We start from the raw sequence: 57,207 nt of genomic DNA on the forward strand, positions 1-57,207 counted from the left end.
TGCCGGGCGCCAGGCGCAGCGCGGGCGCGATGGCCGGCAGCCAGGTGCGCCCGCGTGCATCGTGCAGGGCGATGCGGCAGCCGCGCCAGCGGGTGGGCAGATCGGCCTCCAGCACTTGCACGGAAAAGGCGGCCAGGGCGGCGCGCGAGCCCGGTAGCCAACCCCTGCCGGCCGGCGGCTCCAGGACGCCGAACTGCTGCAGCTGCCATTGCGCGCCGCCCAGCGGCGCTTGCGTGCCGGCGGCGACGTCACGCGGCTGCAACTCGCGGCTCTGGAGCCAGCGGGCCGCGCTCTCGCGGCCGCTCCAGTACAGGCTCAGCACCAGCAGCGGCGCCAGCAGCCACAGACTGCGCCGGCGCCAGCGGCGTTCACGCGAGTCCGCGTCGTTCATGGCGCAGTTTCCTTGTTCAGATCGTAGCGGGCGGCGGCGATGGGTTGGCCGGACGGGTCCAAGGGGACGTCGTCGAGCGCGATGCGCACCTGGGAGTCCAGGCGCGGGTCATAGCGCGCGGACAGCAGCAGCGTGGCGCCGCGCGCCTGGTCAGGGCGGATCTCGAAGATCAGGCGCACGGTGCGAGGCAGTCCGGGCTCCAGCGCATAGGGCGGCTGCTCCGGCGCGAGCACGAGGCGGTCAGTGTGGTGGTAGGCCAGGCCGTCGGGTCCCAGCCAGGCGGACTGGCCCACCGTCGCGGACGTGTCCCTGGCGGCCAGGCGCAGCCAGACGATGGCCCACACGCCGCCGGTGTCCCGCGTCCGCGTTGCGCTCAGGCTCTGGTAGCTCAACTGCCGCGCGAATTGCACGCGTTGCACGGTGACGTCGAACAGCCTGGCGCTCACGGTCTGGCCCATGTTCCCGCGCGCGGTGATGGGGCCGGTCAGCGCCATGTAGCGCGGCGTGCTGTGCTGCATGGCGTATAGCGCCAACGCCGCGGCCAGTATCAGCAGCAGGGAGCCCAGGCGCGCGCTCATGGCGCGGGCTCCGGCGCGCCGCCCGCGGCCACGGGCAGTTCTATCCGGCCGATGTAGACGGGGTTGAACCAGCCGGGGGCGCCGTACAGATTGTCGACCGGCTTGTAGGTCTTGCTCTGCACGGACCAGGCCGCTTGCGCCGGGACCGGCGCCGAGGCCGGCAGCGTCCAGACGAAGGCCATGCGTTCGGGCAGGCCGGGCTGCAGATAGGGCATCTGCTGCACGTCGCGCAGGCCGACCACCATGGGTTTGCCCGCCGCCACGCCTGCGGGCGCGTTCCAGCGCAACACGCCCAGGTAGTCGGCGCTGGACTCGGCCGTGCGGTTGGTGAGGTCGGCTTCGACCACCAGGGCCGTGTCGCCGGGCTTGACGGGTACGCCATAGACCTTGGGATCGGAGGAGGTCCAGGCGCGCCGCGGCACCACTTGCCATTGTCCGGTCCGGATCGAGGCGCTGGCGCTGTAGACCGGTTCGGATGCGCGGTTGAGCTTGCCGTAGGCGCCGTACAGCGCGATGCTGCCGGCGGCGAGCAGGGAGCCTATGCCTGCCAGGCTGGCGACGACACGTGCTCTGAGCGACTGCAGTACGCGCATCCGGGTTCCTGGCGCGCGGGTGGCGCGCATCGAGAATTCCAGATCGTAGGCGCGCCGCTCGGGCCGGGTCTTGTCCTTATGTTTCCAGGCATGTCGCGCATGGCATTGGCGGTCACGCCGGCCAAGTTTTGAAACAATTCGCGGGCGCGGCCCACGGGCGTTCCGTTGCGGCCACGCGCCTCAGAACAGATTCAGCGCCCGCGCCACCCACCAGCCCAGGCCGACCGCGATGCCGATCAGCAGCATCCGGCGCAGGCCGCCGCCGCTGGCCGGCACGGCGCCAGGGGAGAGTCCGGCGTCAGTCTGGTCCGCTTGAGTGGCTTGGGTCGAGGCTCGGGTCTGGGTCTGCGGCTGGGCTTGGGCCTGGGCCTGGGCCGGTTCCGCTTCATCGGTCTCGATGCTGAAGGCCGGCTTGGCGCCTTGCGGCTGCATGCCTTGCGCCAGGTGATCCACGTCGACGCCGGCATTGCGCAGCATGTCCCACAGGCCGCCGTCGTCCTGGCCGGCGCGCAGGGCTTCGATGCGCGCGCGTTCGGCGCGGGGGACGGCGTCCAGGCTGTCGTACCGGCGGCCGTTGACCGTGACGGCGCCGTCCTTGATCTCGACCTTGAAGGACTCGCCGTTTTCCGTGCCGGCGTAGCTCCAGGTCTGGCTGACCGTGGCGCCGTCCATCCCGCCGTCCAGCAGCTCCTCGATGCGGCCGCGCTGTTCGGGCGTCAGGTCCTTGGTTGAGGTCCAGCTGCGCGTGGTCGTCGTGCTGCGCCAGGTCTTGGTCTTGTCGTTCATTCGCGAGTCCGTTGGTATGCGCGGCGCGGTCCGCCGCGTTCAGCTTGCCTGGGTTGTGATTAATGCAAAAAGCATTTTCATGTCAAGGCCGCGCCGGCAGGAGCATGCGTATCGCACCGCGACCGGCGCGTTGATATATCAGATCGGCCTGACGATAATCGTCCCACTGTTGCCAGCAAGGGAATCGTGATGCAGAAGGCTTACCCCGCCACGGCGGCTGATCGGATACGCCAGACGCTGGAGGATCAGATCGTCAACGCCGAACTGCCGCCGGGCATGGCGCTGGACGAGGCGCTGCTGGCGCAACGTTGCGGTGTTTCGCGAACTCCCGTGCGGGATGCCTTGCTGCAACTGTCGGCCCAGGGCTTCGTGCACATCAAGCCCCGCGTCGGCATATTCGTGGCAGCGCTGGAACCCGGCGAGCTGGCCAATATGTTTGAGACGCTGGCCTATCTGGAGGGCCTGTGCGCGGGCCTTGCCAGCCAGCGCATCACCAAGGCGGGGCGCAAGGAGCTGCTGGCGGCGCATCGCGACGCGGAGCCCGGCCTGGCCGCGCAACGCCCGGGCGGGTACGCCGCCGCCAACATCGCGTTCCACGACATCCTGTATCGCGCCAGCGGCAACAGTTATCTGATCCAGCAGATCATGGCGATCCGCAAGCGCACGCATCCTTACCGCTTGCGCCACTTCGACCAGCCAGGCCGTCTGGCGTGTTCATGGCGGGAACATGCCGGCGTGCTGGAGGCGGTGCTGGACGGCGACGAGCGCGCGGCCTCGCAGGCCGCCACCCGCCACATCGTCGAGGGCGGACAGCAGTTCCGTGAATTCGCCGAGCGCTTTCCGCAGGGCCTGTTCGCGCCGGTAGGCAGCATGCGCGCCGCGGAACAGGCCGCGCCGGCGGCGGCCACGCTGGCCTGGCTGTACGGTCCGCGCACCGCGGACAGGCGTCGCAACCCGCTCAACTGAACCCTTACTTCAATGCGTTTTCCGGCGCGTGCCGGGGCGCAGCGCTGCCCGGCGCCTTTGTGGCGTCCATTAAAAACAGAAGCAGGAGACTAGCCGTGTTCCATCGAGTTGCAGGCCTTGCGGCCGCCTTGTTCATCGCCGCCGCGGGGCCGGCTGCGCAGGCCCAGACCACGCCCGTCAAGATCGTCGTCGGGTTCTCGCCCGGCGGAGGCGTGGATACCCTGGCGCGCCTGCTGGCCCAGGGGCTGGCGCAGGCCATCGACCGGCCGGTGGTGGTCGAGAATCGCGCGGGGGCGGGCGGCACCATCGCCGCCGACGTGGTGGCGCGGGCCGAACCGGACGGCGCGACCCTGTTGCTGGCGGATACCTCGCTGCTGCTGGCGCCGCACATTTACCCGAAGGTCAATTACCGGATAGGCAGCAGCTTCACGCCGGTAGCCATGGTGGGCGACGCCGGGCTGGCGCTGGCGGTGCCGGCATCCAGCCCGGCGCGTTCCCTGGCGGACCTGCTGGCCATGGCGCGCAAGGAGCCGGGGCGCTACACCTATGCCTCGGTGGGCGTGGGGTCCATGCACCATCTGGGCGGCGAACTGATCAAGTCCATGGCGAACGTGGATCTGGTGCACGTGCCCTACAAGGGCGGCAGCCCCGCGGTACAGGCGGTCGCTTCGGATCAGGTGTCGTCGGCCATTTCCAGCCTGCCCGCGGTGATTCCGCAGGCGGACGCCGGGCGCATCCGCATCCTGGCGGTGCTGGGCGCCGAGCGCTTCCCGGGCTTGCCCAACGTGCCGACCGTGGCGGAGACGCTGCCGGGCTTTGACGCCACGCCGGCGATCTTCCTGCTGGCTCCGGCCAAGACGCCGCCCGCGGCGCTGGAGAAGATCACGCAGGCGCTGCCTCGGGTTTTGGCCGACGCCAAGCTGCGCGAAGCCTTTATCGCGCAGGGCTCGCTGGTGCGCTACCAGCCCGCCGACGCGCTTGCCGCCTGGCTGCCCGCGCAAGAACAGCGCTGGGTCGACCTGATCACGCGCGCCAAGCTGACGTTCGCCCCTTGAGATTCCCGTATCCACAGCAGGAGAGTTTTTCATGCAGCAATCAAGCACCCCCGTCATCGGCATGATCGTGCCGCCCGCCGCCGGCCTGGTGCCGGCGGACGGGGCGCGGCTCTATCCCGGCCTGCCTTTCATCGCCAGCGGACTGGGCCTGGGCTCGGTGACGCCGGACGGCTACGACGCCGTGATCGAATCGGTGGTGGACCATGCGCGCCGTTTGCAGCAGCAGGGCGCCTCGGCAATTTCGTTGATGGGCACGTCGCTCAGCTTCTATCGCGGGGCGGCCTTCAACACGGCCTTGACCGAGGCGATGCGCGAGGCCACCGGCCTGCCGTGCACCACCATGAGCTCGGCGGTCCTGAATGGCTTGCGCGCGCTGGGCTTGCGGCGCGTCGCGCTGGCGACGGCCTACATCGATGACGTGAACGAGCGCCTGGCGGCGTTCCTGGGCGAAGAGGGCTTCGTCGCTACCGGTTGCCGCAGCCTGGGCATCACGGGGGTGGAGGCCATGGCCCGGGTGGGCACGGACACGCTCGTCGATCTGTGCCTGCGAGCCTTCGAGGCGGCGCCGGACAGCGACGGCATTCTGCTGTCCTGCGGCGGCTTGCTGACGCTGGACGCGATACCGGAAGTCGAGCGCCGGTTGGGCGTGCCGGTGGTGTCGAGTTCGCCTGCCGGGTTCTGGGATGCCGTGCGATTGGCGGGAGGAGGGGTGCAGGCCGCGCCTGGATACGGCCGCCTGTTCGGCGTGTCCTGACGGCTTCACTGGCGGCCTGCCCGCAAGCGCGTCCGCCGCGCACCCGCAATGCCACGAAACCCGCTCAAGCGGGTTTCTTACTTTGTCCTTAATGCAAAACTTATTTTCATGTCAAGAAAATCGAACTGATATGGTCAATCGAGCGTATCAGATGGCCTAAAAAGCGCATAATGTGCGCACCCTTTCCCAAGCTCCATGTCGTGGGGATCGGGTCGATTTTCTGCAAGCGAAGAGCGTGTTGTCACTAGCTCGGCGGTTCGTGTTCCCAGGTTCATGTTCGGTAGCTAGGACAACTTGGAGTATTCACGGAGATGTCTATGACAGAAGACGCAAAGCCGCGCAGGCGGTTCCTGCAGGCGTTGGCCATCGTGCCAGCATCGACGCTGGCGGTGGGCGCAATGACCACCGGCTGTACCAACGAACCGGACAGCGCCGCGGCGCGCGCGGCCAAGCCCTACGAACCCACCTATTTCACCAAGGCCGAATGGGCCTTCGTCGTGGCCGCGGTGGATCATCTTATTCCGTCCGACCAGTACGGTCCCGGCGCCATCGAGGCCGGCGTGCCGGAATTCATCGACCGCCAGATGGAAACGCCGTACGGCCATGGCAAGCTCTGGTACATGCAGGGGCCGTTCCATACCGACCAGGTGCCGGAGCTGGGCTACCAGCTGAACCAGAATCCCCGCGAGGTCTACCGCCACGGCATCGAAGCCTGTGACGCCTGGTGCGTGAAGACGCACGGCAAGGCCTACGCCGAACTGGACAAGACGCTGCAGGAGCAGATCCTCAAGGACCTGCAAGGCGGCAAGATCGAATTCGAGAGCGTGCCCGCCAGGACGTTCTTCAGCTTCCTGCTCTCCAACGCCAAGGAAGGGTTCTTCGCCGATCCGATGTACGGCGGCAACAAGAACATGGTGGGTTGGAAGATGGTGGGTTTCCCGGGCGCGCGCGCGGACTTCGCGGACTGGGCCGACCAGCCCAACGCGAAGTATCCCTACGGCCCCGTGTCGATCTCTGGGGAGAAGGGTTAAGCCATGGCGATCAAAAAAGACAAAGTCGATGCGGTGCTGGTCGGATTCGGCTGGACCGGCGCAATCCTGGGCCAGGAACTGACCGAGGCGGGCTTGCATGTGCTGGCGCTGGAGCGCGGTGCGATGCAGGACACGCCCAAGGACGCCGAGTACCCCAAGGTCATCGACGAGCTGGCGTATTCCGTGCGCGGCAAGCTGTTCCAGGACCTGTCCAAGGAAACCGTGACCATCCGCCACGGCGTCGATGACGTGGCCGTGCCGTACCGGCAGAATGGCTCGTTCCTGTTGGGCACGGGCGTGGGCGGCGCGGGCTTCCACTGGAACGGCATGCACTACCGCGTGCTGCCCGAAGAACTGGAACTGCGCACCCGCTACGAAACGCGCTACGGCAAGAACTTCATCCCGGAAGGCATGACCATCCAGGATTTCGGCGTGACCTACGACGAACTGGAGCCGTACTTCAGCAAGTTCGAATACGTGTGCGGAACGTCCGGCAAGGCCGGCAACCTGAACGGCCAGATCGTCGAAGGCGGCAATCCGCTGGAAGGCAAGCGCAGCAAGGAATTCCCGCTGCCGCCCCTGACCACCACCTACGGCGCCCAGCTGTTCGACAAGGCGGCGCGCGAGGTCGGCTTCCATCCGTATCCGGCGCCCGCGGCCAATGCCTCGGGCCCCTACACCAATCCGTACGGCGTGCGCCTGGGGCCCTGTAATTTCTGCGGCTTCTGCGAGAACTACGGCTGCTACATGTATTCGAAGGCCTCGCCGCAGACCACCATCCTGCCGGTGCTGCTGAAGAAGCCCAACTTCGAACTGCGCACGCATTCGCACGTGATCAAGGTCAACCTGGACTCCAGCGGCAAGAAGGCCGTGGGCGTGACCTACATCGACGCGCAAGGCCGTGAGGTGGAGCAACCCGCCGACCTGGTGATCCTGTCGGCCTACCAGATGCACAACGTGCGCCTGCTGCTGCTGTCCGGCATCGGCAAGCCGTACGACCCCAAGACCAACGAAGGCGTGGTCGGCAAGAACTACGCGTACCAGATGAACGGCGCGGTCAACGTCCTGTTGCCCAAGGGCACCCAGCTCAATCCCTTCGTGGGCACGGGCGCGGGCGGCGTGGGCATGGACGACCTGAACGGCGACCAGTTCGACCACGGGCCCCTGGGCTTCCTGGGCGGCGCCAGCATCCGCCACGTGCGCTACGGCGGCCGTCCGATCAAGCAGACGCCCACCATGCCGGGCACGCCCACCTGGGGCACGGCCTGGAAGGCGGGAGTGCAGGACGCCTATCAGCGTCACCTGTCCATAGGTATATCCGGTTCGGTGATGTCGTACCGCGACGCCTACCTGTCGCTGGACCCGACCTACAAGGACAGCTTTGGCCAGCCGCTACTGCGCATGACCTTCGACTGGCATGACAACGAATTCGACATGCTGGGCTACATGGGCAAGCGCATGGAAGATGTGGCCAAGGCCATGAAGCCCGAAAAGTACGCGGTGGGGGTGCGCAAGAAGGGCGCGCGCTACGACACCCGGGTCTACCAGAGCACGCACAACACGGGCGGCGCCATCATGGGCACCAATCCCAAGGAAAGCGTGGTCAACAAGTACCTGCAGAGCTGGGACGTGCCCAACCTGTTCGTGATGGGGGCCTGCGTGTTCCCGCAGAACATGGGCTACAACCCGACGGGCCTGGTTGGCGCGCTGGCCTATTGGTCCGCGCAGGCGATTCGCGACCAGTACCTGAAGAACCCCGGCCCGCTGGTCCAGGCTTAAGGAGACGGCACAATGATTAAGCAGACCATTGTTGCGGCCATCTCCGCCCTGGCGGCCAGCGCCGCGTTCGCCGCGGACGGCACGCCGGCCGCCGCCGACGCGCAGTTGATCAAGCAGGGCGAGTACCTGTCGCGCGCCGGCGACTGCATCGCCTGCCATACGGCCAAGGACGGCAAGCCGTTCGCCGGCGGCCTGGGCATCGATTCGCCGTTGGGCATGATCTATTCCACCAACATCACGCCCGACAAGGAGACCGGCATCGGCGGCTACTCCTACGAGGACTTCGACCGGGCCGTGCGCCACGGCGTGGCCAAGGACGGGCACTCGCTGTATCCGGCCATGCCGTACACCGCCTACGCCAAGGTCTCGCCCGAGGACGTCAAGGCCTTGTACGCCTACTTCATGCACGGCGTCGAGCCGGTGAAGCAGGAGAACAAGGACACCGACATCATCTGGCCCTTGTCGATGCGCTGGCCGCTGGGCGTGTGGCGCTGGATGTTCGCGCCGGACGTGGCGACGGCGCCGGTGTCGGTCGATACGAAGGGCGCCGATCGCGCCGCGCTGCTGCGCGGCCAGTACCTGGTCGAAGGCCTGGGCCATTGCAGCACCTGCCATACGCCGCGCGGTTTCGCCTTGCAGGAAAAGGCGCTGACCGAGGCCGACGGCTCGGCATTCCTGTCGGGCGGCGTGGTGGACGGCTGGCTCGCCAAGAACCTGCGCGGCGACGCCACGGACGGCCTGGGCAGCTGGAGCCAGGAGGACATCGTCGCCTTCCTGAAGTCCGGCCGCAACGGCCATTCCGCGGCTTTCGGCGGCATGGCGCAGGTGGTGGGCGACAGCACACAGCATCTGTCCGATGCGGATCTGAACGCCATCGCCGCCTACCTCAAGAGCCTGCCGCCGGTGAACAAGGACGCCAAGCCGCTGGCCTACGACCCGTCCGTGGCGCAGGCGCTGCGCACCGGCACGGACAAGGGCGACGGCGCCATGGCGTTCCTCAACAACTGCGCGGCCTGCCACCGCAGCACGGGCAAGGGCTATGCGGAAACCTTCCCGCAGCTGGCGCTCAGCTCCACGGTGAACTCGGCGGATCCTGCGTCGCTGATCCACATCGTGCTCAAGGGCGCGCAGATGCCGGGCACCACCGCGGCGCCTACCGCCTACGCGATGCCGGGCTTCGACTGGCGCATGACCGACAAGGAAGTCGCCGACGTGGTGACCTTCGTGCGGTCCAGCTGGGGCAACAAGGGGGCGGCCGTGACCGCCGCCGACGTGGCCCAGGTGCGCAAGGACGTGGGGGCGGCTCCACAGCCCGCGCGTTGATGTCTTGAAGTCAACGCGGCGCCGGCAAGCCTCATGGGTTTGCCGGCGCCGTTTTTTCATTGAACGAATTGACAGGCGTCGGCGCCGGGCGCAAGCTACGGCTCATGCATCGATCCGTCGCCTCCCTCGTTTTGATTATTAGCCCCATCAGGACCTTGGTGGGTTAGCGCGCGTCGGTACATCGCCACACAAACCCGCCAGAGGCGGGTTTTTTGTTGGCCCGCCTCCTGCACGCAGCTTCTTCCAGGAGAGCACCCTATGACGTCCACCGATACTTCCGCCCCGGCCACTCCAATGCTGCACTTTCTTTGCGGCAAGATCGGCGCCGGCAAATCCACGCTGGCGCAGGCCCTGGCCGCGCGGCCGGCCACCATCCTGCTCAGCGAGGACAGCTGGCTGGCGGCGCTGTATCCGGGCGAGATCGTGGACCTGACGGACTACGCCCGCTGCGCCAGCCGTCTGCGCAACGCCATGGGCAGCCATGTGGCGGCCCTGGTGCGATCGGGCTTGTCCGTGGTGCTGGATTTTCCCGCCAACACGCGACGCAGCCGGGACTGGCTGCGCCAGGTGGCGCAAGAGGCCGGTTGCGCCCACCAACTCCACTACCTGGACCTGCCCGACGAGGTCTGCAAGGCCAGGCTGCGCGCGCGCAATGCCTCGGGCACGCATCCCTACACCACGACCGACGAGCAGTACGACGCGATCACCGCGTATTTCGTCGAGCCGGAAGACGACGAGGGATTCACGCTGGTGCGGCACGGGATTGGCTGAGGCGCCGGCCGGGCGCGCCTGCTATGATTGCTGGATAAATATCCAGTCATCCGGCCCGGCCGATGTTTCCCGCCTACCGCTACTACTATCTGCACAACTTCCAGCGCGCGCTGGCGTGGGTCGGCGACCGCTACGCCGACCTGCTGGACGATGGCGAACGCCGGTTCATGGCCGATTTTCCGGGCCTGCCGCAGGCATCGCAGGCGCTGATGGTGCGCATGCTGATGCGGCGCGGTCCCTGGTTCCGAGCCAGCCGGCTGGTCTACGAGGAGATTGGCGAGGCCGAGGCGGCCGCCGCGCCGCTGCTGGCGCTGGGGTGGCTGGACGCGCAGGCGCCGATGACGCTGGACGAGCTGTTCGGCCTGCACACCAAGCCCGAACTGAACCGCATGTTCGTCGGCGCGTCCTGTGGATCCGCCGCGCGCAAGGGCGACCTGCTGGAAGCAGTGCGCGCCATGGACGACGCGCCGCGGCCCTACACGGCCTGGCACCCGCAGGCGCAGGAACCCGTCTGGCGCGTGGCGGTGACGGACATCTGCGAACGTTTCCGTCTGATGTTCTTCGGCAACCTGCACCAGGACTGGTCGGAGTTCGTGCTGGCCGACCTGCGCGTGTTCCAGTACGAAACCGTGCCGTTCGACGCTTCGTCGCGCGCCTTCCAGGCACGGGCGGACGTGGATTGCTATCTGGCGCTGCACGCCTGCCGCGTGGCGTTGGAAGAGGGGGCCGACGCCGATGCGCTGATGCAGGCCGTGCAGGCTTGCGCCAGCGGCAACGCCTGGCTGGAAAAGCGCCGCGCCAAGGTCTTGCTGCGCATCGGACAGGCCTGCGAGCGGGCGCAGGACTGGGACACCGCGCGACGCGTGTACGAGGCCTGCGCCTATCCCGGCGCCAGGCACCGCCGCATCCGCGTCTACGAACGCATGGCGCGGCACGGCGATGCGCTGGCCCTGGCCTTGCAGGCGCACGCCGAGCCCGAGAGCGAGGAAGAAAGCCAGCGCCTGGCGCGCATGCTGCCGCGGCTGTATCGCGGCGCGGGGCACACCGCGCCGGCGCGCGCGGCCCATCCGGCGTTGCTGCGCACCGACCTGACGCTGGCGCGGCCGGCCGAACCCACGGCGGTGGAATACGTCACTCGCGACCATCTGCACCGCGACGACGCGCCCGTGCACTACGTGGAAAACGCGCTGATCAATTCGCTGTTCGGCCTGCTGTGCTGGCCGGCTGTGTTCGCGCCCTTGCCGGGCGCCTTCTTCCATCCGTTCCAGCGCGGTCCCGCCGACCTGGACGCGCCGGATTTCCACCAGCGCCGCGCGGCGCTGTTCGCGCAATGCCTGGCGCAGCTGGACACGCCGGGCTATCGGGACGTGATCCTGCAACGCTACGCGGACAAGGCGGGCCTGCAATCGCCCTTCGTGTTCTGGGGTTCCTTGTCGGAGGACCTGCTGGCGCAGGCGCTGGAATGCCTGCCGGCCGCGCATCTGAAGCTGTATTTCGAACGCCTGCTGCGCGACGTGAAGACCAACCGCTCGGGCCTGCCGGACCTGATCCGCTTCTGGCCGTCCGAGCGCCGCTACGAATTGATCGAGGTCAAGGGGCCGGGCGACAAGCTGCAGGACAACCAGATCCGCTGGCTGCAGTACTGCGTGTTGCACGGCATGCCGGTGCGGGTGTGCCACGTCAGCTGGCGCGAGGTCGACGCATGAGCTACGCCGTGGCGGTGCGCGCGCTGTGCGAATTCACGGCGCGCGCCGGAGACCTGGACCTGCGCTTCACGCCCGCGCCCACGGGGCTGGAGGGCATGGCGGGCCATGCGGCCGTGACGGGACGCCGCGGGCCGGCCTACGAAACCGAAGTGGCCTTGTCCGGGCAATACGAGAACCTGCTGGTGCGCGGCCGCGCCGACGGCTACGACCCTGCCGCCAAGCAGCTCGAAGAGATCAAGACCTACCGTGGCCAGCTGGACAGCGTGCGCGAGAACCACCGCGCGGTGCATTGGGCGCAGGCGCGGGTGTACGGGCATCTGCTGTGCCAGGCGCGCGGGCTTGAACGCCTGCGCGTGGCGCTGGTGTATTTCAACGTGGTCACCGAGGAAGAGACAGTGCAGGTCGAAACGCACGAGGCCGCCGCGCTGGAGGCCTTCTTCCGCGAGCAATGCGGGCGCTTTCTGGACTGGGCCGCGAAGGAGCAGGCGCACCGCCAGTCGCGCGATGGCGCCCTGGAGACGCTGGCGTTTCCCCACGGCGAATTCCGCAGCGGGCAGCGCGATCTTGCGGTGGCGGCGTATCGCACGGCGCGCGACGGCGGTTGCCTGATGGCGCAGGCCAGCACCGGCATAGGCAAGACGCTGGGCACGATCTTCCCGCTGCTCAAGGCCAGCCCGGGCTCGGGTCTGGACAAGATCTTCTTCCTGGCCGCCAAGAGCCCGGGCCGCGCGCTGGCGCTGGAGGCGCTGGACACCGTCAACGCGCAGCCGGCCGCGCCCGGCCTGCGGGTGCTGGACCTGCAGGCGCGCGACAAGACCTGCGTGCATCCAGACCTGGCCTGCCACGGCGAGTCCTGCCCGCTCGCCCAGGGCTTCTATGACCGCTTGCCGCAGGCGCGCGAGTCCGCCCTGGCGCATGTGCGGCTGGACGCCGCTACTGTTGCCGCCGCGGCCCGCGAACATCAGGTCTGTCCTTACTACCTGTCGCAGGAGCTGATCCGCTGGAGCGACGTGGTGGTGGGCGACTACAACTACTACTACGACTCCACCGCGATGCTGTACGCGATGACGCAGGTCTACCAGTGGAAGGTGGCGGTGCTGGTGGACGAGGCCCACAACCTGGTGGACCGGGCGCGCCGCATGTACACGGGCGAACTCGACCAGGCCTCGCTGGCGGCGGTGCGCTACGCCGCGCCCAAGGCGCTGAAGAAGCCGCTGGACGGCTTGCAGCGTTCCTGGAATGCGCTCAACAAGAAGCAGTCGGAACGCTACCAGGCCTATGACGAGGTCGCGGCAGGCGTGCTGGCCGCGGTGCAGAAGGCGGTGGGCGCGATCATGGAGCACATGGCGGAATCGCCGCTCCCGCAGGACGATCCCGTGCTGGCGTTCTACTTCGAGGCCTTGCAGTTCATGCGGCTGGCCGAGCAGTTCGGCCCGCACGCGCTGTTCGACGTGACCTTGTCGGACGCCGCCGCCGCCGGCGCCAAGACACCGCCGTCCGTGCTGTGCGTGCGCAACGTGATTCCGGCGCCGTACCTGGCGGCGCGCTACGCGGCGGCGCATGCCACGGTGCTGTTCTCCGGCACGCTGAGCCCGCAGCAGTTCTACCGCGACACGCTGGGCCTGCCCGCGGCCACGCCCTGGATCGACGTCGCCGCGCCGTTCCAGGCCGAGCAGCTGGCGGTGCGGGTGGTGGGCAACGTGTCCACGCGCTATCGCGACCGCGAACGCTCGCTGGAACCTATCGTCGACCTGATCGCGCGGCAGTATGCGGAACGGCCGGGCAACTACCTGGGTTTCTTAAGCAGCTTCGACTATCTGCGGCAGGTGTCGGACCTGATGCGCGCGCGCCATCCGGCGGTGCCGATCTGGTTGCAGACCCCGGGCATGGACGAGGCCGGCCGCGCGGCGTTCCTGGCGCGCTTCACCGAAAGCGGGCAGGGCGTGGGCTTCGCGGTGCTGGGCGGCGCCTTCTCCGAAGGCGTGGACCTGCCCGGCAAGCGATTGATCGGCGCCTTCATCGCCACGCTGGGCCTGCCCCAGGTCAATCCCGTGAACGAGAACATGAAGCGCGCCATGGACCTGCGCTACGGCGTCGAGAACGGCTACGACTACACCTACCTGTATCCAGGCATGCAGAAGGTGGTGCAGGCGGCGGGCCGCGTCATCCGCACCGAACAGGACGTGGGCACGGTGCACCTGATCGACGACCGCTACCGCCGCGCCAAGGTGCGCGGCTTGCTGCCCGGCTGGTGGCGCGTGGAGTGATCAGGCCGGCCGCAATTCGGTCAGCGGCTGGTTGGGATCGCGGCTCAGCTGGTAGCCGTACCACAGGCTGCGCGCCATGCGCCTGGCCATTTCCTGGGCGGCGTCGGTCAGGGCGCGGTTGGGCAGAGCCTCGGTGGTTTCCTGCCACAGGGCCAGCCACTGCTCGAACAGCTCCGCGCTGAGATTCGGCATGGCGACGTGCTTGGGCATGGGCATGCCGGTGAAGCGGCGCGTGCCCAGCAGCACGGCCGACCAGAAGTCCGAGAGCGTGGCCAGATGCTCGTCCCAGTCATGCACCTGGCTGTCGAAGACGGGGCCCAGCTGCGCGTCGGCGCGGGCCTTGCCGTAGAAGGCATGAACCAGGTCGCGGATTTCGGCTTCCGTGCAGATATCGTCGGCTGAGTTCAAGATCGACTCCTTTGGGGCGGAAGGCGATCTTAGGGCGTGCAAGCCTGCGTCCGGTTTGATCTGGCGCAAGGTTCGTGGCCTGGGTCAGGCAGGCACCCGGCCGCTTGCGGCAGGCCGGCGGACGCGCCGCAGCAGCGCGTAGACGGCCAGGGCGGTCAGCACCGCGAACCCCGCCAATGCATGCAGCACGCTGCTGAAGGCCGTGACGTAGGCGCGCCGCAGCAGCTCCTCCGCGCCGGGCAGCTGGCCGGCGGCTTCGGCCAGCAGGCCCATCGCGCTGCGGTTGGCGGCCAGCAGGATGGCCTGGCTGTCGGCCGCCCCGCCCAGTGCGGCGGCGAGCTGCGCCTGGATCAGGTAGGCCAGCAGCGCGCTGACCACCGCGATGGCGACGCCGTCGGCCGAAACACGCACCGTATTGAAGATGCCGGTGGCCATGCCAACCTTGCGCGGATCGGCCACGTTGACGGCCAGTCCGTCCATCAGGCCCCAGGGCAGGCCGATGCCTATGCCTATCAAGCCCATCGGCAGCCACAGGCCGGCGGTCCCCGCTGCCAGGGTCTCGGCCAGCCAAGCCAGCCCCGCCGCGGCAATCAGCAATCCGGCGGCCGACAGCCGGCCGGGATCGAACCAGCGCGTCAGCAACGCGGCCAGGAACGGCACGACCAGCAGCGGCGCGGCCAGGCCCGTCATCAGCTGCCCGGCGGCCAGCGCGCCCAGTCCGTCGATGCCGATGAAGCGGCCCGGCAGCAGGGCGATCAGCGCGATGAACAGGAATGCGGGGGAGGCGGCCAACGCCTGCACGCCGACAAAGCGCGGGTCGCGGAACAGGCTCAGGTCCAGCATGGGTTGCGCCACGCGGCGCTCCCACCGGACAAAGGCCAGGGCCAGTAGCACAGAGACCGCCAGCGAACCTGTGACACGGCCATCGGTCCAGCCGGCTTCGGGCGCCAGCAACATGCCATAGGTGAACAGGCCCAGGGCAGCCGTGAAGCCGAGGGCGCCGGGCCAATCCAGCCTGCCTGGCGCGGTGCCAGCCGCGGGCCGCACGCTGAAGGCGACCATGACGCCGCCCAGCACGCCGACCAGGCCGGTGGCCAGGAAGACCCATTCCCAGCCCGCCGCTTCCACCATCCAGCCCGAGGCCAGCGGTCCGAAGGACAGGCCGATGCCGAAGGTGGTGCCCAGCAGGCTGAAGGCGCGGATGCGCGCCGCGCCGTGGAACAGCGGCGCCAGCGAGGACATGGCGGCGGCGAATGCGGCCGCGCCGCCCATGCCCTGCATCAGCCGCAGGAAATCGATCCACGCGGCCGAGGGCGCCCAGGGGATGGGAAAGGTGGCCGCGCAGAACCAGGCCAGGCCGCACAGCCAGACGCGGCGCGGGCCGTACAGGTCGGTCAGGCTGCCCGACACCATGATGACGCTGCCGTAGGCCAGGATGTAGCCGTTCAGGATCCAGTTCAGTTCCACCGGCGTGCCGCCCAGCGTCTGGCTGATGGACGGCAGGACCACGGCGGGGCCGGTGAAACATAGCGGGATCAGCAGGGCCGTGAGGCAGGCGGACAGCAGTTGCAGCCAGCGGTGGCTGGAGGCCGGGGTATCGGGCTTGGGCATGGAAAGTGTGGGTCCGTGTTGGAGAAAACACCGCCAAATGCGCAGCGGTCATGCGATGCTGGCAAGCTTAGGGGCGGCTGCATAAAAGAAAAATAGGCTAGGATTCCCAAGATTCCGGACATTTATGTCCGCATTGGAGCAAGCGGAAATGGATAGCTTGAGCGGCTTGGGTGTCTTCGTGCAGGTGGCCGAAACGCGCAGTTTTTCCGAGGCGGGGCGGGCGCTGGGCGTGTCGCCGTCCGCCGTGGGCAAGAGCATCGCGCGTATGGAAGCGCGCCTGAAGGTGCGCCTGTTCCATCGCAGCACGCGCCATGTGGCGCTGACGCCCGAGGGCGAGCTGTTCCTGGAACGCTGCCGCCGCATACTTTGCGAAGTCGAGGCGGCGGAGCTGGAGCTATCCGAGACCGCCGACGCGCCGCGCGGCAAGCTGCGCGTGAGCCTGCCGCGCTACAGCGGCCTGTTCGAACCCGCCATCGCGGCCTTCATGCGGCAGTACCCCGAAGTGGAGCTGGACCTGGATTTCACCGACCGCATGGTCGACGTGATCGGCGAGGGCTACGACGCCGTGGTCCGCAGCGGCGAAATGGATGACTCGGGCCTGAAGCGCCGCCGCCTGGGCCGCTTTCGCCGCATCCTGGCGGCCTCGCCGGGCTATCTGGCGGAGCACGGCACGCCCCGGCGCGCAGCCGATCTGCTGCGCCACGCCTGCCTGCACTACCGCTATCCCAGCACGGGCCGGCTGGAGCGCTGGCCGCTGAAGCTCGCGCCGCAGGCGCAGGCTCCCGAGCTGCCGCAGACGCTGGTGTGCAACAGCGTCGAGATGCGGGTCTTCCTGGCGCTGGGCGGGCAGGGCATCGTCTGCCTGCCGGATTTCACGATCCGCGAGGAGATGGCGGCAGGGCGGCTGCAAAGCGTGCTGGACGAGCAGACCCGCGGCAACGCGACCATGTGGGCGCTATGGCCGGCCAGCCGCCATGCCTCGCCCAAGCTGCGCGTGTTCATCGACCACCTGGCCCGGCATCTGTTTCCCTGAGGCGGCGAGCGCGGCGCGGCCGGTTTGCGTAGTATTGTCTGCCTGCGCGGCCGGCGTCCGGGTCCGCGCCACACTATACGATCAGGCGCCCGGCATCCAAGGCGCCACAAGGAGACAAGCATGCCCACCGCCGCCCCGTTGAACGACATCGTGGCCATGTCCGCCCACGCGCTGTCCGAGGCGATCCGCCAGCGCAAGGTGTCGTGCCGCGAGGTCATGACGGCCTACCTGGCGCACATCGACAGGGTCAATCCCAAGCTCAACGCCATCGTCGCCCGGCGCGACGGCGACGAATTGATGCGCGAGGCCGACGAGCGCGACGCGCAGTTGGCCGCGGGCCAGTGGCTGGGCTGGCTGCATGGCATGCCGCAAGCGCCCAAGGACCTGACCGCGGTGCGCGGCATGGTCACTTCGATGGGCTCGCTGGTCTACAAGGACCAGGTGACGGCGCACGATTCCATCATCATCGAACGCATGCGCGCGGCGGGCGCCATCTTCATCGGCCGCAGCAACGTGCCGGAATTCGGCCTGGGTTCGCACACCTACAACCCGGTCTATGGCGTCACGGGCAATCCCTACGATCCGTCCAAGACCGCCGGCGGCAGCAGCGGTGGCGCGGCTGCCGCGCTGGCCGCCCGCATGCTGCCGGTAGCGGACGGCAGCGATTTCGGCGGATCGTTGCGCAACCCCGCCGCCTTCTGCAACGTCTACGGCATGCGCCCGTCCGCCGGCCGCGTGCCCTACGGGCCGTCGAACGAGGTGTTTATCAAGCAGCTGGCCTATGAGGGGCCGATGGGCCGGTCGCCGCGCGACGTCGCCATGCTGCTGTCCGTGATGGCCGGTCCCGACAAGCGCGTGCCCTTGTCCCTGACGGGCGATCCCGCCCAGTTCGCGCAGCCGCTGGACGCCGACCTGCGCGGCAAGCGCGTGGGCTGGCTGGGCGACTGGAACGGCTACCTGCCGATGGAGGCCGGCATCCTGGAAATGTGCGAGCGGGCGCTGGCCGATCTGGGGCAGGCCGGCTGCGAGACCGTCGACTACCAGGTGCCGTTTGCGGGGGAACGCCTCTGGCGGATCTGGCTGGCTCATCGCCATCTGATGGTCGGCGGCCAGCTGCATCCCCTGGTTCATAACCCGGAGACCCGCAAGCTGGTCAAGCCGGCCGTGATCTGGGAAGTGGAGGGACTGGAAGGCATGACGGCGCGCCAGGTCTACCAAGCCACGGAAGAGCGCAGCACCTGGTATCAGACCGTGCTGCGCATGTTCGAGGACGTGGATTACCTGGCCGTGCCCTCGGCCCAGGTGTTTCCCTTCGACGCGGCGCTGGACTGGCCCAAGGAGATCGCGGGCCGTCCCATGGACACCTACCACCGCTGGATGGAGACGGTCACGCCCTGGACCTTGGCGGGTTGCCCGGTGATCAGCGTGCCGGTGGGCTTCAACGACGCCGGGCTGCCCATGGGCATGCAGCTGATCGGCCCGCCTCAGGCCGACCTGGCCGTCCTGCAGCTGGCGCATGCCTACGGGCAGGCGCGGAATTGGGTGGAAACCCGGCCGCCTGCGTCGCTCTGGAGCGACGTCGCCTAGGCTGAATCCGGTACGCATTGTTGCGGGAAAAGACAAGCCCTTGTAAGAGGGCTTTGCTTTTTCCCGACGCAAACCGCCATATTTGCCGCAAATTCCGCGTTTTCCGTGGCTGCCGGCCTTTGCCTTTGCAATAATTGTCAACCAACTCACAACATCCGGTAATAAATGGACAGCCAAGCGTCCCCGGTTTCGTTCCAGAATATTTCGGCCCAATCGACGAGTTGATCTTGCATAGAGGTTTCCCGGCATGAAGAACCTGACACTCCGCCAGCGCATCCTGGCCAGCTTCCTGGCGATCCTGGCCATCATGGCGTTGATGGTGGTGATGGATTACCGGCGCCTGCTGGTCATCGAGTCAGAGGTCGAGCTGATCAATAACGATGCGGTTCCTGGCATCTACTACAGCACCTCGATACGCTCGTCGTGGTTCGCAGGCTTCGTGGTGGTGCAGGACGCCTTCAACATGGAGACGGAGCAGGAGCGCCGTAGCGTGCTGGAGGCGTTGCCGCAAGACGATCAGTTGCTGGAAGACCATATCGCGCAATACCGCCGCACCATCACGCGGGAAGATGACCGCAAGATGTTCGAGGAGTTCGAGAAGGAGTTGCGGGAGTACAAGCGCATGCGCGCCGACATTGTGGCGCCAGCCATGCTGGCGGATCCGGCGCGCGCCCAGTCCATGATCAAGTCGGAACTGCGGCCCGCGTTCTACAAGGGCCGCGACATCCTGGCCAAGATGGTGCTGGAAAACAAGAAGCAGGCCGACGAGGCCGCCATTGCCATCAAGCAGTCGGTGGACAGCGCCGAAGTCCGTATGCTGGGCTCGCTGGCCGTGGCCATCATCGCCGCCATCATCTGCGGCATTCTGCTGATGCGCGCGATCGCCAATCCGATGCGGGCCATCGTCAGGACCCTTGAGGCCACCGGCGGCGGCGACCTGACCCGGCGCCTGACGCTGGCGCGCAAGGACGAATTCAACGCCATCGAAACCGGCTTCAACGGCATGGTGGACGAACTGACCGGGCTGGTCGGCAAGACGCAGCGCTCGGCGGTGCAGGTGGCCACGTCCGTCACCGAGATCGCGGCCACGTCCAAGCAGCAGCAGGCGACCGCGTCCGAAGTGGCCGCCACCACCACCGAGATCGGCGTCACCTCGCGCGAAATCTCCGCGACCTCGCGCGAGCTGGTGCGCACCATGAGCGAAGTCTCCGGCGCCGCCGAGCAGACCGCCGCGCTGGCGGGCAGCGGCCAGGTGGGCCTGGCGCGCATGGAGGACACCATGCGCAACGTGGTGGGCGCGGCGGGCTCGGTCAACGCCAAGCTGGCGATCCTGAACGAGAAAGCCGGCAATATCACGCAAGTGGTTACGACGATTACAAAGGTGGCCGACCAGACCAACCTGCTGTCGCTGAACGCGGCGATCGAAGCGGAGAAGGCGGGCGAGTACGGCCGCGGCTTCGTGGTGGTGGCGACCGAGATCCGCCGCCTGGCCGATCAGACCGCCGTGGCGACGTACGACATCGAACAGATGGTGCGCGAGATCCAGTCGTCGGTGTCGGCCGGCGTCATGGGCATGGACAAGTTTTCCGAGGAAGTCCGGCGCGGCATGGCCGACATGCAGCAGGTGGGCGACCAGCTGTCGCAGATCATCCAGCAGGTGCAGACGCTGGCGCCCCGCGTGCAGATGGTCAACGAGGGCATGCAGGCCCAGGCGACTGGCGCCGAGCAGATCAACCAGGCTTTGCAGCAGCTGAGCGACGCCGCCCAGCAGACCGTCGAGTCCCTGCGCCAGTCCTCGCTCGCGATCGAAGAGCTGACGCTGGTCGCCAATGACCTGCGCAGCGGCGTGTCGCGCTTCAAGGTGTGATGGAAGCCATGGCGCAGCGCGCTCCCTCCGCGGCCGGACGCCGGCTGTATCTGCTGTTCCGCATCGGCGGCGACCGCTATGCGCTGGACGCCAGGGACATCGCCGAGGTGCTGGGCCTGCGCGAGCTGAAGCAGGTGCCAGGCGCGCCCGTCTGGGTGGCCGGAGTGCTGGACCGCCGCGGCGTGGCCGTGCCGGTCATCGACATGAGCGCGCTGGCGGGCGGCGGCGCGGCGGCGGCGGTGACCAGCACCCGGCTGGCCCTGGTGCGCTACCGCGCCAGCGAGTTGGATGGCGGGCGCCTGTTGGGGCTGATCCTGGAGCAGGCGACCGAGACCGTGCACTACGATCCCGCCGCGTTCCAGTCCGCGGGCCTGGCCCATCCGCACGCGCGCTATCTGGGGCCGGTGCTCAGCGATGCCGGCGGCATGGTGCAGGCCGTCAATGTCGACGACCTGTTGCCCGCGACGGTGCGGGCCCTGTTGTTTCCCGCCGAAGACGCGGCGCGCGAGGCGCAGCCATGATGCTCATCGACGATTTCAGCGCCTTGCTCAAGCGGCGCATGGGCCTGGACAGCGGCTCCATCGGCAAGGCGGCCGTGGAGCGCGCGGTCCGGCGCCGGATGGGCATGGCGGGCATCGGTGACGAACGCGACTATCTGCTGCAGGTGCAGACGTCGGCGGCGGAAATGCAGCAGTTGATCGAAGCGGTCATCGTGCCGGAGACGTGGTTCTTCCGCTACCCCGAGTCGCAGTCGGCCATGGCTGCGCTGGCGCGGGCGCGCTTGTACGCGGCGGGCGCCGAGAACCGGGTGCTGCGCGTGCTCAGCGTGCCGTGTTCCAGCGGCGAAGAGCCTTACTCCATCGCCATGGCGCTGCTGGATGCCGGCGTGCCGCCCGAGCGTTTCCAGATCGACGCCGTCGACATCAGCGTGCGCATGATCGAGTTCGCGCAGCGCGCCGTGTACGGCCGCAATTCCTTTCGCGGCGACGAGCTGGGCTATCGCGACCGCTATTTTTCCGAGACGGCCGACGGCCACCAACTGGCTGGCCACGTGGTCGGCCGGGTGCGGTTCCTGCCCGGCAATCTGTTCGATCCGCATCTGCTGGCAGGCGTCGCGCCCTACGATTTCGTTTTCTGCCGCAACCTGCTGATCTACTTCGATCCGTCCACGCAGGAACGCGCCGTGCAGGTGTTGCGCCGGTTCACGCGCGAGGACGGCGTGATTTTCATCGGCCCGGCCGAAACCAGCCTGTTGACCGGGCGCCGGCTGCCGGCGGTACCGATGGCAAACTCGTTCGCCTTCCTGGCCAAACCGTTGCCACCGCCGGCCATCGCGCCCGCGCCGCAGCCGGCCCGGCCCATCGTGCACAGCTGGACGCCGCCGCGGCGGCAGCTGCCCCAGGCGCCCGTAGCGGGACTGCCGGTGCCGCATGCGCCGGCCGCCGCGAGCGGCTCCGTGGACCGGCAGGGCGATGCGCAGGACTCCTTGCGCAACATCGCCGCCCTGGCCGACCAGGGCCAGGTCGAAGACGCGATGGCGCGCTGCCGGGCGCATATCGACGCGCATGGCGCCAGCGCCGAGGCCCTGTACCTGCAAGGCCTGCTGCAGGACGCGGCGGGCGATGCTCGCCAGGCGCAGGCCGCCTACCGCAAGGCGCTCTACCTGGACCCGACCCATCGCGAAGCCTTGCTGCACCTGGCCGCGCTGGTGGCGTCCGACGGCGACCACGAAGCGGCCCGCCGCCTGCAAGCGCGCGCGGCGCGAGGGGAGGCGCGACGTGGTTGAGACGATAGGCTCCCTGTCCGACGTGGACGATTGCTGGAACCGCATCGGCATACGCGGCGACAAGAGCTGCGGCCAACTGCCGGATCACGTCCATTGCCGCAACTGTCCGGTGTACGCCACGGCGGCCAAGCGCATCCTGGACCGGCTGCCGCCGCAGATGGAAGAGCGGGACGCCGAGGCCGCGCTCGGCGGTTGCGCCAGCCTGTCGTCGCTGCTGGTGTTCCGCGTGCAGCGCGAGTGGCTGGGCCTGCCGACGAAGGCGCTGGACGAGGTCGCCAGCACCCGCGGCATCCTGAGCCTGCCGCACCGCCGCGACCCGGCCATGCTGGGCGTGGCCAACGTGCGCGGCACGTTGACCGTGTGCGTGTCGCTGGCGCGGCTGCTGGGCCTGGAGGCCGCCGCCGACGAGCCGCGCGAGCGGCCGGCCACGGCGCGCATGCTGATCCTGGGCGGGGCGGGCCGGGCGGTGGTGGCGCCGGTGGAGGAGGTCGAGGGCATACATGCCGTGAACCTGGACAAGCTGGAGCCGTTGCCCGCGACCGTGGAAGGCGCCAGCCTGAAGTATTCGCGCGGGATGGCCCGCTGCGGCGGCCGCAGCGTGGGCGTATTGGATGAGACCTTGCTGATGCAAGCTTTGGAACGGAGCCTGGCGTGAACCCGGAACAGATGCGCGACGCGTCGCTCCTGGAATTGTTCCAGCTCGAGACCCGCACCCAGGTGCAGGTGCTGAACAACGGCCTGCTGGCGCTGGAGCACGATCCGACCTCGGCGCCCCAGCTGGAGGCTTGCATGCGTGCGGCGCATTCGCTCAAGGGCGCCGCCCGCATCGTCGACCTGCATCCCGCGGTGCGTATCGCGCACGCCATGGAGGACTGCCTGGTCGAGGCGCGCGAAGGGCGGCTGCGCCTGCAGGCGGCCGACATCGACGCGCTGCTGATGGGCGCCGACCTGTTGCAGCGCGTGGCCACGCCGGGCGCGGAATTGGGCGGAGAGATCGACGAACTGGTGGCGCGCCTGAGCAGCGCGCCGCATGCGCCGCCTGCCGCGCCCGCGGTGGCGCGCGAGCCCAAGCCTTCCGACTTCCTGCCGCCGCTGCCCGCCATCGAAGAGGCGCCCGCCGGTGCGCCGCTGCGGCGCAGTTCGGACCTGGGACTGGGCGAGGGCGAACGCGTGCTGCGCGTGACGGCGGACACGCTCAACAAATTGCTGGGCCTGTCCAGCGAGACGCTGGTGGAGTCCCACTGGATCGCACCCTTCAGCGCCTCGATGCTGCGCCTGAAACGCCTGCAGACGGGCGCGGCGCAGGCGCTGGATAACGTGCGCACCGCGCTGGCCGGACAAGCGTTGGACGCGCGCGCGCAGGCCGCGCTGGACGACGCCCACCGCATCGTCGAGCAATGCCAGCAGGAACTGTCGCGGCGCACCAGCGAAGTCGATGAGTTCGGCTGGCGCATGGGCCACCTGACCCAGCGCCTGTACGACACCGCGCTGGCCTGCCGCATGCGGCCCTTCGGCGACGGCGTGGGCGGCATGGCGCGCATGGTGCGCGACGTCGGCCGCTCGCTGGGCAAGCAGGTGCGGCTGGAGATCGAGGGCGAAGCCACCCAGGTGGACCGCGACATCCTGGAGAAGCTGGACGCGCCGCTGATGCACCTGCTGCGCAACGCGGTGGACCATGGCATCGAGATGCCGCAGGATCGGCTGCAGGCTGGCAAGCCGGCCGAAGGGCTGATCCGGCTGTCCGCGCGCCACGCGGCCGGCATGCTGCTGATCGAGTTGAGCGATGACGGCGCCGGCATCTCGCTGGACCGGCTGCGCGTGGAAGTGATGCAGCGCAAGCTGGCCAGCACGGAGACCGCGGCCCGGCTCACCGAGGCCGAGCTTCTGGAGTTCCTGTTCCTGTCCGGCTTCAGCACCCGCGGCGAAGTCACGGAGATCTCCGGGCGCGGCGTGGGGCTGGACGTGGTGCAGACCATGGTGCGCCAGTTGCGCGGCGCGGTACGCATCCAGCAGAACACCGGGCAGGGCACGCGCTTCATGCTGGAAATGCCCTTGTCGCTGTCGGTGGTGCGCAGCCTGCTGGTTGAAGTACAGGAAGAGATCTACGCATTGCCGCTGGCCTACGTCAACCATGCGTTGCAAGTGCGGGCGCAGGACATCGAACAGCTTGAAGGCCATCAGCATTTCCGCTTCATGGATCGCCAAATCGGGCTGGTGTCCGCGCGCCAGATCCTGCGCAAGGGCGGGACCGCGCCGGCGTCCGAGACGGTCTGCGTGGTGCTGGTGGGCGACCACGACCAGCTTTACGGCATTGCGGTGGACCGCTACGTGGGCGAGCGCACGCTGGTGGTGCAGCCGCTGGATCCGCGCCTGGGCAAGGTGCAGGACGTAATGGCGGGCGCCCTGATGGATGACGGCACGCCGCTGCTGATCCTCGACGTGGAGGACATGCTGGTGTCCGTGCAGAAGCTGGTCGAAGGCGGCCAGCTGACGCGGGTGGACGGCGCGGGGGCGGCCGAGCAGACGCGGCGCCGCAAGCGCGTGCTGGTGGTGGACGATTCGTTGACGGTGCGGGAGCTTGAGCGCAAGCTGCTCCTGAACCGCGGCTTCGAGGTGGCCGTGGCGGTGGACGGCATGGATGGCTGGAACATGCTGCGCAACGAGGCCTTCGACCTGGTCGTGACCGACGTGGACATGCCGCGCATGGATGGCATCGAGCTCGTGTCGCGCATCAAGGCCGATCCCAAGCTGCAAGGCCTGCCGGTGATGGTGGTGTCGTACAAGGACAGGGAAGAGGACAGGCGGCGTGGGCTCGACGCCGGTGCTGACTATTATCTGGCCAAGGGCAGCTTCCACGATGATGCGCTGCTCGACGCCGTGGAAGACCTGATCGGAAAGGCGCGAACGTGAGAGTCGGGATCGTCAATGACATGCCGATGGCAGTCGAAGTGCTGCGGCGCGCGATCGCGCTGGAGCCGGGGCTGGACCTGGCCTGGGTCGCGGCCAATGGCCAGGAGGCCGTGGACATGTGCGCCCGCGACCGGCCGGACGTGGTGCTGATGGACCTCATCATGCCCGTCATGGACGGCGTCGAGGCCACGCGCCGCATCATGGCGGAGACACCCTGCGCGATCGTCGTGGTCACGGCCGACGTCGCGCGGCATACCTCGCGCGTGTTCGACGCGATGGGCCACGGGGCGCTGGACGCGGCCGACACGCCGGTGGTCGGCAGTACGGACATGCGGGCGGCGGCGGCGCCGCTGTTGCGCAAGATCCGCAACGTCGGCTGGCTGATCGGCCGCTACGGCAAGCGTCCCGCCCTGACGCCGGTGGCCCAGCCCGGGCCCGAGGCGGACGCCAGGCGCCTGCTGGTCATCGGCGCCTCGGCCGGCGGCCCGCCGGCCCTGGCGCAGTTGCTGGGCGGCATTCCGCTGGGATTTCCGGCGGGCATCGTGCTGGTGCAGCACGTCGACGCCTCGTTCGCCGCAGGCATGGCGGACTGGCTCAACGATCAGGTGGCGTTGCCCGTCAGGCTGGTGCGCGAGGGTGAAAGACCCGAACCCGGCCAGGTGCTGCTGGCCGGCACCGGCGACCACCTGCACATGCTGGCCGACGGCACGCTGCGCTACACCGAGAATCCAAAGGAAAGCCTGTACCGGCCTTCCATCGACGTCTTTTTCCATAGCGTGGCGCAGCACTGGCGCGGCATGGCGGCCGGCGTGCTGCTGACGGGCATGGGCCAGGACGGCGCGCGCGGATTGAAGGCGCTGCGCGAGCGCGGCTACCTGACGATCGCGCAAGACCAGGCCAGCAGCGCCGTCTATGGCATGCCCAAGGCCGCGGCGGCTATGCAGGCGGCCGTGGAAGTCAGACCATTGGACCAAATCGCTTCCCGCTTGATCCAGGCCTTTGCCTGAGCGGACGACCTCGCAAGAATTCAAGGACTAACTATGCAACCTCCCATTGACAGCTCGGCCATGGCGAATCTGAATTCGCACGCGGCCATGGTGCTGCTCGTCGACGATCAGGTGATGGTGGGAGAGGCCATCAGGCGGGCCCTGGCGACGGAAGGCAACATCGATTTTCATTACTGCTCGGACCCGGAAAAGGCGCTGACCGTGGCGATCCAGACCCGGCCCACCGTCATCCTGCAGGACCTGGTGCTGCCGGGCGTGGACGGCTTGAGCCTGGTGCAGGAATACCGCAACCATCCCGTCACGCGCGACATTCCCATCATCGTGCTGTCCACCAAGGAAGATCCGGCGATCAAGAGCGCGGCCTTTGCCGCCGGCGCCAACGACTATCTGGTGAAGCTGCCGGACTCGATCGAACTGGTGGCGCGCATCCGCTACCACTCGCGCTCCTATCTGGCGCTGGTGCAGCGCGACGAGGCCTACCAGGCGCTGCGCCAGAGCCAGCAGCAGCTGCTGGAAAGCAATATGGAGCTGCGCCGCCTGACCAATTCCGACGGCCTGACCGGACTGGGCAACCGCCGCTATTTCGACGAGTACCTCAACGCCGAATGGCAGCGCGCGCGCCGCGACGGCCGCGAGATCAGCATGCTCATGATCGACGTGGACCACTTCAAGGCCTACAACGATACCTATGGCCACATCGCGGGCGACGAAGCGCTCAAGCGGGTGGCCAACACCATCTTCGCCAGTTGCGACCGGTCCACCGATCTGGCGGCCCGCTTTGGCGGCGAGGAGTTCGCGCTGGTCCTGCCCGGCACGCCGGCAGGCAGCGCGCGGCTGGCGGCCGAGAAGCTGCGGCGCGCGGTCGAGGCGCTGCAGATTCCGCAGAAGGATACCGGCGACGGCCCCTGGCTGACAGTCAGCATAGGCACGGCCACGGCGGTGCCGCAGGGCGAGCAGCCCTGCACCGACCTGATCCAGGTAGCCGACCGCAGCCTCTATCAGGCCAAGCGGCAGGGCCGCAACCGCGTCGTGCCCGGCGTGATGTAGCCGCGCGCAAGCCGGCAGCCGACGCCGCGCGCCGGTGGGCAGGCGCGGGCGCCTTACAGGTGCAGCCGGGTCGAGGACTTCACCTCGTGCATCGATAGCGTGCTCAGCAGTTCCTTGACGCCGGGCAAGGTGCGCAGGCGGCTGCGCACGAATTCCGAATAGGCGTCGAAATCGCGCGCCACGATGTGCAGCAGATAGTCGTGCTGGCCGGTGGTGTTGTGGCAGGCCAGAACCTCGGGCATGGCCAGCACGCTGGCCTCGAAGGCTTGGCAAGTCTTCTCGGTGTGGTTCTCCAGCGAGATGCTGACGAAAGCCACGACCCCGATGCCCAGCGCGCGGCGGTCCAGGATCGCCTGGTAGCCGCGGATCACGCCTGACGATTCCAGGCGCTTCAGGCGCTTCCAGCAGGGCGAGGCCGACAGCGAGACGCGCTCGGCCAGTTCGGCGTTGCTGAGCCGGCCATCTTCTTGAAGGATTTTCATGATTTTCCAATCGATCGCGTCAAGTTGATGTAACAAGGCAGTGTCTTTCATGAAATCCTGCTGATAGGAAACGTTATTTCTCATTATCCCTGTCTGGCAATGCAAATGGAAAGAATCTTGTGGCCGGCTGCCGCCATACTTCCATGCACCCCGGGACGGCTGGCGCTATCGTCTTTGCATGCGTGACGCGCCTGCCCGGCGGCCCGGCCGGGCCCGGAAACCAGACAGAGAGGCACACCATGAGTTACTCCAGCTATCACAAGAAGGACATCTTCGGCCGTCCGCTGCACGCGGAAACGCAGATGATGTCCTACGGTTTCGATCCCTTTCTGTCGGAGGGCGCGGTCAAGCCGCCGGTGTTCCTGACGTCCACCTTCGCCTTCCGTTCGGCCGAGGACGGCGCCGAGTTCTTCGACCTGGTGTCGGGTCGCAAGGCGTTGCCCCAGGGGGAATCGGCGGGCCTGGTGTATAGCCGCTTCAACCATCCCAACCTGGAAATCGTCGAGGACCGCCTGGCCTTGCTGGACGGCTCGGAAGACGCCGCGGTGACTTCCAGCGGCATGTCGGCGATCAGCGCCGTGTTCCTGGCCTTTCTGCGGCCGGGCGACCAACTGGTGCAGTCGGTGCCGTTGTACGGTGGCACCGAAACCCTGATCGCCAAGATATTCCCGGAATGGGGCGTAGGCTCGACGCCCATCGAGGACGGCCTGTCCGCCCAGAGCATGCGCGCCGCGCTGGAAGCCGCGGCGGCCAAAGGGCCGGTCCGCCTCTTCTATGTCGAGACGCCCGCCAATCCGACCAATGCGCTGATCGACTTCGAGGCCATGAAGAACGAGCTGGACGCGTTCGAGACGCGGCACGGCTACCGTCCCGTGTCGGTGTGCGACAACACGCTGCTGGGGCCGATATTCCAGAAGCCGGCCGAGCACGGCGTGGACCTGTGCGTGTATTCGCTGACGAAATACGTGGGCGGCCATAGCGATCTGGTGGCGGGCGCCGTCACCGGCAGCAAGGCGCTGATCAAGAAAGTGCGCGCCATCCGCAGCGCCTTCGGTTCGCAGCTGGATCCGCATTCCTGCTGGATGATCACGCGCTCGATGGAGACCGTGGTGCTGCGCATGAAGCAGGCGGCGCGCACGGCGACCAAGGTGGCCCAATGGCTGTCGGGCAACCCGCATGAAAAGGTACGGATATTCCATCCGGAACTGATCACGGACCGCGTCTACCAGGAGGTCTACAAGCGCCAGTGCACCGGCGCGGGTTCGACCTTCGCCTTCGTGCTGGAGGGCGGGCGCGCCAAGGCGTTCCGCTTCATCAACGCCTTGCACCTGTTCAAGTCGGCCGTCAGCCTGGGCGGCACCGAATCGCTGATCTGCCACCCGGCCTCGACCACGCATTCCGGCGTGCCCGCCGCGGAACGCGATGCGGCGGGCGTGTCCGAGGGCCTGGTCCGCGTGTCCATCGGGCTGGAGCACGAGGAAGACCTGATCGCGGATATGGACCACGCGTTTCGCAATTGCTGATCCGCTGCGGCCAGGCCGGCCGCGAGCCTGCTTTCCTATTTATATAAAAGTCACTATATAATTCGTTGCCGCCCGGAGAATGCGGGCGGTGACGGATTAACCTGGGACGAGAAAGAGGAAGCGGCATGTCGACACGGGGCCGGCCACGCACGTTTGACCGCGACCACGCGCTGGAGCGCGTGATGCAGGTTTTCTGGGCACAGGGCTACGAAGGGACGCAACTGGGCGACCTGACCGCAGCCATCGGCATCACGCCGCCCAGCTTTTACGCGGCCTTCGGTTCCAAGGAAGCCGCATTTCGAGAGGCCGTCGATCTGTATGTTTCGACGGCGGGGGCGGGGCCCCTGCGGGCGTTGGCGGAACATGCGAGCGCCAGGGACGCGATACGCGCCATGCTCAAGGCCAGCGTGGACGTGGCGTTGAGCGCGCCGCGATCCGGCGGCTGCCTGCTGATCCTGGGCGTGATGAATTGCCACGCCGATACCGAGCCCCTGTGCGAACTGCTCAAGAACATCCGCAGGCGTACTGCCGCGCGCATACGCGAACGTTTGAAGCGCGGGATCGCCGAGGGCGAGTTGCCGGACGACATCGATGCCGCCTCGTTGGCGCGCTACTACGGCGCCGTGATGCAGGCGATCTCCATGCAGGCGCGGGATGGCGCTTCGAGAAAGGAATTGGAGGCGCTCATCGCTCCGGCGATGGCCGCCTTGCCCTGAGCCGGACCTGACGGTCCGCCGCGGCGGCCGCGGAGGACCCTCAGGCAGGCACACCACTTTGCAAGTTCAAAGGAAAAGCATGGCAAATGACATGGCAGTTTCGGTCCGGCATCATCCCACTGCGACGGGCACGGTCGTCGTGCCCGCCGTGCTGCAGACCGACGTCGAACAATTCCACTACGCGCCGGCGAGGCGCGCGGGCGATTTCGTCTATCTGTCCGGAGTCGTCGCCTGCAACCCGCACGCGGCTCCCATGGACGCCGAGGAGTTCCAGCAGGAGCTGCGGCGCGTGTTCAGCCTGATCGGGCAGTTGCTGGGCGCATGCCATGCGCGGATGGAGGACGTGGTGGAGCTGCAGATGTTCCACGTTCTGGGCGGCGGCAGGCTGGCGCTGGACAAGGCGGCGCAGCTGGCTGTGATTGCCGCCGTGCGCGACGAGTTTTTCCCCGCGCCGTATCCGGCGTGCGTCGAACTGGCGGTCGCGGACCTCAATCCCGAAGGCGGGCTGGTGGAGATCAAGGCCACGGCGTTCGCGCCGCTGGCGCGGGTCCGCGATGGCTTCAGTTCGATGAGTTGAGGTCCGCGGCGCTCAGCCCGCCATGCGCCTGCGGTTGAACAGCACGAAGCACGCCGTGACCAGCAGCATCGCCGCGGCGGTGGCGATGACCGCGGCGTAGCCGGTGTCGAACGCGGTCTTGGCCAGGCGGGTCAAGGCCGCGCCCAGGTCCGAGGACAATCCGTCGGCGACGATCAGGGCCTGGTCCAGGCTGTCGCGCGCGTCGGCGGAGTGGGGCAGGCCTTCGGGCACCGACAGGGTGCGCGCATACACGCCGGACAGGATAGAGCCCATCAGCGTGACGCCCAGGGCGCCGCCCAGCTCGTACGAAACTTCCTCGATGGAGGCCGCCATGCCGGCGCGTTCGGGCGAGGCGCTTTGCATGATGGTGCTGGACGCGGCGGTCATGGTGGCGCCGATGCCGGCGCCCAGCACGCACAGGCTGACCATCTGCGGCAGCAGCGCGGCGTCGTAGCTCAGCAGGTAGCCGGCCATGCCCAGGCCCGAGACTAGCAGCGACAGGAACACCATGGTGCCGCTGTTGACGCGCCCCAGCAGCCAGCCGGCCAGCGGGCCGGAGATGAAGGCGGCCAGCGACAACGGCAGGATGAACAGCGCCGCCTGCAGCGGCGACATGCCCATGACCAGTTGCAGCCGCTGGCTGAAGACCAGTTCCATGCCCAGCAGGGCCGCCGCGGCGAACAGCGCGGCGGCCACGGCCGAGCTGAAGCTGGGGTTGCGGAAGATGGCGAAGTCGATCAGCGGATAGGGGCGAGCGCGCTGGCGCCGCACGAACACGGCCAGCATGGCGGCGCCTGCCGCGCAGGCCAGGCCGGCATGCAGCCACGACGGGTCGGTCTTGCCCAGTTCCTTCAAGGCATAGGCGCACAGGATCAGCCCGGCCATGACTTGCAGCGAGCCCAGCAGATCCCAGGGGCGCGAGCCATCCGGGCGGCTGGCCGGGATGTAGCGCCAGGCCAACGGCAGGGCCAGCAGCACGATGGGCACGTTGATGAGGAACACGGAGCCCCACCAGAAATGCTCCAGCAGCACGCCGCCCACGACGGGGCCGACCGCCGCGCCGCCCGAGGCCACCGAGGCCCAGACGCCGATCGCGACGGCGCGCTCGCGCTCGTCGGCGAAGGTCAGCCGCAGAATGGACAGGGTGGCAGGCATCATCATGGCGGCGCCCACCGCCAGCAGCGCGCGCGCCGCGATCAGCGTGGCCGCGCCGGGCGAATAGGCCGCGGCCAGCGAGGCCGTGCCGAAAACGACCAATCCCGCCATGAACAGGCGCTTGTGGCCCAGGCGGTCGCCCAGCGTGCCCATGCCCAGCAGCAGGCCGGACACGACCAGCGCGTAGATGTTCACGATCCACAGCTTTTCCGACGCGTTGACGTTCAGTTCGTGCGTCAGCCGGGGCAGGGCGGTGTACAGGACGGTCATGTCGACCACGATCAACAGCAAGGCGCTGGACACGATGGCCAGCACCAGCCAGCGGCCGGGCGCGGCCGTGGCGACAGCGTTCGGTTCAGTCCGCTGCATGGTTCTACTCCTTAAGCCGGGACGCCTTGCCGCGTCGCGCAGGCGGGCGGGGCCGGGATGGCCGGGTCTCGGGGGTCGCCATTATCCATCTTGCAATTCGCATAAAAAAGTTTGAATCCATCTATAAAATAGATGGATCGTGTTTGGAGGATGAAACATGCAATGGACACTGGACCAGCTACGCCAATTCGTCGCCGCGGCGGAGTCCGGCTCGTTCTCGGCGGCGGCGCGGCGCCTGGGCCGGGCGCAGTCGGCGGTCAGCACCGCGGTGGCCCTGCTGGAAGCCGACCTGGGACTGGAGCTGTTTGACCGGTCGCGCCGCAACGCCACCCTGACGGCTGCAGGCGAGGTCATGCTGCAGGAGGCCCGCGAGCTGCTGCGCCAGGCCGGCGCGCTGGAGCAGCGCGCCTTGTCGTTCGCGGGCGGCCGCGAGGCGCGGCTTGCCATCGCGTTCGACGAAGGACTGCCCTATCTGGCGGTGGACGAACTGGTCAAGGAGCTGGCCGAAAGATATCCGGCGCTGGAGCTCACCCAGCTCAACGGCACCGCGACGGAGGTGGCGGACTATGTGGAGCAGGGCCGCGCCAGCCTGGCCTTTCATTTCGACCGGGGCGACCCCGGCAGCGCCTTCGCCCACCGCCACCTGGGCAACGTGGCCCAGGGCATCTTCGTGGCGCCCGGCCACCCGCTGGCCGCGCTGCCCGAGGTCCGCCGCAACGACCTGGCGCGGCACCGGCAACTGCTGATGCAGATGGATGAGGTGGAGCAGATGGTGCTCAGCCCCACGGTGTGGCGCGCCGACAGCAGCTACAACATTGCGGCCATGGCGGCCAATGGCGTGGGCTGGGCGATCCTGCCGCTGAACATCGGCGAATACGAGGGCTTCAGCAATCCGCTGGTCAGCGTGCGCTGCGCGGACCTGTTCCTGCCGATGCTGTCCGTGCGCACCCTATGGCTGCAGGGCGGCAGGTTGAGCGAGACGGAGCAGTGGATGCAGCGGCGCCTGGGACAGTTGTTGCGCACGGGCACGCCCGCGCAGCCCTAGCCGTCCGCTCAGCTCAGCAGCGCGGCGACCAGGTCGCCGCCGGCGCGGCCGCCTTCCTTGAAGTCCAGCGCGGTCTGCACGTGCTCCAGGTGCGCATCCATCAGCGCGCAGGCGCGATCCGCGTCGCCGTTGCGGGCTGCCTCGATGAACGCCGCGTGCTCCTGCGAAGAGCAGCTGGCATCGTGCGAGCTCTGGTAAAGCATGGTGATCACGGCGCTGCGCGCCGACAGTTCGCGCAGCATGCCGGTCAGCACCGAATTGCCCACGGTCTCGGCCAGCAGGATGTGGAAGTGCCCCAGCAGGCGGTTGCGCTCCTGCACGTCGCTGCCGTCCAGCGCCTGGCGTTCGGCAGCCAGATGCGCGTCGATGCGGCGGTAGTCCGCCGCCGTGGCCCGCGCCACGAACTCGCGCGCCAGCGCCGCTTCCAGGATGCGCCGCACGGCATAGACCTCGCGGGCTTCGTTGGCATCCGGTTTGCTGACGAAGGCGCCCTTGTCCGGCACGATATTGATCAGCTTGTCCTTGGACAGCATCAGCAGCGCGGCGCGGATCTTGGTCCGGCTGACCTGGTAGACCCGCGCCAGCGCTTCCTCGCGCAGCCGCGTGCCCGGCGGCAACTTGTGCGCGACGATGGCCGCGGCGATTTCCTTGGCGATATCGTCGGCGCTGGGGTCGGGGCGGGCAGCCTGGGGCATGGGACGGGGAAGGGAGAACCGGGGCGGTCAGTCTAGCAAAATCCCAAGGGGCAGACGCCGTCCCATGAATCTAGGGGCCTGCACGCTTGTGTGGGTTGAGGCCAGGGTCATTGTTAATCTCGCGACATGCGGCATCGTGAAAGAGATCCGTGGTCATGATGATCGAATAGGGGTCCCATGTCTCGACGAATTTATCCGAGTTGGTGGAAGCTGGGTCAGTCGGACTGAAGTACTTGGTCGCGTGGGTGTCCCCTGAACAGAAGGCAAGATCGCTACGCTTGATGGTTTGATCAACCAGAAAACTGCCGATCTCTTCTTCGCGAGTGATTTCAAGCCAGACTCGTTCTTGAGTTTGAACAATCCTGACATCCACGATTGTCGGGTCGAGCCATGCTTCATATTTTTCGGAGAGCTCCCGAAAAATGCTCTTCGCGCTATAGACGGATGTTGGTTCCTTGGGCGGAGATGAAAGTTCTTGAAGATGTTGAATGGCAAGTCTGAGGGGATATCTGAAGAATTCCCGATTGCCCGTTACCCTGAAGTCCGACAAGCGCTCATGCAGTTTCTGTTCGAGTGTTTCATGGTCTTCGGCGAACAGTTCAAATGCAACTTCGAACGGGGTAGGGACCCCCGTGGATTGCAACTCTCGTGCGCGAGCCTTGGCGTCGCGAAACGTCCGACCTACTTTGAGGAGACCGGGCATCGAAGTATTAATCAGGATGTAAACGTATCCAGCCGACATCTTTATTTTTGTCTCCATCAGGACCAAAGAGGACATGGCGACTCAAACTATAAGTTCATCAGTCCTCGTTGGCTAATGTTGTGGCTTGGCTCCATGGCAGTTGTTATCAGGCACTCTGGCGGCTTCTCGCAGCCCCGGCCAGCAGCGCAATCGTCGCGATCGCCAGGGGAATGAACGATACCCACAGCACCGTCGCCCAGTCGTAGGCCGCCAGCAGGCCGCCCGATGCGAAGGAGCCGACCGCCATGGTGCCGAAGACGATGAAGTCGTTCAGGGACTGCACCTTGGTCTTTTCTTCGGGCCGGTGGCATTCCAGCACCAGCGCCGACGCGCCCACGAAGCCGAAGTTCCAGCCCAGGCCCAGCAGGATCAGGGTCAGCCAGAAATGGGCCACGTCGATGCCGGTCAGCCCGATGGCCGCGGACAGGCCGGTGAGCAGCAGCCCGGCCGTGACGATGCGTCCCGCGCCGAAGCGCGTGATCAGACGGCCCGTGAAGAAGCTGGGGCCGTACATCGCGATGACGTGCCATTGCAGGCCCAGGTTGGCGCTTTCCTGGGAGTGGCCGCAAAGATGCATGGCGAGCGGCGCGGCCGTCATGAGGAAGTTCATCAGCATGTAGGAGACCGCGCCGCAGATGACCGCGGTGACGAAGCGCGGCTGGCGCGCGATCAGCGCCAGCGGGCGTCCGCGCGCGGCCTCGGCGGCGCTGGGCATGGGCAGGCGTACACCCAGCAGGACCAGCGCCGACGCCGCGGCAACGGCGGCCTGCACCAGGTAGGTTGCCGCGAACATGTGCGCGGGCCACAGATACATGGTGTACGTGACGAGCTGCGGGCCGACCACGCCGGCCAGCACGCCGCCGCCCATCACGAAGGAGAGGGCGCGGGCGCGGCGCGCCGGGGTCACGCCATCGGCGGCCGCGAAGCGGAACGACAGCACCACTGCGGCATAGGCGCCGCCGAAGAAAGTGCCCAGGCAGAACAGCCAGAACGAACTCAGCACGATGGCAGCTGCGGCCAGCAGGCCCACCAGCACGCCGCAGCCCGTTCCCGTGAGGAACGCGGCGCGGCGGCCATGGCGTCGCGCGATGGCCCCGGCGGGGAGAATGCAGGCGGCCATGCCGACCACGAAGATGGAGATCGGCAGCGTGGCAAGCGTCTTGTCCGGCGCCAGCATGTCGCCGACGATTGCGCCCGTGGCGTAGACCACGACGGCGTTGGCGCCGGCCAGCGCCTGGGCGATCGTCAGCCTGGCGATGTTGCCGCGCTGCGTCTGCGGCGAAAGTTCAGCGCTGGGCGCCGCCGATGGCGCCGGTGTTGATGCGGACAAGAGGGTCTCCTCGATGATTGCGGGTTCTAGTTGGTATGGGTATTCGGCACGGGACTATTTCGCCTGGCGGGTGAACCTGTGCACCATGAAGTCCACGAAGGTCGTGAGCTTGGGCAGGGCCTTGCGGTCCTTGGGATACAGCAGCGTGATCGGCCTGGCGGCCGGCCACGCGGGCTGCAGGATGGGGACCAGCCTGCCGGCGCGCACGTCCTCTGCCAACAGCAGCTCGGGCTGCAGCACGATGCCGAACCCGGCCAGGGCGGCCTGTCGCAGCGCCTGGCCATTGTTTGACACGAAGCGGCCGGCGGGGTAGGCGCCGCCGCCTTCTTCCGAGTTCAGGCGCCAGCCGGTGCGGCGGTTCCAGTATGAAAAATCCAGGCATTGATGACGCGCAAGGTCGCCCGCGGTCTCGGGCGTGCCATGGCGTTCGAGGTAGGCCGGCGAGGCGCAGATGATCATCTGATAGCGGCCGATCTTGCGTGCGACCAGGCCCGAATCGGCGGGTTCGCCGATGCGCACCGCCAGGTCGTAGCGCGAGGCGACGACGTCCTCGACGGCGTCGCTCAGCGCCAGGTCCACGCTGACGTCGGGATACTCGGACAGGTAGTCCGCGATTGCCGGCGCCAGCGCGAAGGAACCGAAGGTCACGGTGGAGGTGATGCGCAGGTGGCCGCGCGGCGCCGCGCGCATGGCTTCGGCGCCTTGCTCGGCATCGCGTATGTCCGAAAGGATCACCTTGCAGCGCGCGAAATAAGCCTGGCCGGCCTCGGTCAGACTTTGGCGGCGGGTCGTCCGGTTCATCAGCCTCAGCCCCAACCGCGCCTCCAGTCCCTTGATGTGCTTGGCCGCCATGGCGGGCGACATCTCGTGCAGTGCCGCCGCGGCCGTCAGGCTGCCCAGTTCCACGACCGCCACAAAGACTTCCATGCTGAGCAAGCGGTCCATGAATTACGCACCCTGAGTGTGAAGTGATCCCACCATTTTAGGATTTTTCGCGCGGGCTCCCTTGGTCAGAATGCGTGCAAGCGCTGGCGTTGCCGCCGGCGCATCCCACAACACGAACGCATCGGAGTACTTCATGAAAATCATCCTCATCGGCGCCACGGGCACCATCGGCCGCGCAGTCGCGCAAGAACTGGGCCAGCGCCACGACGTCATCGCCGTGGGCAAGTCCCGCGGCGATCTGCAGGTCGACGTGACCCGCAGCGACAGCATCCGCGCCCTGTTCGAGCGCGTGGGCAAGGTGGATGCCATCGTCTCCACCACGGGCAGCCTGCACTTCGGCCCGTTGGCGGAAATGACGGCCGAGCAGTTCAAGATCGGCCTGCACGACAAGCTGCTGGGCCAGGTGGACCTGGCGCTTATCGGCCAGCACCATGTCAACGAAGGCGGCTCCATCACGCTCACCAGCGGCATCGTCAGCGACGAGCCGATCCGCTACGGCGCCAACGCGTCGGCCGTCAACATGGCCATCGACGGTTTCGTGCGCGGCGCCGCCGTGGAACTGCGTGGCGTGCGCATCAATTCCGTCAGCCCCACGGTCCTGACGGAATCGCTGGAAAGCTACGGCCCGTACTTCCAGGGCTTCGAATCCGCGCCCGCCAGCCGCGTGGCGCTGGCCTACAGCCGCAGCGTCGAAGGCGCGCAGACGGGGCGTGTGTTCCGGGTTTGGTGATCGTGGGCGGGCGCTGATTCACCACGCCATGCCAAAAGAAAGCCCGCGGCGCTTGGCGCCGCGGGCTTTGCTGAGCAGGCGGGCGGATTACCCGGCCCGCGGGATGACGCTTACCAAAGCACCTTCAAGCCCACCGAACCCTGCAGCCCGGTCTTGACGCGGCTGTCGCCGCTGTTGGCCCAGAGCCTGCCCACGTCGCCGTAGAGGCTGGTGCTTTTGGTCAGCTGCAGCATCGCGCCCACCGCCAGTTCGGTGGACGTGTAGCCGCCCTTGGCGCGGATGTCGGTGGTGCCGGCGGGGGCGCTGAAGCGGGCCACGTCGGTCGTGCTGCTGGAGGTGTAGAGGTTGACGCGGGCGAAGGGCTGCAGCACGCTGCCGCCGATGCTATAGCTGCCCTTGACGCGCGCGCCCAGACGCAAGGTCCAGTCGTCGTCCGCGTCGTTCTTCACCTTGGCCAGGCTGAGCGTGGTGTCGTCCAGGTTCAGCTTGCGGTAGATGAGCTGCGCTTGCGGCTCCAGCTGCCAGCTGCCCGCCAGGTCGAAGGGCGTGCCCACTTCCAGCGAGGCCAGCCAACCGTGGCCCTTGGTGGTGGCGCCGGCGCCGGTGTCCGCGGTGCGCAGGCTGCTGCGGTAGTCCGCGCCCTGGATCACGGCGTCGGCGTACAGGCCCGAGTCGTGCTGCCAGGTGCCGTACAGGCCGACATAGCGCCCGCGCAGGTTGTTGTAGCCCGCGTAATTGCGTTCCATGCCGCTGGAGAAGCCGCGCACGCCCATGTCGCCGTTCAGTTGGCCCACGTACAGGCCCGCCTTGAAGTTGCGATTGGCGTACACGTCCACGCCGGCCTGGAAGCCGGTCAGGTGGCCGCTGCTTTCCGGATTGACCGTGCCTTGCTGCGTGATGGTGGGCGCGGTGCGCAGTACCCGGGCCCAGGCGCGGCGGCTCGGGTCCTGGCCGATGGCGTCGGCGGCGGCGTCATCGCCCATGCGCGTGCGCATGTCGCCCAGCATCGTCATGTCGGCCTGGCGCAGTTGCGCGGGCAGGGACGACAGCAGCGGCACTTCCTGACGATAGGCCGGGGCGGTCGGAGTGCCGGGATCGGGATTGGGACCCACCTGCGTATTGGTGGAGTGCAGCGCCGCGCCCTGTGCCGTCTGGGTCAGGCGGTACTCGTAGGCGCCGGCGTCCACATGGCCGCCCGCCAGGGTGAAGCTGCCGGGCTGCAGGCTTGCTCCGTTTTCCGTGCCGATGACTTCGATGCCCTTGGCGCCGGTTTGCGCGCCTAGGCCGCCGGCATTGGTGATCAGCACGCTGGTGCTGCCGCTGGCGATGGCGCCGGTGCCGCTCAGCAGCAGCTTGTCGGTGGCGCTGCCGTCCGCGCCGAGCACGGTGGAAACGCCGAGCTTGCCATTGTTGCCGACGTAGGGGCCGGTGACCTTGAGCACGGCGCCCGGCGTGCTGCCGCCGAGATTGACCGCGCCGCTGTTGTTCAGGCTGGCCACGGTCTGGCTGTAGCCCGCCAGGTCCAGCACCGAGCCGCTGGCCACGGTGTGGGCCGAGGCGCTGCTGAAGGTGTAGGCGGCGCCGGCCTTGAGCGTGCCCTGCGCAACGTCGGTCGCGCCGGTGTAGGTGTTGCCTGCGCTGGTCAGCGTCAGGACGCCGCTACCCTGCTTGGTGAGGAAGCCGCCGCCGGTGATGGCGCCGGCCCAGGTGGCCGCGTTGGCGTCGGTGTCGATGACCGGGTCGTTCGTGCCCGTCATGGCCAGGTTGTTGGCGATGGTCATGCCGTTGGCGATCAGGCTGATGACGGTGCCGTCGTCCATGAACAGCGTGCCGCTGCCCAGGCCTTGCGCATGGCCCAGGCCGATGGTGCCTTGCTTGAGCTGCACGCCGCCGGAGAAGGTGCTGGCGCCGGTCAGCGCGAGTGCGCCAGCGCCGGTTTTGACCACGGTACCGTCGCCCACGATGAGGCCGCTGTAGCTGGAGAGCAGGCCCGCGGCGATGTTGGTGGTCAGGTTTGCGCCGCCCAGCGCCACGGTGCCGGCGCCGTTCAGGCTGCTGGCTTGCAGCGCGTTGCCGTTGAGATCCAGCGTGGCGCCCGACAGCACCTGATAGGCGGTGCCTTGGACCAGTGCCGTCGCCGAGCCCGCGCGCAGCGTGCCGTCCGCGACCAGCGTGCCGCCGGTATAGCTGTTGGCGCCGGTCAGGATCTGCGTGCCCGTGCCTTGCTTGACCAGGGCGCCCGTGCCGATGACCGAACCGCCGAAGACGCCGTCGGCCGAGCCGCCCGCCAGCAGGGAGTTGGCTCCCATTTTGATGTTGCCGGCGCCCGCCAGGGTGCCGAACACCTGGGCGCCTTGACCTGCAGACAGGTCGAAGGTGGCGCCGCGGGCGACGGTCACGATGCCGGTGGCTGCGAGGCTGCTGGCCGCGCTCAGCGCCAGCGTGCCGCCGTTGACGTAGGTGCCGCCGGTGTAGGTGTGGGTGCCATTGAGTGTCAGCGTGCTGGTGCCGTTCTTGGTCAGGCTGCCCACGCCTGAGATGTTGCCGTTGAGCCTAAGGTCGTGGCTGCCTTGCACGGTGAGGCCGGAGTTCAAGGTGATGTTGTTCGCGAGCGCGAGCGCCTGAGTCGCGTCCAGCGTGGCGGCGCCGCCCACCGTCAGCGTGCCGTAACCCAGCGAGGAGTTGTTGCCGACGATCAGGCCGCCCGCGTTGAGGAGGGTACCCCCCTCGTAAGTGTTGGTGCCGTTGAGGGTCAGGCTGCCCGCGCCATTCTTGATCAGGCCGCCGGCCCCGCTGACGGTGCCGTTCAAGTTCATGGCATTGGAACCGGCGATCGACAGCGCGCCGTTCAGCGCGACGTTATTGCGCACGGTGACTGCCGTGTTGCTGTCCAGCGTGGTGCCGTTGACAGTGGTCAGCAGGCCGTTGCCCAAGGCCTTGTCGTTGCCCAGCACCAGCGTGCCGCCGTTGAGCGCCGTGCCGCCCGTATAGCCGTTGGACGAGTTGAGCACCAGCGTGCCGGCGTCGAGCTTGGCCAATGTGGCGCTGCCGGTGAGCGGGGCGTTGATGGTCGCCGTCACGCCCGGGTCGACGCGCACCGAGGCGTAGCCCTGACCGCCGTTGGCCAGGTTGAGCGATCCCAGCGAGCCGCGCTCCAGGACATAGCCGTCGGTCATGAACTGCATGCCCGTCGCGCTTTGCGCGCCGGCGACGGTGACCGTCCCCGCGGCGCCCTGGAAAACCGCGAAGTTGCCGGCCCAGGACCGGTTCGCGCTGCCGTCGACGCCGGTCCAGTTGCTGTTGGCGCCGTTCCAGGTGCCGCTGCCGCCTTCAATCACGCCGTTGCCCGCGGATTGCGAGCCGTCCCAGAACTGCACGGTGACGTTAGGGGCGGCAACCAGCAGGTTGATCTGGTTGGCGACGGCGGTCTGCAGCGTCAGGTCGGCCGCTTGCACGCCGCCGGGGACGTTGCCGAACCGCATGCCGGTGTCGGTCAGGCTGCCGCCATAGTTCATGAGCCGGTACACGCCGGTGCCGAAGCCGCCGGCGTCGCTGACATTGAGCGTGCCGCCCAGGGTCAGGTTGCCGCCCACGTTCACCAAGGCAGTGCCGCCGCCGAGCGCGGGGGCGCCCAGGCTGGCATTCACGATCGAGTTGCCGTCCAGCTGCAGGCTGCCGACCGACAGGGTGTAGCCATCCGTCAATTTCAGGTTGGCGCCGCCCATGATCGTCACGTCGCCGGCGATGCTGCCGGTTCCGCCCAGAGTGGCGCCGCTGAACACTTGCACATTGCTGCTGGCGAGCGAGCCGTCGACCCACAGGCTGCCGGCGTTGACGGACGTCGCCCCGCTCAGCGCGTTGGCGCCGGAAAGAACCAGCGATCCCGCCCCGGCCTTGTTCAGCCAACCCTTGCCGTTGAGCTGGCCGCCGAAGTAGCTGTTGGCCCCGTTGGCGCCGACGGTCAGGATGTTTCCGTTCGAGACCGTGACCGCGCCGTTGCCGTTCAGGCTGCCCAGGCGGGCCAGATTGGTGATGAACAGATTGGCGCCGGCGGCCACGTTCGCGGTGGCATTCTGGCCCAGCGCATTGATGCCCACGGTGGTCAGGCTGCCGCTGCGCAGATCGATCGTGCCGCTGAAGCTGTTGCTGTCGCCGGTGAGCGAGAGGTTGTCCGCTCCGCTCTTGCGCAGCGTGCCGTTGCCGCTGATCAGGCCGTCCAGGATCAGGCTGTTGTTGCCCGCCATGGTGAGCGTGCCGCCGACATTGACGTCGTTGCCCAGGCGCATCGGACCGGCGGTATCCAGTGCCGAGTTGCCCATGACGTTCAGCATGCCGGTGCCCAGCGCCGAGGCGTTGCCCAGGTTCAAGTTGCCGGCATTGATCGTGGTGCCTCCGCTGTGGCGGTTTTCGCCATTCAGGGTAAGCTGGCCGGCGCCGTTCTTGATCAGCTCTTGGTAACCGTCGATGGTGCCGTTCAGGGTGAGGTCGTTGCTGCCGCCCAAGGTCAGGGCGGCGCTCAATTGCACGTTGTTGGCCAGCGTCACCGCGCGGCTGGAGTCCAGGGTGGCCGCATTGCGCACGGTCAGCGTGCCCTCGCCGAGCGCGGTGTCCTGGCCCACGTTCAGGTTGCCCCCCGACAGGGTGACGCCGCCCTGGAAGGCGTTGTTGCCGTTGAGCGTCAGTCTGCCCGCGCCGCGCTTGGTCAGGCCGCCTATGCCGTTGACCAGGCCATTCAAGGTGAGGTCCTGGCTGCCGAGGAGGTTCAGGTCGCCCGCCAGGTTGACCGTGTTGCCCAGGCTCAGGGCCAGGCTGCTGTCCAACTGCGTGCCGGAAGCGGCGTTCAGGGTGCTGAGGCCTAGCGGATTGTTGGAGGCCAGCACCAGTTTGCCGTCGTTCAGCGCCATCGTGCCAGCAAAGTAGTTGTCGCCGGCCAGGGTCAGGGTACCACCGCCGTTCTTGTTCAGGCTGCTGCCGACGATGTTGCCCTTCAGGGTCAGGTCATTGCTGCCGGCCAGGTTCAACTGGCCCTCGGCAACGATCATGTTGGTCAGCGTAACGGCCTTGTTGTTGTCCAGCGTGGTGCCGTCGGCAGCCGTCAGGATCTCCGTGCCCAGCGCGCTGTCGCTGCCGGCCACCAGCGTGCCGCCCGCCAGCTCGGTGCCGCCGGTGTAGCCGTTGGCGCCGTTGAGCACCAGGGTGCCTTGGTCCAGCTTCTGGAGGGTGCCAGTCCCATTGACGGGCAGGTTGAGCGTCGCGGTGACGTTCGGATCGACCCGGACGATGAATCTGCCGCCCTGGTAGGGATTGACCGCATAGAGGGAGCCATCGACGCCGCTCTCCAACTTGTATCCATCGGTCATGAACTGCATGCCGTCGACGGTCCGTTCGCCATTTACGGTCACGGTGCCGGTCTGGCCTTGGAAGACGGCGAACTGGCTGGCCCAGCTCTGGCTGAGTGTGCCGTCGTAATTGCTCCAGTTGGTGCTGCTAGCGTTGCCCCACACGCCGCTGCCGCCTTGGACGGTGCCGCTGGGGAACATACTGGCGCCATTCCAGAATTGCACGTTCCGGTTCGGCGAGGAAACTACCAGGTTGACCTCACCTACGCTGGCGAGCTGGATGCCCAGGGTTGACCCGATCAAGGCGGCCGGCAGCGGGCCGTAGTTGAGGAGGTTGTTCGTCATGGCGCCGGAGTATTCGAACAGGCGGTAGACGCCTGTGCCCAGACCGCCGGCATCGGTGATGTTCAGCTTGCCGTCCAGGGTCAGGTTGCCGTTGCTTTTGAACAGCGGAGTATTGCCGGTGAACGGACTAGCCAGCGCGACATCGACGTTGGCGTTCGGCGTGAGAGTGATCGTGCCCGCGGTCAGCGTGCGGCCGCTGGCGCCGGCCAGGTGGCCGTTGTCGGCTACGGTCAGCAAGCCGTTGATCATGCCGCCGCCGCTCACGGTGCCGCCGGCCTGGACGGCGACACCGGTGTTGTTCAAGGCGCCGCTGACTTTCAGGGTGCCGGCTGTGACGGTGACAGGGCCGTTCAGGGAGCTGTTGCCCGAGAGTTCCAGGGTGCCCGTGCCCACTTTTTCAACTGAACCGCTGCCGACCAGCGCGCCGGCATAGATACTGTCTGCGTTGGTGCCGCCCACTTGCAGCGGGCTGGCCACGCCGGTGTTGGTGATGCCGCTGCCGCTAAGAGCCCCAATCTGCGTGGCGCCATTAAGGTTCAGAACGGTGCCTGCGGCCAGCTTTACGCTGACGGGCGCGCCCAGAGCATTGTTGCCGGCTGTCGTGACGGACCCTCGTTCGATTTCGAGAGCGCCGGAGTATGTGTTGCCGGGAAACAGGAGCAATTCGTCCGCGCCAGTCTTGATCAGCTTGCCGCTGCCGCTCAATGTGCCGCTCGATGTGCCGGCCAATATCAGCATATCCGAGGTTTCGATGGTCAGTTCGCCATTGACGCTGATGGCGTTCTGCACGGTCACGAAACGGGTGTTCTTCAGCGTGGCCGTGCCGTTGGCGACCAGCGCGCCGGTCCCCAGGGCAGTTGAGTTGTCGAACGCCAATGTGCCGCCATTGAGGGCGATGCCACCGCTGTGGCTGCCGTTGGCGGTGTGGAGGCTGAGCGTGCCGTTGCCCGTCTTGACCAATTGGCCAGCACCCGAGATCGGGGCATTCAGGCTCAGGTCATTGTCGCCGGCAACCGTCAGGTTCGCGTTCAGGACGATGGCGTTGGCCAACGCTACCGGGGTGCCCGCTGTCAAAGTCGAACTGCCGCCCACGGTCAGGTTGCCGAGACCCAAAGCCAGGTTGTTCCCCACCGTCAGGGTGCCGCCGTTCAGCGTGGTTCCGCCCAAATAGGCGTTGGCGCCGTTCAGGGTAAGGGTGGCCGGGCCGTCCTTGACCAGGGAGCCTGTGCCGAAGATGTTGCCGTTCAGGGTCAGGTCCGCGCTTCCGCCGATCCCCACGGCGCCCAGCAGATTCACGCCGTTGTTCAGCGCCACCTTGTTGTTGGCGTCGAGCACGGTGTTGCTGAGCGCCGTCAGGCTGCCCGTGCCCAGGGCCGCATCACTGCCGACCACCAGACGGCCGGCGGCGAGCGTCGTGCCGCCGGCATAGGTGTTGTTCCCGTTGAGCACCAGCGTGCCGCTGTCTACCTTGTCCAGGCTGCCGGCGCCGCCTATGGCGACGCCCAGGGTCGCGGTGACGCCGGGATTGACTCGAATCACGGCAGCGCCGCTGGTATTCAGCTGGCCATTGGCTCCGCCCACCAGCCTGTAGCCGTCGCTCTGGAACTCCAGGCCCATGATGTCGTGCTGGCCGCCAACCGCCACCGTGCCGGCCGTGCCCGAGAACACGGCGTCGCCGCTGGTCCAGGATTGATTCACTGCCCCGTCGGCGGACGTCCAGTTGGTATTGGCGTAATCCCAGATGCCCGAGGCGCCATCGACCGAGCCGTTCGCCACGGATTGGCTGCCGTCCCAATACAGTTGCGGGATGGCGGGAACCGCGTGCGCGGCCGTGGCGGCCAGCGCAATACCCAGCGCGCCCGCCAGCTGTGCGCCGCCGCGACGCAGGCGCCGGGCAGGGCTGCTGCTTTTTGCCGGCCCGCGGGCGATTTCGCTGACTGCCTGCCACACGCCGGCGGTGGCGTTGAAGACTACTCGATAGACGTGATTCATTGATCTCTGCGATGCCTGCGCGGATGCTGGACTGGGCCGGGTTGGAGGTGGCGCGAACACGGACTTGGTTGTTGCGGTACTGCAACAATTTGTCGTAACGCCGGCGAGCCAAGGCGATTTGTCAGGCAGCCGGCGGCGGTACGCGCGCGTGTGAAATATTCTTGCTTGAAATTAACAATTAATTACGCGGCGTAATGTAATGCAAATCGGATCGTTCGGAAATCACTGATTTCAGTGATCGGCCTGCTGCACGCACGCCAGGATTTGGCCGCGCGCGGCGTTCCTGCGTACACTCCCGGCCATGCTACGAATCGACAATCTCGGCAAGCGCTACGGCGACCATCTCGTCTTCCAGGGGCTTACTCATACGTTCGCGCCTGGATGCGTGGCGTTGTGCGAAGAAGACAGCACCGGCAAGTCCACGCTGCTGGGCATCATCGCGGGCGTGATTGCGCCGGATGCGGGTGAGGTCTGGATCGACGGATATGCGCTTACCCAGGTGCCGGCGCAAGCCCGGTCCCGCCTGGCCTATGTGCCCGACAATTGCATGGCGCTGCCCGCGCAGACGGGGCGCGGATTGTTGCAGCAGGTGGCGGCCGAGAAGAATGTGCCGCTGGACGACAGCGTGCTGGACCTGGCGTTCCGGCTGGGGCTGGAGCCGCATCTGGACAAGCGCTTCGAGCAGATGTCCACGGGCACGCGGCGCAAGGTCTATCTGACGGCCGCCGCGCTGGGGGATCCGGCCGTGATCATCGCGGACGGGGCCAGCAATGGCCTGGACGCCCAGGCGCGCGGCGTGCTGGCCGAACAGTTCAAGATCTGGGCGCAGGATCGGGTGGTGTTGTTTGCCAGCCACGATCCCGAACTGGTGCAAGCCTGCGGCGCCAGATCAATCGAGGTGGCGGCGCTGCGCTGAAGGCGGCGCCGCACGCTGCCTCAGTCCTTCGCCATCAATCCCAGGTACTCGATCAGGCTCTTTTCCTTGGCGTAGGTGGCCTGGGCCCATTCCTTGTAGTCCTGGCTGTTGCGGTAGGCGGGTTCTTGGTTCAGCTGTTTCATGACGTCCATGCTGGCGGAGTCGAACAGCGCCTTCTTGAAGGCGTCGTGCAGCGTCTTCACGACTGCAGGATCCATGCCCTTGGGGCCCGCCAGGCCGTAGGGCGAGGTGGAGACGACCTTGTAGCCCAGCTCCTGGGCGGTGGGCACGTCGGGCCAGCGCGTGGTGCGCTTTTCACCGAAGGTGACCAGCAGCCGCATCTTGCCGGAATCCACGAACTGATCCCAGCCCGTGGCGTCGCTTTGCGCCATGACGTGGCCGCCCAGCAGGGCCTGCTGCATGTCGGCATTGCCCTTGTAGGGCACGTGGTTCAGCTTCACCTTGGCGTTGATGGCGACTTCCTCGATCAGCAGGTGCGGCGACGAGCCTATTCCGGTTGAGCCGTAGTCGATGGTGCCGGGCGCCTTGCGCGCCGCGTCCAGGTATTCGTTGAAGGTCTTGTACGGGGAATCCGCGCGGACGGTGAAGCCGAAGGTGTAGCCGGACAAGCCCAGGATGAAGCTGAAATCGTTGATCGGATCCCAGTTGACCTTCTGCATGTAGGGCATGCGCAGCATGGCCAGGGTGTACAGGGCGATGGTGTAGCCATCGGGCTTGGCGGTCTTGGACATTGTGGCGGGACCGAGCGTGCCGCCGGCGCCGGGCCGGTTCTCGACGATGACCGGCTGGCCTAGGTATTTGGACGCGTCCTGCGCCACGGTGCGCATATGGCGGTCGGTGGAGCCGCCGGCCGGGAAGGGCACGATGACCGTGATGGGCTTGGTGGGGAAGGCGCCTTGCGCGTGGGCGGCGAACGGCAGGGCGGCGGCGCCCAGAGAAATCAGCAGGGCGCCGAGGCAGGCGCGCCGCAGGGGCTGGTGGTCCATGGGTTTGTCTCCTGTGGTGTTGTTGTGTCTGTGGGGGACTGCTCAGTCGCGCAGGGCGACCTTGACGGGCAAGCGGGCCAACGCGTCGCGCAGGCTCGCTTTCAGCGCCTCTGGTGCGCGGACGTCGGCCTGTACGGCGATCTCGGGCTGCGCGTCGGCCTGTACGCGGAACAGCGCGCCGTCGTCGGTCAGGCCGGCTTCCTGCAGGGTGCGCGCCACCACGGCCTGGACCGATACGGCGGTGGCCAGGCGGCGCAAATCGGGTTTGTAGATCTTGCCCACGTTGGTCATGGGCATGCTGTCCAGCACGATGACGCGCTTGGGCCGCGCCGGGCTTTCGTCCACGTGTTCGGCGGCGTAGGCCAGCAGTTCGGCCTCGTCGACCTGGGCGCCTTCGGCCAGCGTGACGAAGGCGATGGGCAGTTCGCCGGCGTAGGCGTCGGGCGCGCCGACAGCGGCGCAGAGCTGCACCGCCGGGTGGGCGGCGAGCGCATCCTCGATGGTCTTGGGATCGATGTTGTGGCCGCTGCGGATGATCAGGTCCTTGGCGCGGCCTTGCAGATGCAGGCGGCCGGCCTCGTCCAGATAGCCGACGTCGCCGCTGATCAGCCAGCCGTCCTCGGTGAAGGCGCGCGCCGTGTCTTCGGGATCCAGAAAACCCGGGATGACGTTGGGCGCCTTGAACAGCACCATGCCGGGCGCGCCAGCGTGCAGGTCGCGCGCCGGCTGGCCCGCGGGCATGTCCAGCGCGACGACGCGGACCTGCACGTAGGGCAGCGGAAAACCGACGCAACCCACCGGGAATTCGCAGCCAGGCGGAGAAATGGTCGAGATGCCGGCCATTTCGGTCATGCCCAGGCTTTCATTGACGTGCAGCCCGAACAGGCGCTTGAATCGCGCCGCCAGTTCGGCGGGCAGCGGCGCGGCGCCGGTGCGGCAGTAGCGCAGCGACGAGATGTCGGCGCCGGCCAGCGGCACCTCGGCCAGCGCCGCGAGGATGGTGGGCACGCCTTGCAGCGAGGTCGCTCGGTGGTGCTCGACCAGGCGCCAGTAATTGCGCAGCACGTCGCGGTTGCGCAGCAGCAGGGTGGTGGGAATGACGGTCTCCACGCCCGCCGACAAGGCCGCGAGCGAGGCCGGCAGCACACCCGCCACATGGAACAGCGGATAGCCGTTGATGACCACGTCGTCCGGGCCGGCGTTCTGCAGCTGCACCGCGGCCCAGGCGCTGAAGACCTGGTTGGCATGCGTGTGGATGGCGAGCTTGGGCGCGCCCGTGGTGCCGCCGGTGTGGAAGTACGCGGCTACGTCGCTGCCCAGGATCTCGCGGCCGCTGAGCAGGCGGTCGGCCGGCTGCGCCGCGCGCGCGGCGTTGAAGTCCAGGGCCTGGTCGGGCAAGGCCGGGCGGGCCGAGAGCGGCTCGTCCAGCGGCGCCACGCGCAGCAGGGTATGCAGCGTGGGCACGCGTTCGAGCAGGCGCAGCGCCTTGGACCAGGAGCCGCATTCCACGTCGGACCCGTAGGCGATCAGCACCTTGGCGCGCGCCGTGGTCATGAGCGACGCCAGCTTGTCGTCGGTCAGCAAGGGGTTCAGCGGCTGCACGATGCCGGCCGCCTCGCCGCCCCATAGCGCCAGGTGGTATTCCAGGCAGCCGGGCAGCAGCACGGCCACCGCGTCCCGCGGTCCCACGCCCAGTTCATGCAGCAGGTTGGCGGTTTGGTGGATGCCAGCCAGCAGCTCGCGATAGCTCCAGCGTACCGGGGCATCGCCGGGATCGGCGCTGCGCAGAAAGGTCAGCGCGGTCTTGTCGCCGAACGCCGCGGCCGAGTTGCGGAAGATCTCGTAGGTGCTTTGCACCGTCAGCGCTTCGGCCAAGGGCCGGGCCTGCAGCCGCTGCACGTCCGCGGCGTTGCGCACGGGGAACGGGGCCGAGAAGGGGGGCGACAACGGGGGCGCCAAAGGCGGGGTGGCGTGGACCTGGGTCATGGCGTGGTCCTCCGCTCAGGCCTGGCCCAGCGCGATGTAGCGCCGCAAGTGATGGTCTTCGTCACCCAGCTGGTGGTCGATCATGACCAGGCGCTTGGCGTAGTGCGCCAGCGGCAGTTCCCAGGTCATGCCGATGCCGCCGTGCAGCTGGATGCTTTCCTCAGCCACCAGCGTGCCGATGCGGCCGATGGTGAATTTGGCGGCGGACAGCGCGCGTTCGCGGGTGGCGCGGTCGGGATGGTCGAGCGCGGCGGCGGCGTTGATCACCGCCGAGCGCGCCTGTTCGATCTCCAGCAGCACGTCGGCCATGCGGTGCTGCAACGCCTGGAAGCTGCCGATGGGCGCGCCGAACTGGCGCCGCGTGCGCAGGTATTCCAGGGTGGCGTCGCGCGCGCAGTCCATCGCGCCCACGGCTTCGGCGCACAGGGCCAGGATGCCGCGGCCAGCGGCGCGCTCCAGCAGCGGGTAGCCCGCGCCGGCTTCGCCCAGCAGCGCTTCCGGCGCCAGCTGCACGCCATCGAACGTGAGCTCCGCGGCGCGGCCGCCATCGATCAGGCCGTAGCCGCGCACCGTCAGCCCGGGCGTGCCGGCGCTGACCAGGAATAGGCTGATGCCGGCTTCGTCATCGGCCGCGCCCGCGCTGCGCGCTGATACCAGGAACAGGTCCGCATGTTCGCCCGCCGCGACCACGGCCTTGGCGCCGTTGAGCGTCCAACCGTCCTGGCCGCGCTCGGCGCGTGTTTCGACGCGCGCCAGCTCGTAGCCGGAATCCGGCTCGGCATGGGCCAGCGCGGCGGTGATGGATCCCGCGATCAGGCCTTCCAGCGCTTCGCGCTGGGCCGGCGTGCCGGCGGCGGCGATGGCGCTGCCGACCATCAGGGCGTCGAGCAGCGGTTCCAGCGCCAGCCCGCGGCCCAGCGCCTCGAAGACGACGGAGATGTCGAAGCCGCTGCCGCCCAGCCCACCGTCGGCTTCGGAAAACAGCGCGCCGATGGCGCCCAGCTCGGCGTAGCGCTGCCAAAGCTCCAGGCTGTAGCCCCGCTCCGAGTGGGCGTTGCGGTCGCGTGTGGCGAAGTCGCTCTGTTCGGCGACAAAGCGGCGCAGCATGTCGGAAAGCATGCGCCGGTCTTCGGTGTGTTCAAAGTTCATGGCCGGCCCTCACAGTCCCAGGATCATCTTTGAGATGATGTTCTTCTGGATTTCATTGGAGCCGCCGAAGATCGACAGCTTGCGATTGTTGAAGTACTGCGCCGCGGCGCTCTCGGCGCCTTCGGGGCCGATGGGCGGCGCGTCGTAACCGTCGTGTAGCGCCTCGGGCACGAAGGGCCGGGCATAGGGGCCCATGGCGCGGCGGTTCAGCGCGCTGATTTCCTGGCGGATCTGGGTGCCGCGTATCTTCAGCATGGAGCTCTCAGCCCCGGGCGCGCCGCCGCCCGCCGCCGCCGCCACCACGCGCAGGTTGGTGGTGCGCATATTGGCCAGTTCGATCTCGACACGCGCCAGGCGCGCGGCGAAGTCCGGATCCTCGATCAGGGGCCGGCCGTTCCTGCGCTGGCTGGCCGCGACGGTCTTCAGCCGGGCCAGCGCCGCCGTCGACTGGCCGACGCCGGCGATGTTGGTGCGTTCATAGGTCAGCAGGTACTTGGCGCAGGTCCAGCCGCGGTTTTCCTCGCCCACCAGGTTGGCGGCCGGCACCCGCACGTCGGAGAAGAACACCTCGTTGACTTCGTGTTCGCCGTCCAGCGTGATGATGGGGCGCACTTCCACGCCAGGGGTGGCCATGTCGATCAGCAGGAAGCTGATGCCTTCCTGGCGCCGGCCTTCCTGCGAGGTGCGCACCAGGCAGAAGATCATGTTGGCGTACTGGCCCAGCGTGGTCCAGGTCTTCTGGCCGTTGACGATATAGCTGTCGCCGTCGCGCACGGCCGTGGTCTTGACCGAGGCCAGGTCCGAGCCCGCGCCCGGTTCGGAATAGCCCTGACACCACCAGTCGGATCCGTCCAGGATGCGCGGCAGCCAGTGGCGGCGCTGCGCTTCGCTGCCGTACTTGATCAGCACCGGGCCCAGCATGCTGAGGCCGAAGGGCACGATGCGCGGGGCGCCGGCCAGCGCGCATTCGTTTTCGAAGATGTACTTCTGCACCGTGCTCCAGCCGGTGCCGCCGTATTCCACGGGCCAGTGGCTGGCCAGCCAGCCTTGCCGGTTCAGGATGGCGTGCCATTCGACCATGTCGGCGCGCGTCAGCAGCTTGCCCTGCGTGACCTGGGCGGACAGGCGTTCGGGCAGTTGCGCGGCGAGAAAGGCCCGCACTTCGTCGCGGAAGGCGTTTTCTTCGGAGGTGAATTCCAGGTCCATGGGGGATCCTCAGTAGATTTCAAACAGGCCGGCCGCGCCCATGCCGCCGCCCACGCACATGGTGACGACGGCGTAGCGGGCGCCGCGGCGGCGGCCTTCGATCAGCACATGGCCGGCCAGGCGGGCGCCGGTGACGCCGAAGGGGTGGCCCAGGGCGATGGCGCCGCCGTCCACGTTCAGGCGGTCCATGGGGATGCCGAGCTTTTGCTGGCAGTACAGGGCTTGCGAGGCGAAGGCCTCGTTCAGTTCCCAGAGGTCGATGTCCTGCACCTTGAGGCCGTGGCGCGCCAGCAGCTTGGGCACGGCGTAGACCGGGCCTATGCCCATCTCGTCGGGCTCGCAGCCGGCGATCGCCAGGCCGCGGAAGGCGCCCAGCGGCTGGATGCCGGCGCGTTGGGCTGCGGCGGCTTCCATCAGCACGCATGCGGCGGCGCCGTCGGACAGCTGCGAGGCGTTGCCCGCCGTGACGAACTGGCCGGCGCCGCGCACGGGGGCCAGTGAGGCCAGGGCTTCATAGGTGGTGCCGGGGCGGTTGCAGGTGTCGCGGTCCACGGTCACTTCGCGTTCGCTGACGGCGCCCGTGGCGCGGTCGGTGACGGACATGGTGGCGGTGACGGGGATGATCTCTTCGCGGTAGCGTCCCGCGGCCTGCGCGGCCTCGGTGCGCGCCTGGCTTTGCGCGGCAAACCGGTCCTGGGCTTCGCGGCTGATGCCGTAGCGCGCGGCCACGATGTCGGCGGTTTCGATCATGGGCAGGTAGAGTTCGGGCTTGTTCGCCACGATCCACGGGTCCATGCCGCTGACGCCGTCGTCGCGGGTGCGGATCTGCGACACCAGTTCGACGCCGCCCGCGATCATGGCGGGGGCGCCGTCCATGACGATGCGGCTGGCGGCCGAGGCGATGGCCTGCAGGCCGGACGCGCAATATCGGTTGACGGTGGCGCCGCCGACGCTGACCGGCAGGCCGGAGCGGATCACGGCTTGGCGGCCGATGTTGCGGCCGGTGGCGCCTTCCGGGTAGCCGCAGCCGATGAAGGCGTCCTCGATCAGCGCGGGGTCGATGCCGGCGCGGTCGACGGCGGCGCGCACGGCGTGCGCGGCCAGCGTGGGGCCGGCGATGAGGTTGAATTCGCCGCGTCCGGCCTTGGTGATGGGCGTGCGGGCGGTGGAGACGATGACGGCTTCGCGCATGGCGTGTTCCTGTCTGGGGTTCGGGTCAGGCGGCCTGGTTCAGGCTGGCGAAATTGCGGCCGGATTCGGCCAGCTGCACGAGCAGCGGAGAGGGTTTCCAGAAAGCGGGATCTTCCTGCGCGTAGCCGCGGATATCCGCCAGCACGCGGTCCAGCCCCACGCTGTCGGCGTAGTGCATGGGGCCGCCGCGATGGCGCGGGAAGCCATAGCCGGACAGGAACACCACGTCTATGTCGGAAGGGCGCTGGGCGATGCCCTGGTGCAGCACGTTGGCCGCCTCGTTGATCATGGCGGCCAGGTAGCGGCGCTGGATGTCCTCTTGCGTGTAGGCGCGCGGCGTGACGCCGGCGCGCTTGCGTTCGGCGTCGATGATGGCCAGCACTTCCGGATCCTGCGTGCCCTGGCGCGCGCCGTCCGGGTACAGATAGAAGCCGCGGCCGGTCTTTTGCCCGAACCAGCCGCGTTCGCACAGCCGGTCCGGGATTTGCACGTAGCGCAGGGCCGGATCGCGGGTGGGGGCACGGCGCTTGCGCGTGGCCCAGCCGATGTCGCCGCCCGCCAGGTCCGCCATCTGGTAGGGACCCATGGGGTAGCCGAAGGCGCGCACCGCGGCGTCGATCTCGTAGGGCGAGGCGCCGTCTTCCATCATCATGTCCCCCGCCTGGCGGTGCACGGCCAGGATGCGGTTGCCGATGAAGCCGTCGCACACGCCGGCGCGCACCGGGATCTTGCGCAGGCGCCGCGCCAGTTCGAAGCCCGTGGCCACCGTGTCGGGCGCGGTGTGTTCGCCCACGACGACTTCCAGCAGCTTCATGATGTTGGCGGGCGAGAAGAAGTGCAGGCCCAGCACATCGGCGGGGCCGCGCGTGGCGGCCGCGATGAGGTTTATGTCCAGGTAGGAGGTATTGGTGGCCAGCACCGCGTCGGGCTTGGCGACGCGGTCCAGCTGCGCGAACACGGCCTGCTTCACGGCCAGGTCCTCGAACACGGCCTCGATGATGAGGTCGGCGTCGTCCAGCGCTTCGTAGCGGGTCGCGCCGGTGTAGCGCGCCATGCGGGCGTCGCGCTCTTCGGCGCTGATCCGGCCCTTGCCGACCAGCAGGTCGTAGACCTGGGCAACGCGGGCGCGGCCGCGCTCCAGCGCGGCTTCGTCCTGCTCGACCATGGTTACGGGAAAGCCGGCGTCCAGCGCCGACACCGCGATGCCCGCGCCCATGGTGCCGCCGCCGACAATGCCGATGCGCTCCAGCCTGCGCGGCCGGGCCTGTTGCAATGCGGGGCTTTTGGCGGTGTCGCGTTCCGCGAAGAAGGCGTGTACCAGGCCCGCGCGCTGCGGGCTGTCCAGGCACTGCAGGAACAGGGCGCGTTCGGTGCGCAGCCCTTCGTCGAAGGGTTGCTCGATGGCGGCGCGTACCGCTTCGACGATCCTGGCGGGCGAATACAGGCCGCGCGTGGTCCGCTCCACCTGCACGGCGGTGGCGTCGACTTGCGCCAGGGCGGCGGCCTTGTCGGCCAGCGCCCCGGCATCGCGGGTGCGGCGCGGACCCGCGCCCACGGCCAGCAGTTGCCGGGTGTAGGCCAGGCCGGCGTCCAGCGGATCGGTGTCGTTGGACAGCGCGTCCACCAATCCTGCCGCCAGGGCGGCCCCGGCGGACAGGTGCTTGCCGGACAGCATCAGGTCCAGCGCGGCCTGCGCGCCCATGAGGCGGGGCGCGCGCTGCGTGCCGCCGGCGCCGGGCAGCAGGCCCAGGGAGACCTCAGGCAGGCCCAGCTTGGCGCCGGCCAGCGCGACGCGGTAATGCGCGGCCAGCGCCACTTCCAGTCCGCCGCCCAGGGCGGCGCCGTGCAGCACGGCGATGACCGGCTTGGCGCTGGCCTCGATCCGGTTGCACACGTCGGGAAGGATGGGCGGCTGGGGCGGCTTGCCGAATTCGCGGATGTCGGCCCCCGCGATGAAATTCCTGCCCGCGCCCATGAGCAGGATGGCGCGTACCTGGGGGTCCGCCTGCGCGGCGTCGATGGCGGCGGCGAGGTCCGCGCGCACCGAGGCGCTCAGGGCATTGACGGGAGGATGGTCGATGGTGACGACCAGGATGTCTTCATAGCGGCGCGCGCTGGCGGCGCCGGTGCTTGCGCGGTCTGTCATGGACAGTGTCTCCGTTGGGACTTGCCGCGGGCGCCGTGGCAGAGGGGCGCCGAGGGCAAAGCCTGGGCGGGCCAGAACGGCCCGTCTTTTATGGCTTCATTCTTTCTCAGTAAAGAAGTCTTGACAATGGCATCGAGAATTGACATTGAGGTCAAAAAAATTTGACAATCAGGGTGTGCATTGCGCGGCGAGGAGGCCCCAGGATGGACACCAAATCCCTGACGCTGCTGGTGGAGATACTGGACGCCGGCAATCTGAGCGAGGCCGCGCGCCGCTTGAAGATGACGCGCGCCAATGTCAGCTACCACCTGAACCAGCTGGAGCGTTCGGTGGGGATGCAGCTGGTGCGACGCACCACGAGGCACGTGGAACCCACGGAAATCGGACTGAAGCTCTATCAGCATGGCCGCAGCATCCAGGACGAACTCGCGGCGGCGCGCGAGTCGGTCGAGACCCTGGGCAAGACGCCGCAGGGCAAGGTGCGGCTGAGCGTGCCCAGCGGCTATGGCCAGTTCGTGATGACGCCCTGGCTGCTGGAGTTCAAGCGCGCCTATCCGGACATCGTGCTGGACGTGCTGTTCGAGAACAGCGTCGACGACCTGCTGCGCGACGAGGTCGACATCGCGGTGCGCATCATGTCCGAGCCGCCGCAGAACCTGGTGGCGCGCGAGCTGGGCCAGGTGCGCTACGTGGCTTGCGCATCGCAGGCCTATGCCGCGGCCCGCGGGCTGCCGCAGCACCCGGAAGAGCTGTCGCGCACGCCGGTCATCAGTGCGGCGGTCATCGGCCGTCCCTTGCGGCTGTCGGCCTACTACGGCGGCAGGCCGAGGCAGCACGTGGTGCTGGAGCCTACCGTGATCTCGCGCAATTATGCGTTCCTGCGCGACGCGATCCGGGCGGGGCTGGGGGTGGGCGTGGTGCCCGACTATGTGGTGCATGACGATATCGCGCGCGGCGATCTGTTGGCCGCGTTGCCGCAATGGCGGCTGAGCATTTTCGGGCGCGGCATGTACATGCTGTACATGCCGAACCGGCATCATCCGCGGGCGATCTCGATGATCATCGAATTCATCCTGGAGCGCGCCCAGGCTGCGCATGAAGGCAGGCCGGGATTGCTGGAGGCTGCGGGCTAGGTCCGGACCGCAGGTTGCGGCGCCGCGTTCCTGACTCGGCGTTCAGCTTGGCCGGAATAAAATCCGGGTTCCTCACGGCGTATGGCCGCAGGGCCGCGCCTCTCTCTTTCCAGGCCCGTCTATGTCCTCATCCGACATCCAATTGCTACTTACCGCCCTGGCCAGCGTGCTGGTGCTGGTCGCCCTCATCGTCTCCCGCATCCGCATGCATCCCTTGCTGGCGCTGCTGATCGTCTCGATCGGCGTGGGCTTCGCCACCGGCATGGAACCGGTGGCCATCGTCAAGAACCTGAGCAACGGCGCCGGCAAGACACTGGGCGCGGTGGGCGTGGTGATTGCGCTGGGCGCGATGCTGGGCAAGATCCTGGCGGATTCGGGCACGACGGAACGCCTGGCCAACGCCATTCTCAGCCATACTTCCCCCCGCATGATTCCCTGGGCCATGACCCTGGTGGCTTTCGTCATCGGCATTCCGATGTTTTTCGAAGTGGGCCTGGTGGTGATGCTGCCGCTGATCTTCAGCGTGGCGCGCAAGCTGGAAAGCCAGGAACGCTTCAAGGGCTCGGCCTATGTGTACGTGGGCGTGCCGGTGATCTCGGCGCTGGCCGCGATGCACGGCATGGTGCCGCCGCACCCCGGCCCGCTGACGGCGATCGCGACCCTGAAGACCACGGTCGGGCCGACCATGATCTACGGCTTCATCGCGGCGCTGCCGGCGATGATCCTGGGCGGCCCCTTGTACGGCGCCTTCATCTCGCGGCGCATGACGACGCGGCCGGACGAGGCCTTGCTGGAACAGTTCACCACCACCCGCGAGGAAGCCGCCGGCCGCAACGCGCCCGGCGTGGGCCTGGGCGTGCTGGCGGCCTTGCTGCCCGCCTTGCTGATGCTGGTGCACGCGGGCGCCGAGATGCTGCTGCCCAAGGATTCCGCGGCGATGCATGTTGCCGCCTTCCTGGGCGACCCGCTGGTCGCGATGCTGCTGGGCGTGCTGTTCGCCGCCTTCGCCCTGGTGCTGCTGCGCGGCGGCGACGCGGAGAAACTGCGCGAAGCGATGGGTAAGAGCCTCAAGCCCATCGCCGGCATCATGCTGATCATCGCGGGCGGCGGGGCGTTCCAGCAGGTGCTGACCAGCGCCAAGGTGGGCGACGCCATCGTCAACCTGACGCATCAGTTCTCGCTGCCGCCCCTGGCCCTGGGCTGGCTGATCGCCATGCTGCTGTCGGTGTCGA

At 67.9% G+C, this 57,207-nt stretch carries 46 protein-coding genes (1 of these 46 only partly in view); 26 read left to right on the forward strand and 20 right to left on the reverse strand.

Annotated features, from left to right (window positions below):
- From HWY37_RS32945 to HWY37_RS32960, 4 genes are all read right to left on the reverse strand, one after another.
- The coding region (locus HWY37_RS32945) for a hypothetical protein (RefSeq protein WP_176090758.1) at nt 1–391 on the reverse strand (391 nt) is incomplete at its 3' end.
- On the reverse strand, nt 388–969 hold the full coding sequence (locus tag HWY37_RS32950) for a hypothetical protein (RefSeq protein ID WP_176090759.1): 582 nt from the start codon (nt 967–969) through the stop codon (nt 388–390). The genes HWY37_RS32945 and HWY37_RS32950, both read right to left, overlap by 4 nt.
- Entirely contained in the window at nt 966–1,562 is a 597-nt protein-coding gene (locus tag HWY37_RS32955) for a hypothetical protein (protein WP_176090760.1), read from the reverse strand. Before HWY37_RS32955 ends, HWY37_RS32950 begins: the two co-directional genes overlap by 4 nt.
- 180 nt (nt 1,563–1,742) lie before the next feature.
- Nucleotides 1,743–2,348 carry a hypothetical protein gene (locus tag HWY37_RS32960; protein ID WP_176090761.1) on the reverse strand — a complete coding sequence of 202 codons (606 nt, stop codon included), beginning with the start codon at nt 2,346–2,348 and terminating at the stop codon, nt 1,743–1,745.
- Nucleotides 2,349–2,537: 189 nt separating this feature from the next.
- Between HWY37_RS32960 and HWY37_RS32965 the strand changes: the two genes are divergently transcribed.
- From HWY37_RS32965 to HWY37_RS33005, 9 genes are all read left to right on the forward strand, one after another.
- Nucleotides 2,538–3,314: a GntR family transcriptional regulator gene (locus HWY37_RS32965; protein ID WP_176090762.1), complete on the forward strand. Its 777-nt coding sequence runs from the start codon at nt 2,538–2,540 to the stop codon at nt 3,312–3,314.
- 95 nt (nt 3,315–3,409) lie between these two features.
- Nucleotides 3,410–4,369 (forward strand): Bug family tripartite tricarboxylate transporter substrate binding protein, encoded by a 960-nt coding sequence (locus tag HWY37_RS32970; RefSeq protein WP_176090763.1) that lies wholly within the window; start codon nt 3,410–3,412, stop codon nt 4,367–4,369.
- A 31-nt stretch (nt 4,370–4,400) separates the two neighbouring features.
- Complete coding sequence (locus HWY37_RS32975) at nt 4,401–5,123, forward strand: arylmalonate decarboxylase (RefSeq protein ID WP_176090764.1); 723 nt, start codon at nt 4,401–4,403, stop codon at nt 5,121–5,123.
- A 317-nt stretch (nt 5,124–5,440) separates the two neighbouring features.
- A complete protein-coding gene (locus tag HWY37_RS32980; RefSeq protein WP_176090765.1) occupies nt 5,441–6,154 on the forward strand; it encodes a gluconate 2-dehydrogenase subunit 3 family protein in 714 nt (237 codons plus the stop codon).
- A gap of 3 nt (nt 6,155–6,157) precedes the next feature.
- Nucleotides 6,158–7,933 carry a GMC family oxidoreductase gene (locus HWY37_RS32985; protein ID WP_176090766.1) on the forward strand — a complete coding sequence of 592 codons (1,776 nt, stop codon included), beginning with the start codon at nt 6,158–6,160 and terminating at the stop codon, nt 7,931–7,933.
- 12 nt (nt 7,934–7,945) lie between these two features.
- Nucleotides 7,946–9,256: a cytochrome c gene (locus HWY37_RS32990; protein ID WP_176090767.1), complete on the forward strand. Its 1,311-nt coding sequence runs from the start codon at nt 7,946–7,948 to the stop codon at nt 9,254–9,256.
- A 258-nt stretch (nt 9,257–9,514) separates the two neighbouring features.
- Nucleotides 9,515–10,027, forward strand: a complete 513-nt coding sequence (locus HWY37_RS32995) for a P-loop nucleotide/nucleoside kinase family protein (protein WP_175211156.1) — start codon at nt 9,515–9,517, stop codon at nt 10,025–10,027.
- 62 nt (nt 10,028–10,089) lie between these two features.
- The gene (locus HWY37_RS33000; protein ID WP_176090768.1) at nt 10,090–11,733 is read left to right on the forward strand and encodes a VRR-NUC domain-containing protein; all 1,644 of its coding nucleotides are present in this window, start codon (nt 10,090–10,092) and stop codon (nt 11,731–11,733) included.
- Nucleotides 11,730–14,000: an ATP-dependent DNA helicase gene (locus tag HWY37_RS33005; RefSeq protein ID WP_176090769.1), complete on the forward strand. Its 2,271-nt coding sequence runs from the start codon at nt 11,730–11,732 to the stop codon at nt 13,998–14,000. Before HWY37_RS33000 ends, HWY37_RS33005 begins: the two co-directional genes overlap by 4 nt.
- On the opposite strand, the gene HWY37_RS33010 is transcribed toward HWY37_RS33005, so the two are convergent.
- Both HWY37_RS33010 and HWY37_RS33015 read right to left on the reverse strand, forming a co-directional pair.
- Nucleotides 14,001–14,408: a group III truncated hemoglobin gene (locus HWY37_RS33010; protein WP_175211150.1), complete on the reverse strand. Its 408-nt coding sequence runs from the start codon at nt 14,406–14,408 to the stop codon at nt 14,001–14,003. It lies immediately after the preceding gene.
- Nucleotides 14,409–14,492: 84 nt separating this feature from the next.
- Entirely contained in the window at nt 14,493–16,019 is a 1,527-nt protein-coding gene (locus HWY37_RS33015; protein WP_176090770.1) for an MFS transporter, read from the reverse strand.
- A 148-nt stretch (nt 16,020–16,167) separates the two neighbouring features.
- On the opposite strand from HWY37_RS33015, the gene HWY37_RS33020 reads away from it, so the two are divergent.
- The 9 genes from HWY37_RS33020 to HWY37_RS33055 all read left to right on the forward strand — a co-directional run bounded on the left by HWY37_RS33020 (nt 16,168) and on the right by HWY37_RS33055 (nt 27,256).
- The gene (locus HWY37_RS33020) at nt 16,168–17,052 is read left to right on the forward strand and encodes a LysR family transcriptional regulator (RefSeq protein WP_175211146.1); all 885 of its coding nucleotides are present in this window, start codon (nt 16,168–16,170) and stop codon (nt 17,050–17,052) included.
- Between the two features lie 120 nt (nt 17,053–17,172).
- The gene (locus HWY37_RS33025; RefSeq protein WP_176090771.1) at nt 17,173–18,639 is read left to right on the forward strand and encodes an amidase; all 1,467 of its coding nucleotides are present in this window, start codon (nt 17,173–17,175) and stop codon (nt 18,637–18,639) included.
- Nucleotides 18,640–18,886: 247 nt separating this feature from the next.
- The gene (locus tag HWY37_RS33030) at nt 18,887–20,506 is read left to right on the forward strand and encodes a methyl-accepting chemotaxis protein (protein WP_176090772.1); all 1,620 of its coding nucleotides are present in this window, start codon (nt 18,887–18,889) and stop codon (nt 20,504–20,506) included.
- 8 nt (nt 20,507–20,514) lie between these two features.
- The gene (locus tag HWY37_RS33035; protein WP_420872187.1) at nt 20,515–21,027 is read left to right on the forward strand and encodes a chemotaxis protein CheW; all 513 of its coding nucleotides are present in this window, start codon (nt 20,515–20,517) and stop codon (nt 21,025–21,027) included.
- Nucleotides 21,024–22,292 carry a CheR family methyltransferase gene (locus HWY37_RS34745; protein WP_246302470.1) on the forward strand — a complete coding sequence of 423 codons (1,269 nt, stop codon included), beginning with the start codon at nt 21,024–21,026 and terminating at the stop codon, nt 22,290–22,292. The genes HWY37_RS33035 and HWY37_RS34745 overlap by 4 nt, the downstream gene beginning before the upstream one ends.
- Entirely contained in the window at nt 22,285–22,947 is a 663-nt protein-coding gene (locus HWY37_RS33040; RefSeq protein ID WP_246302471.1) for a chemotaxis protein CheW, read from the forward strand. The genes HWY37_RS34745 and HWY37_RS33040 overlap by 8 nt, the downstream gene beginning before the upstream one ends.
- On the forward strand, nt 22,944–25,202 hold the full coding sequence (locus HWY37_RS33045) for a hybrid sensor histidine kinase/response regulator (protein WP_176090773.1): 2,259 nt from the start codon (nt 22,944–22,946) through the stop codon (nt 25,200–25,202). The genes HWY37_RS33040 and HWY37_RS33045 overlap by 4 nt, the downstream gene beginning before the upstream one ends.
- Nucleotides 25,199–26,209, forward strand: coding sequence for a chemotaxis response regulator protein-glutamate methylesterase (gene cheB, locus HWY37_RS33050; protein WP_175209494.1), 1,011 nt, complete (start codon nt 25,199–25,201; stop codon nt 26,207–26,209). The genes HWY37_RS33045 and cheB overlap by 4 nt, the downstream gene beginning before the upstream one ends.
- Before the next feature lie 33 nt (nt 26,210–26,242).
- Nucleotides 26,243–27,256: a response regulator gene (locus HWY37_RS33055; RefSeq protein ID WP_175209493.1), complete on the forward strand. Its 1,014-nt coding sequence runs from the start codon at nt 26,243–26,245 to the stop codon at nt 27,254–27,256.
- 53 nt (nt 27,257–27,309) lie between these two features.
- On the opposite strand, the gene HWY37_RS33060 is transcribed toward HWY37_RS33055, so the two are convergent.
- Nucleotides 27,310–27,789, reverse strand: a complete 480-nt coding sequence (locus tag HWY37_RS33060) for an Lrp/AsnC family transcriptional regulator (RefSeq protein WP_175209492.1) — start codon at nt 27,787–27,789, stop codon at nt 27,310–27,312.
- 188 nt (nt 27,790–27,977) lie between these two features.
- Here HWY37_RS33060 and HWY37_RS33065 point away from each other — a divergent pair, with 188 nt between their 5' ends.
- The 3 genes from HWY37_RS33065 (at nt 27,978) to HWY37_RS33075 (ending at nt 30,554) form a co-directional block, all read left to right on the forward strand.
- Nucleotides 27,978–29,261, forward strand: coding sequence for a cystathionine gamma-synthase family protein (locus HWY37_RS33065; protein WP_176090774.1), 1,284 nt, complete (start codon nt 27,978–27,980; stop codon nt 29,259–29,261).
- 125 nt (nt 29,262–29,386) lie between these two features.
- On the forward strand, nt 29,387–29,977 hold the full coding sequence (locus HWY37_RS33070) for a TetR/AcrR family transcriptional regulator (protein WP_176090775.1): 591 nt from the start codon (nt 29,387–29,389) through the stop codon (nt 29,975–29,977).
- Nucleotides 29,978–30,068: 91 nt separating this feature from the next.
- Nucleotides 30,069–30,554, forward strand: coding sequence for a Rid family hydrolase (locus HWY37_RS33075; RefSeq protein ID WP_246302473.1), 486 nt, complete (start codon nt 30,069–30,071; stop codon nt 30,552–30,554).
- 12 nt (nt 30,555–30,566) lie between these two features.
- Here the strand turns inward: HWY37_RS33075 and HWY37_RS33080 are convergent, their stop codons facing one another.
- Nucleotides 30,567–32,078, reverse strand: a complete 1,512-nt coding sequence (locus tag HWY37_RS33080) for an MFS transporter (RefSeq protein ID WP_176090777.1) — start codon at nt 32,076–32,078, stop codon at nt 30,567–30,569.
- Between the two features lie 157 nt (nt 32,079–32,235).
- Here HWY37_RS33080 and HWY37_RS33085 point away from each other — a divergent pair, with 157 nt between their 5' ends.
- Nucleotides 32,236–33,123 carry a LysR family transcriptional regulator gene (locus tag HWY37_RS33085; protein ID WP_176090778.1) on the forward strand — a complete coding sequence of 296 codons (888 nt, stop codon included), beginning with the start codon at nt 32,236–32,238 and terminating at the stop codon, nt 33,121–33,123.
- 8 nt (nt 33,124–33,131) lie between these two features.
- Here the strand turns inward: HWY37_RS33085 and HWY37_RS33090 are convergent, their stop codons facing one another.
- The 5 genes from HWY37_RS33090 to HWY37_RS34820 form a co-directional block, all read right to left on the reverse strand.
- On the reverse strand, nt 33,132–33,818 hold the full coding sequence (locus HWY37_RS33090) for a GntR family transcriptional regulator (protein ID WP_176090779.1): 687 nt from the start codon (nt 33,816–33,818) through the stop codon (nt 33,132–33,134).
- A 70-nt stretch (nt 33,819–33,888) separates the two neighbouring features.
- Nucleotides 33,889–34,596: a GIY-YIG nuclease family protein gene (locus tag HWY37_RS33095; RefSeq protein WP_217706416.1), complete on the reverse strand. Its 708-nt coding sequence runs from the start codon at nt 34,594–34,596 to the stop codon at nt 33,889–33,891.
- 70 nt (nt 34,597–34,666) lie between these two features.
- A complete protein-coding gene (locus HWY37_RS33100; RefSeq protein ID WP_176090780.1) occupies nt 34,667–35,890 on the reverse strand; it encodes an MFS transporter in 1,224 nt (407 codons plus the stop codon).
- A gap of 54 nt (nt 35,891–35,944) precedes the next feature.
- Nucleotides 35,945–36,835, reverse strand: a complete 891-nt coding sequence (locus tag HWY37_RS33105; protein WP_176090781.1) for a LysR family transcriptional regulator — start codon at nt 36,833–36,835, stop codon at nt 35,945–35,947.
- A 3-nt stretch (nt 36,836–36,838) separates the two neighbouring features.
- Nucleotides 36,839–36,970 carry a hypothetical protein gene (locus HWY37_RS34820; protein WP_258128030.1) on the reverse strand — a complete coding sequence of 44 codons (132 nt, stop codon included), beginning with the start codon at nt 36,968–36,970 and terminating at the stop codon, nt 36,839–36,841.
- Here HWY37_RS34820 and HWY37_RS33110 point away from each other — a divergent pair.
- The gene (locus tag HWY37_RS33110) at nt 36,969–37,565 is read left to right on the forward strand and encodes a short chain dehydrogenase (RefSeq protein ID WP_176090782.1); all 597 of its coding nucleotides are present in this window, start codon (nt 36,969–36,971) and stop codon (nt 37,563–37,565) included. The genes HWY37_RS34820 and HWY37_RS33110 overlap by 2 nt on opposite strands.
- A 110-nt stretch (nt 37,566–37,675) precedes the next feature.
- Here the strand turns inward: HWY37_RS33110 and HWY37_RS33115 are convergent, their stop codons facing one another.
- The gene (locus HWY37_RS33115; protein ID WP_176090783.1) at nt 37,676–45,241 is read right to left on the reverse strand and encodes an autotransporter-associated beta strand repeat-containing protein; all 7,566 of its coding nucleotides are present in this window, start codon (nt 45,239–45,241) and stop codon (nt 37,676–37,678) included.
- Between the two features lie 301 nt (nt 45,242–45,542).
- Here HWY37_RS33115 and HWY37_RS33120 point away from each other — a divergent pair, with 301 nt between their 5' ends.
- Nucleotides 45,543–46,157 carry an ABC transporter ATP-binding protein gene (locus tag HWY37_RS33120; RefSeq protein WP_176090784.1) on the forward strand — a complete coding sequence of 205 codons (615 nt, stop codon included), beginning with the start codon at nt 45,543–45,545 and terminating at the stop codon, nt 46,155–46,157.
- Between the two features lie 20 nt (nt 46,158–46,177).
- Here HWY37_RS33120 and HWY37_RS33125 read toward each other — a convergent pair whose 3' ends face one another.
- Genes HWY37_RS33125 through HWY37_RS33150 form a run of 6 tightly spaced genes read right to left on the reverse strand, consistent with a single transcriptional unit; the run spans nt 46,178 to nt 54,842 of the window.
- On the reverse strand, nt 46,178–47,164 hold the full coding sequence (locus HWY37_RS33125) for a tripartite tricarboxylate transporter substrate binding protein (protein ID WP_176090785.1): 987 nt from the start codon (nt 47,162–47,164) through the stop codon (nt 46,178–46,180).
- Nucleotides 47,165–47,206: 42 nt separating this feature from the next.
- A complete protein-coding gene (locus HWY37_RS33130) occupies nt 47,207–49,150 on the reverse strand; it encodes an acyl-CoA synthetase (protein ID WP_176090786.1) in 1,944 nt (647 codons plus the stop codon).
- A 15-nt stretch (nt 49,151–49,165) separates the two neighbouring features.
- A complete protein-coding gene (locus tag HWY37_RS33135) occupies nt 49,166–50,299 on the reverse strand; it encodes an acyl-CoA dehydrogenase family protein (protein WP_175209473.1) in 1,134 nt (377 codons plus the stop codon).
- 9 nt (nt 50,300–50,308) lie between these two features.
- The gene (locus HWY37_RS33140) at nt 50,309–51,505 is read right to left on the reverse strand and encodes an acyl-CoA dehydrogenase family protein (protein ID WP_176090787.1); all 1,197 of its coding nucleotides are present in this window, start codon (nt 51,503–51,505) and stop codon (nt 50,309–50,311) included.
- A 9-nt stretch (nt 51,506–51,514) separates the two neighbouring features.
- The gene (locus HWY37_RS33145) at nt 51,515–52,696 is read right to left on the reverse strand and encodes an acetyl-CoA C-acyltransferase (protein ID WP_176090788.1); all 1,182 of its coding nucleotides are present in this window, start codon (nt 52,694–52,696) and stop codon (nt 51,515–51,517) included.
- A gap of 25 nt (nt 52,697–52,721) precedes the next feature.
- On the reverse strand, nt 52,722–54,842 hold the full coding sequence (locus tag HWY37_RS33150) for a 3-hydroxyacyl-CoA dehydrogenase NAD-binding domain-containing protein (protein WP_176090789.1): 2,121 nt from the start codon (nt 54,840–54,842) through the stop codon (nt 52,722–52,724).
- Between the two features lie 203 nt (nt 54,843–55,045).
- Between HWY37_RS33150 and HWY37_RS33155 the strand changes: the two genes are divergently transcribed.
- Together HWY37_RS33155 and HWY37_RS33160 are read left to right on the forward strand one after the other, a co-directional pair.
- Nucleotides 55,046–55,975 (forward strand): LysR family transcriptional regulator, encoded by a 930-nt coding sequence (locus tag HWY37_RS33155; protein WP_176090790.1) that lies wholly within the window; start codon nt 55,046–55,048, stop codon nt 55,973–55,975.
- A 121-nt stretch (nt 55,976–56,096) separates the two neighbouring features.
- Nucleotides 56,097–57,207: the 5' portion of a GntP family permease gene (locus HWY37_RS33160; protein ID WP_175209468.1), read on the forward strand. It continues 278 nt past the right edge of the window; only the first 1,111 of its 1,389 coding nucleotides appear in the window; it begins with the start codon at nt 56,097–56,099; its stop codon lies beyond the right edge, outside the window.

It is taken from the genome of Achromobacter anxifer (assembly GCF_903652925.1).
GTDB lineage: Bacteria > Pseudomonadota > Gammaproteobacteria > Burkholderiales > Burkholderiaceae_B > Achromobacter > Achromobacter anxifer.

What these genes read in the sequence shown, in the direction of transcription:
- HWY37_RS32950 (WP_176090759.1), bottom strand. Translation starts at nt 969, where the DNA reads ATGAGCGCGCGCCTGGGCTCCCTGCTGCTGATACTGGCCGCGGCGTTG.
- HWY37_RS32955 (WP_176090760.1), bottom strand. Translation starts at nt 1,562, where the DNA reads ATGCGCGTACTGCAGTCGCTCAGAGCACGTGTCGTCGCCAGCCTGGCA.
- HWY37_RS32960 (WP_176090761.1), bottom strand. Translation starts at nt 2,348, where the DNA reads ATGAACGACAAGACCAAGACCTGGCGCAGCACGACGACCACGCGCAGC.
- HWY37_RS32965 (WP_176090762.1), top strand. Translation starts at nt 2,538, where the DNA reads ATGCAGAAGGCTTACCCCGCCACGGCGGCTGATCGGATACGCCAGACG.
- HWY37_RS32975 (WP_176090764.1), top strand. Translation starts at nt 4,401, where the DNA reads ATGCAGCAATCAAGCACCCCCGTCATCGGCATGATCGTGCCGCCCGCC.
- HWY37_RS32980 (WP_176090765.1), top strand. Translation starts at nt 5,441, where the DNA reads ATGACAGAAGACGCAAAGCCGCGCAGGCGGTTCCTGCAGGCGTTGGCC.
- HWY37_RS32985 (WP_176090766.1), top strand. Translation starts at nt 6,158, where the DNA reads ATGGCGATCAAAAAAGACAAAGTCGATGCGGTGCTGGTCGGATTCGGC.
- HWY37_RS32990 (WP_176090767.1), top strand. Translation starts at nt 7,946, where the DNA reads ATGATTAAGCAGACCATTGTTGCGGCCATCTCCGCCCTGGCGGCCAGC.
- HWY37_RS32995 (WP_175211156.1), top strand. Translation starts at nt 9,515, where the DNA reads ATGACGTCCACCGATACTTCCGCCCCGGCCACTCCAATGCTGCACTTT.
- HWY37_RS33000 (WP_176090768.1), top strand. Translation starts at nt 10,090, where the DNA reads ATGTTTCCCGCCTACCGCTACTACTATCTGCACAACTTCCAGCGCGCG.
- HWY37_RS33005 (WP_176090769.1), top strand. Translation starts at nt 11,730, where the DNA reads ATGAGCTACGCCGTGGCGGTGCGCGCGCTGTGCGAATTCACGGCGCGC.
- HWY37_RS33015 (WP_176090770.1), bottom strand. Translation starts at nt 16,019, where the DNA reads ATGCCCAAGCCCGATACCCCGGCCTCCAGCCACCGCTGGCTGCAACTG.
- HWY37_RS33020 (WP_175211146.1), top strand. Translation starts at nt 16,168, where the DNA reads ATGGATAGCTTGAGCGGCTTGGGTGTCTTCGTGCAGGTGGCCGAAACG.
- HWY37_RS33025 (WP_176090771.1), top strand. Translation starts at nt 17,173, where the DNA reads ATGCCCACCGCCGCCCCGTTGAACGACATCGTGGCCATGTCCGCCCAC.
- HWY37_RS33030 (WP_176090772.1), top strand. Translation starts at nt 18,887, where the DNA reads ATGAAGAACCTGACACTCCGCCAGCGCATCCTGGCCAGCTTCCTGGCG.
- HWY37_RS33035 (WP_420872187.1), top strand. Translation starts at nt 20,515, where the DNA reads ATGGCGCAGCGCGCTCCCTCCGCGGCCGGACGCCGGCTGTATCTGCTG.
- HWY37_RS34745 (WP_246302470.1), top strand. Translation starts at nt 21,024, where the DNA reads ATGATGCTCATCGACGATTTCAGCGCCTTGCTCAAGCGGCGCATGGGC.
- HWY37_RS33055 (WP_175209493.1), top strand. Translation starts at nt 26,243, where the DNA reads ATGCAACCTCCCATTGACAGCTCGGCCATGGCGAATCTGAATTCGCAC.
- HWY37_RS33060 (WP_175209492.1), bottom strand. Translation starts at nt 27,789, where the DNA reads ATGAAAGACACTGCCTTGTTACATCAACTTGACGCGATCGATTGGAAA.
- HWY37_RS33065 (WP_176090774.1), top strand. Translation starts at nt 27,978, where the DNA reads ATGAGTTACTCCAGCTATCACAAGAAGGACATCTTCGGCCGTCCGCTG.
- HWY37_RS33070 (WP_176090775.1), top strand. Translation starts at nt 29,387, where the DNA reads ATGTCGACACGGGGCCGGCCACGCACGTTTGACCGCGACCACGCGCTG.
- HWY37_RS33075 (WP_246302473.1), top strand. Translation starts at nt 30,069, where the DNA reads ATGGCAGTTTCGGTCCGGCATCATCCCACTGCGACGGGCACGGTCGTC.
- HWY37_RS33080 (WP_176090777.1), bottom strand. Translation starts at nt 32,078, where the DNA reads ATGCAGCGGACTGAACCGAACGCTGTCGCCACGGCCGCGCCCGGCCGC.
- HWY37_RS33085 (WP_176090778.1), top strand. Translation starts at nt 32,236, where the DNA reads ATGCAATGGACACTGGACCAGCTACGCCAATTCGTCGCCGCGGCGGAG.
- HWY37_RS33090 (WP_176090779.1), bottom strand. Translation starts at nt 33,818, where the DNA reads ATGCCCCAGGCTGCCCGCCCCGACCCCAGCGCCGACGATATCGCCAAG.
- HWY37_RS33095 (WP_217706416.1), bottom strand. Translation starts at nt 34,596, where the DNA reads ATGTCCTCTTTGGTCCTGATGGAGACAAAAATAAAGATGTCGGCTGGA.
- HWY37_RS33105 (WP_176090781.1), bottom strand. Translation starts at nt 36,835, where the DNA reads ATGGACCGCTTGCTCAGCATGGAAGTCTTTGTGGCGGTCGTGGAACTG.
- HWY37_RS33110 (WP_176090782.1), top strand. Translation starts at nt 36,969, where the DNA reads ATGAAAATCATCCTCATCGGCGCCACGGGCACCATCGGCCGCGCAGTC.
- HWY37_RS34820 (WP_258128030.1), bottom strand. Translation starts at nt 36,970, where the DNA reads ATGAAGTACTCCGATGCGTTCGTGTTGTGGGATGCGCCGGCGGCAACG.
- HWY37_RS33115 (WP_176090783.1), bottom strand. Translation starts at nt 45,241, where the DNA reads ATGAATCACGTCTATCGAGTAGTCTTCAACGCCACCGCCGGCGTGTGG.
- HWY37_RS33120 (WP_176090784.1), top strand. Translation starts at nt 45,543, where the DNA reads ATGCTACGAATCGACAATCTCGGCAAGCGCTACGGCGACCATCTCGTC.
- HWY37_RS33125 (WP_176090785.1), bottom strand. Translation starts at nt 47,164, where the DNA reads ATGGACCACCAGCCCCTGCGGCGCGCCTGCCTCGGCGCCCTGCTGATT.
- HWY37_RS33130 (WP_176090786.1), bottom strand. Translation starts at nt 49,150, where the DNA reads ATGACCCAGGTCCACGCCACCCCGCCTTTGGCGCCCCCGTTGTCGCCC.
- HWY37_RS33135 (WP_175209473.1), bottom strand. Translation starts at nt 50,299, where the DNA reads ATGAACTTTGAACACACCGAAGACCGGCGCATGCTTTCCGACATGCTG.
- HWY37_RS33140 (WP_176090787.1), bottom strand. Translation starts at nt 51,505, where the DNA reads ATGGACCTGGAATTCACCTCCGAAGAAAACGCCTTCCGCGACGAAGTG.
- HWY37_RS33145 (WP_176090788.1), bottom strand. Translation starts at nt 52,696, where the DNA reads ATGCGCGAAGCCGTCATCGTCTCCACCGCCCGCACGCCCATCACCAAG.
- HWY37_RS33150 (WP_176090789.1), bottom strand. Translation starts at nt 54,842, where the DNA reads ATGACAGACCGCGCAAGCACCGGCGCCGCCAGCGCGCGCCGCTATGAA.
- HWY37_RS33155 (WP_176090790.1), top strand. Translation starts at nt 55,046, where the DNA reads ATGGACACCAAATCCCTGACGCTGCTGGTGGAGATACTGGACGCCGGC.